The sequence below is a fragment of the Streptomyces sp. NBC_00259 genome (assembly GCF_036181745.1).
Lineage (GTDB): Bacteria > Actinomycetota > Actinomycetes > Streptomycetales > Streptomycetaceae > Streptomyces > Streptomyces pratisoli.
In genome coordinates, this window is sequence record NZ_CP108080.1 from 3,914,696 (window position 1) to 3,972,366 (window position 57,671).

Here is a 57,671-nt window from a genome sequence, read left to right on the forward strand (position 1 = left end):
CTCGACCGGTTCGGGCATCATCACATCGGCCCATGGATGGACCGCCCACCCTCCCGCGTGGGGAGCCTGGGGTCCGGTGCTCGTACGGCTCATGCCCAGCGGTTCCAGGATCTCGCGCCGCAGCACCTCCTCCCAGGGCTCTCCGCGTACCGCCTCGATCAGCGAACCAAGAAGCGTGTAGCCGGTGTTGGAGTAGTGGTGACGACGGCCCATGGGGTGCAGCAGAGGGGCATCACCGAGCACATCGCCCAGTTCGGGCCGCAGCGTGCCCGGCGTGCGCTCCCACCAGGGTGCGGGGCTCTCGGCAGCCAAGCCCGCGCTGTGGGACAGGAGTTGGGCGATGCTGGCCTCCCCCACCCCGGTACCGGGGAGGTGCTTCTCCAGCGGATCGCCCAGATTCAGCAGCCCTGCGTCTCGCAGCCGCAGGACCAGCACGGCGGTGAAGGTCTTGGTGAGCGAGCCGATGCGGTACTGGGTGTCGGCGTCGGGCGCGTGCCCCTCGACGCAACTGCGCGCGCCACTCCATACCTGGCGCCCGTCCCTGGCCACCGCGCCGACCACGGACGGAGCGCGGCCCTCGGACTGTGCGGTGGCCACCCGGTGCAGCAAGGCACGTTCCGTACTGGGCAGCAGCGCTTCAAAAGGTGAGGTCATGGTCCAGATCTATCGGACCGGTCCGGCTCGGGTCGACCTGGAGGTTCCGGTGAGCCGTATCCCGGGGCGTTTGGGTGACCTGCGTTTTCACGGCTCGATTCTGCGCTCGTGTCGGTGGCGCAGTCCCGTCTTCGTGTCGTTTTTCTCAGCCGCTGGCACTGTCCCAGGGTGCCGCCTCGAGGAATCTCCAACCGCGCTGTGCCCGTCGGCAGCTTCCGGTGAACGTCTTCGCTCGTCACGACGTAGCGGGGCCGTTCGATCAGGCCGTGGCGGGCGAGGCTGCGTGAAGGTCGGCCCGGTCGGTGTCGGACACGACGCACACCGGCAAATCCGTGGAGAGCAGCTGCTCCCTGTCCGGGAACAGCTGCGGGGGCCTGCCAGTAGGCAACCTGGACGGCGAGCAGAGCCTCCGGATCGCACGACGCGTGGAAGGCGTCGATCGTGGCCGCCAGTCACGCGCATGCGATGCGCGCTGGCCACGGAAGTCCGGGCCGACCGCGCCGTCTGTCCAGGTTGGCCGCGGGAGGTCGGTTACGGCCGACCGGTGAGGTGCGGCACCAGGATCTTCAGGTCGCGGGCGACTCGCTCGGCGAGCAGTTCGGGATCGTCTGGCCCAAGTGGCCGTGGCGGACGGAGCGGACCTGCTCGGGGTCGCGGGCGGCGACGGCACCCAGGCGCGCGATCAGGCGCCCGGTGGCGAGCCGTCCTGGGTCGTGGCGGTGTGGTGCTGCTCAGCCCTGGGCGGCGGGATGCATCGTTTGAGATTGGCCGTTCCTTCGGCCTTGCTCCTACCTGCCGGCCAGAGCTTCGGCTTCCGTACGGGCCCGCACCGCCTCCAGTGCAGCGTATTCCGCCTCCAGGATCGCGGAGCCAGCGAAGTCGATCGCGAACGACGCGTACCCCTCCGCATCATCCGCCGTGAGCTCGGCACGCTTCACGTCAAGCTCGCCCTTGCGCTCCCGGAGATGGCTCTTGACCGTCGCTACGTGCTCCTGCCACTTGTTCCTTGCCTCTTCCAGTGACGCAGCGGCAGCGGCCTCCTGCTCGGCTCCCTCACGGCGGAGTTGCTCTGCCCGCTGTTCCGTCTCCCGCTGAACCTGTTCGATCGCGGCCGCCAGATCCTCCTGGTCCTTGGCGATGGCACTCTCCACCTGCTCTTGTGCGTGCTTCGACCAATCCGTCAGTTGGGTGATGCGGTCCGTCATCTGCGTCATGGTCCTACCCTTCCGATTGCTCTAAGAGGAGGATTTTCATCAATTCGAACATATCCGGCAGGTGACTGCTACTCGCGTGGCAGCGCCATGGCAGCGGACGGGTCAGGGCAGCGCGGGACGTGGCTGTAGTCGCCACGCCCAGGGCGGCTCGCCGCCGGGTGCCCGATCGGCGGACTGAGCCTCCTGCAGCGCGATCTCACAAGCATTGCCAGCCATACCGCGCCGTTGTGCGCCGCCGGTCTCGGTCAGCGCTGCGCCGCGGACATGCGCGGGGGCGCGGCAGAGGTTAGACAAGAAGGGTGATGGTCAACAGACCGGAAGGTATCGGCATTCCACCGGAACTGTCTGTTCTGTGTGAACCGTGGGCCTGTGGCCGGTCGGACACCCGCGCGCCTGCGCCGGATTCGTCGTCCATACGCACTCGTGAGCCGGGGCACGACGGCACGCTGGTGGCCGTCGTGTTCTCCCGCGAGCACGTGTCCGATCTGGTCAGGCAGTCGGCTCGGCCGGGGCCCTCTCCGCTCGGTGCAACCAAGGCAGCCCAGTGGGCTGTTGCGCCCCTCTGTCTCCCCTGTGACCGTCGATGACGCAGCCGGACCCCGGCCAGGAGCCGCAGCCGGCTGGTAGGCCCCCGCCTTCCGGGGCCGAGGCCGCAGAAGCGGGGGATTCCGCCCGGATGCCCCGATGGCTGCCGCGTGCCATGGTGCTTGCCCTTGCGTTGGTGGCCGCCTTCCAGCTCGGCAGCTGGGCCTTCCACAGGCTTACTGGTCTGCTGGTCGGCATTCTGATCGCGTCTTTCCTGGCGCTGGGAATCGAGCCGCCGATCGGGCGGATGGTGGCCCGGGGGATGCGCCGGGGCCTGGCCGCCTTTCTGGTGTGTCTCGCCGTGGTCCTCGGGTTGGCAGGGTTCTTCGTACTGTTCGGCTCGTTCCTGGCGGGCCAGATCAGCGGCATCGTCGAGCACTTCCCGCGGTACTTCGACTCCGTCATCGGCTGGCTCAACCGGACGTTCCACACGGATTTGTCGCGGGTCGACATCCAGGGCCGGCTGTTGCGCCCCGACCGGCTGCGGACATACGTACAGAAGAGCGCGGGCGGCGTGTTCGATTTCTCGGCTTCCGTGCTGGGCGGTCTGTTCCGGCTGCTGACGATCTTCTTGTTCGCTTTCTACTTCGCCGTGGACGGCCCCCGGCTGCGCCGCGCGCTGTGCTCGCTGCTGCCTGCGGCCAAGCAAACCGAGGTGCTACGGGCCTGGGAGATCGCGGTCGACAAAACGAGCGGATACCTCTACTCCCGTGGGCTGATGGCCCTGATTTCCGCGGTCGCCCACTTCGTCTTGCTGGCACTGCTGGACGTGCCGTACGCCCTGGCGCTCGCCGTGTGGGTTGGCGTGGTGTCGCAGTTCATCCCGGTCATCGGCACCTATCTGGCCGGGGCCGTGCCCATGCTGGCCGCGTTCGCCGTCGACCCCTGGTACGCGGTGTGGGTGCTGGTCTTCGTCGTGGTCTATCAGCAGTTCGAGAACTACCTGATCCAGCCGAAACTCACGTCCAAAACCGTGGACATCCATCCGGCGGTGGCCTTCGGCTCCGTGATCGCGGGCACCGCGCTGCTCGGTGTGGCCGGCACGCTGATCGCCATTCCGGTGGTGGCCACGTTGCAGACGTTTTTCGGTGTGTATGTGAAGCGGTACGACGTGGCGGATGACCTGGAGGAACAGGACGGCCGGCGATACCCGCGCCGGGACGGTCCGTCGCTGCGGGCGCGGCTGCGTGGACTGCTGCGCCGCCGCGGTCGGTCCTGACCGGGCTTGCGAAGGCCTCCGCCAGGTGAAACAGGCCAGGTTGGGTGACGATGGAGGTGTATGGCCCGACCATGTTGTTCCAGGAGGAGGCAGGCATGACTTATCCCTCTGATTCCTCGGGCACTGGCCCTCCGCGCGGCACCGAGCCACAAGACGCCCCCTTGACCGAAGGCCTGGGCGCCTTGGCGAACATGGGCTGGCAGATCCTGCTCACCATGGGCCTGGCCACGATCGCCCTGGGCGTCGTGGTTTTCGCCTGGCCCGAGGAGACGCTGCAGGTCGTCGGCGTACTCTTCGGCATCTACCTGCTGGCTACCGGCGTCTTCCAGCTGGCCGCCGCCTTCGGCACGCACGTCCCCCGGCATCTTCGGGTGCTGCACTTTCTCACGGGTGCGCTCTCCGTCCTGCTGGGGCTGATCTGCTTCCGGGGCACCCTGCAGTCGATCTTTCTGCTCGCCCTGTGGATCGGCTTCAGCTGGCTGCTGCGCGGCATCATGGTGACGGCTGCGGCGGCCTCCGCCGAGGGCATGCCGGCACGCGGCTGGCAGCTGTTCTACGGGATCATCAGCACTCTGGCGGGCATCGTGCTGATCGTCTCGCCGTTCACCTCGATCGCCGCACTCACCCTGGCGGTGGGCGTCATGGCCCTCGTCCTTGGGGTGGTCGAGGTGTTCCAGGCCATCAGGATGCGCGTCGAAGTCGGTCGCCTCGCTCCGGGCGGCAGTGCCGAGCGGCGGCCCCTTTTCCACCGACCGCACCCCCAGCACTGATCACGGCGGAGACACCGAGCCCCCGCTTGGGCGGCCCCTGGACCTGGTCGTGTGCGGCGCTGTCCGGCTGCCGCAGCGCACGGATGCGCCGCCGACCCGCCTAAGCGGGGCCGCCGCCACACCGTTGTCGCCCGGCCGGGTCGGCCGCAGCTTCCCGTAGACACCGTCGGGACGATCGGCGATCTCCCGGTTCCGCTCGGTACTTAGCCGGAAGGTTGGCCGACGCCTCTCAAGCTCCTGCATCCACCAGTAACCCGCCGTCCGCTTGGGCAGCGGCACCGCTCCCGGCCCGAAACGCACCTCCAAACGGGCCTGCACCCGCTCCCGCACCAGCTTCACGGAGGGACGGGACTCCTCCGCGTATTCGCCCAGCACCTCCTCGGCCGCCTCCGCCCAGCGCGGATCGGCGTTGGCCAGCCCGCACTCCGCCTTGGCCCTCTTCGGGACGAGCCCGGCCTCGCCGTTCGCGAGGAAGGCCTGTGCCCAGCGCTCCACCGTTCGCTTGGTCACACCGAGTTCGGACGCCTTGGCCGCATACCGCTGTCCCATCGATCGGCCGGGAGCGTATTCAGACCGGGGCTCGCCCTGCCGTGCCAGCTCCTCGGCGCCGGAGCGGTAGCCCGTCAATATCTCCCGGACGTGCTCAGCGCGCTCCAGGACGTCCTTCCTCTCCTCCTTGGACAGCCGGGTCAGCACCACAGCAGTCAACTCATCGTCATCGACGGCCGGCCCCGGCCCGGTGGGGATCACCTGCGCACGTTGCGAGGTCAGCGCTCGCGTGCCACCCACGGGACTCGACGGCCTGCTTCGTCCACGCGAAGGTGAAGGCGATCTGCGGCCGCTCCAGCCGGTGCCGCGGTTTGACATCCACGACTACCGGGTCGCCGACCGTGAGCAGCAGATGTGCCGCCGCAGCTTGCCCTGTACCTCGGCCTTGAGCAGGAACGGCTGAGCGACGATGTGCCGGACCTCCGGATCGAAGTCCGCGAACAGCAGCCGCCCCAGCTCCAGCCGCGACTCGTAGATCACGTGGTCGCCTACCGTCGCCGACCAGTACGTCCCGGAGTAGTGCTTCTGGCCCTTGTACCAGCGGAACGTTCGCCACGGCTGCGCGTTCCGCAGGAGATCGAGTGAGACGGATGCCCACTCCAGATCCTCCTCCAGACACTGGTCAGCTCGCCGCACGCTCAGCTGCACCGGCCCGGCGATTCGCCCTGCTCATCGGACCCCCCAAGCCACACGTCCTTCAGGGCGGCTTGATCACCGCCGACGCTGCTGGAATGCCCCGGTCGTTCGCATTGATGACGACCGGGGCGATCCGATACACAGAGGGTGGAACTAGCGGGACTGGAGGCATGAATCCCGCTGCCGTGTCGTATCCGACATGGCGACGACATCACGGCGCGGAAAACGACATGGGAAATGGGACCCTACACGACCGGGGATCAGGTCTGAGCCATGTCCACGAAGCGGGAGTAGTGGCCCTGGAAGGCGACGGTGATCGTCGCCGTCGGGCCGTTACGGTGCTTGGCCACGATCAGGTCCGCCTCGCCCGCGCGGGGTGACTCCTTCTCGTACGCGTCCTCGCGGTGCAGCAGAATGACCATGTCGGCGTCCTGCTCGATGGAGCCTGATTCACGGAGGTCGGAGACCATCGGCTTCTTGTCGGTGCGCTGCTCGGGGCCACGGTTCAGCTGGGAGAGCGCGATCACCGGGAGCTCGAGCTCCTTGGCGAGCAGCTTGAGGTTACGGGACATGTCCGAGACCTCCTGCTGGCGGCTCTCGGCACGCTTGGAGCCGCCGGACTGCATCAGCTGCAGATAGTCGATGACGACCAGCTTCAGATCGTTCCGCTGCTTGAGCCGGCGGCACTTCGCACGGATCTCCATCATCGACAGGTTCGGGGAGTCGTCGATGTACAGCGGGGCCTGCGAGACATCGGGCATCCGGCGGGCGAGCCGGGTCCAGTCCTCGTCCGTCATCGTTCCGGAGCGCATGTGGTGCAGCGCCACGCGCGCCTCGGCGGACAGCAGACGCATCGCGATCTCGTTGCGGCCCATTTCGAGGGAGAAGATGACGCTCGGCAGGTTGTTCTTGATCGAGGCGGCGCGGGCGAAGTCCAGCGCCAGCGTCGACTTACCCATCGCGGGACGGGCCGCGATGACGATCATCTGGCCGGGATGCAGACCGTTGGTGAGCGAGTCGAAATCGGTGAACCCGGTGGGCACACCGGTCATCTCTCCGCTGCGTGAGCCGATCGCCTCGATCTCGTCGAGCGCGCCCTCCATGATGTCGCCGAGCGGCAGATAGTCCTCGCTGGTGCGCTGCTCGGTGACGGCATAGATCTCGGCCTGCGCGGAGTTCACGATCTCGTCGACGTCGCCGTCCGCCGCGTATCCCATCTGCGTGATGCGCGTACCGGCCTCCACGAGGCGGCGCAGCACGGCGCGCTCGTGAACGATCTCCGCGTAGTACGAGGCGTTCGCAGCCGTGGGGACCGACTGGACGAGCGTGTGCAGATACGAGGCACCGCCGACGCGGGTGATCTCGCCGCGCTTGGTCAGCTCGGCGGCCACCGTGATGGGGTCGGCGGGCTCGCCCTTGGCATAGAGATCGAGAATCGCCTGGAAGACGGTCTCGTGCGCGGGCCGGTAGAAGTCATGGCCCTTGATGATCTCGACGACATCGGCGATGGCGTCCTTCGACAGCAGCATGCCGCCGAGGACGGACTGCTCGGCGTCGAGGTCCTGCGGGGGCACCCGCTCGAAGCCGGGGGAGGAGTCGTCCCAGGGGCCGCTTTCCCTGCCGCGCTCGTGCTGCTCCTCGCGGCCACGGCCGCGGCCTTCCCCACGGCGGGGGCGGGAGACGGGCAGACGGTCACCCGGACCGATGTCGGCCCAGGGATCGTCCAGGGGCTCGGGAATGCTCACCGGCCACCTCCTCCCGTCCGCTCCGCGGACCTCTCCGTGGCACTCTTTTTACGACACGGCACTGACAAAACGAGAGGCCCGACTCCGCTTCACGGCACATCGGGCGCCGGTCCACGGTAGGGCCGTCGGCACCTTCAGCCAATCTGGTTATCCACAGGCCATGTGGACGACGGACCAGATGCTGTGGAGAACCCGGCGGAACCTGTGCACGGACCGGGGGACAGCACTGTGGACAAAGTCATAGACGACCTCCCGCACCTATCCTGACCTGCAACTTTTCCATCCACCGGCTGTGGGGGAGAAAAACTTTCCCGACCGGATCAAGATCAGAACAAACGGCGCACACCAGAAGCCCCGCCCCACCATCGGGTAAGGATCAGAGACGCTTTGCATCTCTTACCTGTGGAAGATTAGATTGAGCGCATGACACAGGCCCCCGCGGCACCCAGGACCAGCCGACGACGACACGATCGAGAGATCATCACGCTCGCCGTCCCCGCCTTCGGAGCCCTCGTGGCCGAGCCGCTCTTCGTGATGGTCGACAGCGCGATTGTCGGCCATCTTGGCACTCCACAGCTCGCTGGGCTGGGGGTCGCTGCCGCCCTGCTGATGACGGCCGTCAGCGTCTTCGTCTTTCTCGCCTATGCCACCACCGCCGCAGTCGCCCGCCGCGTGGGAGCCGGCGATCTGAGCGCCGCCATCCGCCAGGGCATGGACGGCATCTGGCTCGCCCTGCTGCTCGGCGTGGCAGTCGTCGCGGTCACCATGCCCACAGCGCCATGGCTGGTCGACATCTTCGGAACCTCCGATACGGCCGCCCCGTACGCCATCACCTATCTGCGCATCTCCAGCCTCGGCATCCCCGCGATGCTCATCGTCATGGCCGCCACCGGCGTACTGCGCGGCCTCCAGAACACCCGCACTCCCCTGTACGTCGCCATCGGCGGCTTCACCGCCAACGCTGCGCTCAACGCCGGGCTCGTCTATGGTCTCGGCCTCGGCATCGCAGGCTCCGCCTGGGGCACCGTCATCGCCCAGTGCGGTATGGCCGCCGCCTATCTCGTGGTGGTCGTCCGCGGAGCACGTCGCCACGGCGCCTCCCTGCGCCCGGACGCCGTGGGCATACGGGCCAGTGCTCAGGCAGGCGTCCCCCTGCTCGTTCGTACGCTCTCCCTGCGCGCCGTTCTGATGATCGCCACCGCCGTTGCTGCCCGCATGGGCGACACCGATATCGCCGCCCACCAGATCATCCTCGCTCTCTGGAGCTTGATGGCCTTCGCGTTGGACGCGATCGCCATCGCCGGCCAGGCGATCATCGGACGCTACCTGGGGGCGGACGATGCCGAGGGGGCGAGGGACGCCTGCCGCCGGATGGTTCAGTGGGGCATCGTCTCGGGCATCGTGCTCGGAGCTCTGATCGTGGTCGCCCGTCCGCTCTTCATTCCCCTGTTCACCGCCGACCCAGCGGTCCAGGACACGCTGCTTCCGGCCCTCCTGGTCGTGGCGCTCTCCCAGCCGGTCGCCGGTGTGGTCTTTGTTCTGGACGGCGTCCTGATGGGCGCCGGCGACGGGCCCTATCTGGCCGGCGCCATGCTGGCGACCCTCGTGGTGTTCGCTCCCGTCGCACTGCTCGTGCCCACCCTCGGTGGCGGGCTCACCGCCCTGTGGTGGGCGATGGCACTGATGATGACCGTCCGCATGGCGACCCTGTGGCTTCGCACCCGTTCCGGCCGTTGGATCGTCACAGGAGCGACCCGCTGACAAGCCGCTGTTTCACGTGAAACAGCGGCTTGGTCCTCCCTGCCCGTTTCACGTGAAACAGCGAGAGGGCCGCACCCGGCGGGGTGCGGCCCTCTCATACTGCTCTGCGAGCGCTCGCTCAGGCGGCGATGACCTCGACGCCGAGCTTCGCGGCGACCTCGGGGTGCAGACGCACGGACACCTGGTGCGAGCCCAGGGTCTTGATCGGCGAACCGAGCTCAACGCGGCGCTTGTCGACCTCCGGACCACCGGCGGACTTGATCGCCGAAGCGATGTCGCCCGGGGTGACGGAGCCGAAGAGGCGGCCGGCGTCGCCGGAGCGAACAGCCAGACGCACCTTCACGCCCTCGAGCTTGGCCTTGATCTCGTTGGCCTGCTCGATCGTCGCGATCTCGTGGATCTTGCGGGCACGGCGGATCTGCTCGACGTCCTTCTCGCCACCCTTGGTCCAGCGGATCGCGAAACCGCGCGGGACCAGGTAGTTGCGAGCGTAGCCGTCCTTGACGTCGACGACGTCGCCGGCAGCGCCGAGGCCGGACACCTCGTGAGTGAGGATGATCTTCATGTTTCGGTCACCCTCTCTTAGCGCGCGGTGGACGTGTAGGGCAGCAGCGCCATCTCACGGCTGTTCTTGACGGCCGTGGCGACGTCACGCTGGTGCTGCGTGCAGTTGCCGGTCACGCGACGGGCACGGATCTTGCCGCGGTCGGAAATGAACTTCCGCAGCATGTTCGTGTCCTTGTAGTCCACGTATACGGTCTTGTCCTTGCAGAATGCGCAGACCTTCTTCTTCGGCTTGCGCACAGGCGGCTTCGCCATGGTGTATCTCCTGTGTGATCAAGAAGTGGGGGTACGAGCTGCCCCTGAGAACGGATCCTTGTGGGACCTGTCCCTAGAAGGGGGGCTCGTCCGAGTAGCCGCCGCCGGAGCTTCCGCCCCAGCCGCCACCGCTGCCGCCGCTCTGCTGCTGCTGACCGCCGGCCGGCGCGCTGGTGGCCCAGGGGTCGTCGGCGGGAGCACCGCCGCCACCCTGCTGGGCACCACTGGGACCGCCGCCCCAGTTGCCGCCGCCCTGCTGGCCGCCGCCATAGCCGCCCTGGCCACCGCGACCCGTGGTCTTGGTGACCTTGGCCGTGGCGTTCTTGAGGCTGGGGCCGACTTCCTCGACGTCCAGCTCGTAGACCGTGCGCTTGACGCCCTCGCGGTCCTCATAGGACCGCTGCTTCAGCCGGCCCTGCACGACGACGCGCATGCCTCGCTGGAGCGACTCGGCGACGTTCTCCGCCGCCTGACGCCAGACCGAGCAGGTGAGGAAGAGGCTCTCGCCGTCCTTCCACTCATTGGTCTGACGATCGAAGGTGCGGGGGGTGGACGCGACACGGAACTTCGCGACCGCCGCACCGGACGGGGTGAAGCGCAGCTCGGGGTCGTCGACGAGATTGCCGACGACCGTGATGACGGTCTCGCCTGCCATGGGTGAACCTCTCGGCGGGGATTGCTTCTGGCTGCTTGCTGCTACTCGAACCCGATGACCTCTGAGCTAGGCGCTCAGTGGGTCTCGGGACGGAGGACCTTGGTCCGGAGGACCGACTCGTTCAGGTTCATCTGGCGGTCGAGCTCCTTGACGACCGCAGGCTCGGCCTGCAGGTCGATGACCGAGTAGATGCCCTCGGGCTTCTTCTTGATCTCGTAAGCGAGACGACGACGGCCCCAGGTGTCGACCTTCTCCACCTTTCCGTTGCCCTCACGGACGACGGAGAGGAAGTTCTCGATCAGCGGGGAGACAGCGCGCTCCTCGAGATCGGGGTCGAGGATGACCATCACCTCGTAGTGACGCATGTGGAACCCACCTCCTTTGGACTCAGCGGCCACGGTCGTTCCGTGGCAGGAGGGTCGTGATGCGTGAGCATCGATGTCTACGAGTAAATCAGGCGCCACTGACAATCGGCCTCGACGAGCGAGGATCCGACTGCTGGCCTGGGCAGACACCGGTGCAGACCGTACAGAGTACCCGCAGACCCGCTTCCGGTTGAAATCCGGCCTCCAGTGCCCCCACCCTGTACACATCGGGTGTGGGCGGCGTCACAGTGCGCCGCCTTCCGGGAATGCCAGGGAGGCTCTTCATGGCACAGACGCAACCCAACCCCACCGGCTCTCTCCTCGCCACGGACGGCAAGCCGCATCCGCTCCAGGACACTCTGATGGTCGTGACCCTGGTCCTGGGTGCGGTGGCCTTCGTGACGGCGCAGTTCGACAACCTCCATCTGCTCAGCTCCTGGTCCGGGCTGATCGGGATCGGCACGGGTGCATACGGCCAGTTCATCTCGGCCACGACCCGCGAACGCTTCCTTCTGATCATCGGGCTCGGCGCCTCGGCCTTCGGTTTCTTCCTCGGAATGGCGCACGGCGGACTCTTCGGTGGCCTGATCAGCTACTAGCCCGCTGTTCGACGGCCATGCGGGGCCAGGGGTCTGGGGCATCCCTCCAGAAGGTGGTGCCCAGGCCCAGTAGGCTTCGGCGCGAGAGCCGGAGCCCCTGACCCATGGGGACACACCAGCCGAGGAGCGCCCCGCATGAGCCTGACCCTGAGGACCATCAGCCGAGAGCAGCATCTGGCATACATCCAGACCCTGCCCGCGGCGAGTCACTGCCAGGTCCCGGCATGGGCGGACGTCAAGACCGAGTGGCGCTCCGAGAGCCTCGGCTGGTTCGACAAGAGCGGCGAGCTCGTCGGAGTCGGTCTCGTCCTGTACCGGCAGCTGCCCAAGATCAAGCGTTACCTGGCGTATCTGCCCGAGGGCCCGGTGATCAACTGGTACGCCCCGAACCTGGACGACTGGCTGCAGCCGATGCTGGCGCACCTGAAGCACCAGGGTGCCTTCTCCGTGAAGATGGGCCCGCCGGTCGTGATCCGCCGCTGGGACGCCCCGGCGATCAAGGCCGGTATCCAGGATCCGGACGTGAAGCGTCTGCGCGACGTCGAGGCCACCCACATCGAGCCGCGCGCCTTCGAGGTGGCGGACCGGCTGCGCAAGATGGGCTGGCAGCAGGGCGAGGACGGTGGCGCCGGCTTCGGTGACGTGCAGCCCCGGTACGTCTACCAGGTGCCTCTGGCCAACCGGTCGCTCGACGATGTCCTCAAGGGCTTCAACCAGCTGTGGCGGCGGAACATCAAGAAGGCCGAGAAGGCCGGCGTCGAGGTCGTCCAGGGCGGCTACGACGACCTCGCCGAGTGGCAGCGGCTGTACGAGATCACGGCCGAGCGCGACCGCTTCCGGCCCCGCCCGCTCTCGTACTTCCAGCGCATGTGGACGGTGCTGAACAGCGAGGACCCGAACCGCATGCGCCTGTACTTCGCGCGGCACAACGGGGTGAACCTGTCGGCGGCGACCATGCTCGTCGTCGGTGGCCACGTCTGGTACTCGTACGGCGCCTCCGACAACGTCGGACGCGAGGTCCGGCCCTCGAACGCGATGCAGTGGCGGATGCTGCGCGACGCCTACGCCATGGGCGCCACGGTCTACGACCTGCGCGGCATCAGCGACTCGCTCGACGAGACCGACCACCTCTTCGGCCTGATCCAGTTCAAGGTGGGCACCGGCGGCGAAGCCGTCGAGTACGTCGGCGAGTGGGACTTCCCGCTCAACAAGCTGCTGCACAAGGCTCTCGACATCTACATGTCGCGCCGCTGATCTTTCCGTAACCTCGCTCATATCTCTGATACACCGCTGCCACCAGAAAGGTTCCGGGTCACGGCCATGGCGCTCTCCCTCTACGTCGACACCGCACGCTGGCGGGCGCATCAGAAGTCCGTGCTCGACCAGTTCCCGGGCCTGGTCCCGGTCTGCAAGGGCAATGGCTACGGCTTCGGCCATGAGCGGCTCGCCGAGGAAACGATCCGTTTCGGCTCGGACATGCTCGCGGTCGGCACGACCTACGAAGCCGCCCGGATCAAGGACTGGTTCAGCGGCGACCTTCTTGTCCTCACCCCGTTCCGCAGGGGTGAGGAGCCGGTTCCGCTGCCGGACAGAGTCATCCGCTCGGTCTCGTCGGTCGACGGGGTGCACGCCCTGGTCGGCGCCCGGGTCGTGATCGAGTGCATGAGCTCCATGAAGCGGCACGGCATCTCCGAGCAGGACCTGGGCCAGTTGCACGCGGCGATCGAGGACGTGCGGCTCGAAGGCTTTGCCCTCCATCTGCCCCTTGACCGTACGGACGGCTCCGACGCGGTCGAGGAGGTCATCGGCTGGATGGACCGCCTGCGCGCCGCCCGGCTGCCCCTGCACACCATGTTTGTGAGCCATCTGCGGGCCGAGGAACTCGCCCGCTTGCAGCAGCAGTTCCCGCAGACCCGCTTCCGCGCGCGGATCGGCACGCGGCTGTGGCTCGGCGACCACGAGGCGACCGAGTACCGCGGCTCGGTCCTCGATGTCACCCGCGTCGCCAAGGGCGACCGCTTCGGCTACCGCCAGCAGAAGGCCGCCTCGGACGGCTGGCTGGTGGTCGTCGCCGGCGGTACCTCCCACGGAGTCGGTCTGGAGGCGCCGAAGGCTCTGCACGGCGTCATGCCGCGCGCCAAGGGCGTCGCCCGCGCGGGACTGGCCACCGTCAACCGCAACCTGTCCCCGTTCGTCTGGGCCGGCAAGCAGCGCTGGTTCGCCGAGCCGCCGCACATGCAGGTCTCGATCCTCTTCGTCCCCTCGGACTCGCAGGAGCCGAAGGTCGGCGACGAGCTGGTGGCGCACCTGCGCCACACGACGACGCAGTTCGACCGCCTGGTCGACCGCTAGGCCCCATCCGGGCCCCCCGGAGGGCCCGGAATCCCGCGGAAAGCCCGTACAGCCCCGCCAGGGCCGTTCCTGGGCCCGTCTAGTGGCCTGCTGAGCCGGTCATCCCCCACTCCACCCTCGGCCCCTCCACCGCGTGCGCCGCGTGCCGCGGTGGGCGGGCCGCCTGGCCGAGTACGAAGACGTCCTGCGCCCTGTCCAGGACCCCACCGGAGGGGTCGTCCGACCCGTCCTGTCGTACGGGGTCACGCTCCGGCATCAGGATGTCCCGGACGACCACCGCGCACAGGTAGAGCGTCCCCAGCAGATGCAGTGCGATCGCCAGCTGGTAGCCCTCCGGCGGCAGGCCCTGGTGCTTGTCCCCGCTCGTGGTGTACGCGAGGTACATCCAGATGCCCAGGAAGTACATGACCTCGCAGGCCTGCCAGATCAGGAAGTCCCTCCAGCGCGGCCTGGCGAGCGCGGCGAGGGGGATCAGCCACAGCACGTACTGCGGCGAGTAGACCTTGTTGGTGAGGATGAACGCCGCCACGACCAGGAACGCGAGCTGTGCGAACCGGGGCCGGCGCGGCGCGGTCAGGGCGAGCGCCGCGATGCCGGCGCACGAGAGGAGCATCAGCAGCGTCGCGTAGGTGTTGACCGTGTCGACGTCGATCGACTCGCCCGTGCGCTGCGTGATGATCAGCCAGAACGAACCGAAGTCGACCTGCCGCTCCTGGCTGAAGGTGTAGAACTTCTTCCATCCCTCGGGCGCCAGCAGCATCACCGGCAGGTTCACGATCAGCCAGGAGGCCGCCGCACCCAGGAAGGCCGCCCCGTACTCGCGGTACCTGCCCGCCCGCCAGCAGAGCACCAGCAGAGGTCCGAGCAGCAGCACCGGATACAGCTTGGCGGCCGTGGCAAGCCCGATGAGGATGCCGAAGGCGAGAGCGCGCCCACGCGACCACATCAGCATGGCCGCCGCTGTGAGGGCGATCGCCAGCAGATCCCAGTTGATCGTGGCGGTGAGGGCGAACGCGGGCGCGAGGGCCACCAGCAGCGCGTCCCAGGGCCTGCGGCGATGCGTCCGCGCGACACAGACGGCGATGATCGCGGTGCAGATCATCAGCATGCCCGCGTTGACCATCCAGTAGATCTGCTCACGGTGCTGGAGCGAGCCGTCGCCCGGTGTCAGCCAGGCCGCCACCTGCATGAACAGCCCAGTCAGCACGGGGTACTCGAGGTACTCCATGTCGCCGTTCAGCCGGTCGAAGTACGGCACCAGACCGTCCGCGAAGCCCCGTCCCAGGAACAGATGCGGAATGTCGGAATAGCAGGCGTGGGTGTACTGCGAACTGGTGCCACGGAACCAGGCCCAGTCGTAGCAGGGGATCTTCTGCACCATGCCGAGCGCGAACATCCCGATCGCCACCAGGGAGATCACCCTCACCGGCGTGAGCCAGCTGCTGCCGACCCACGCCCAGCGGCCCATGGGGCCGCCGATCAGCTCGCTGCCGGCCGCCGCGACCTCGTCCCGCTGCGTGGGACGCACCAGCGGCTGGTCCTGCTGCACGATCGTCTTCTCTGGGCTCGGCATGGACCACATCCTGCCGTACGCGGCTGTGGACGCGTGCGTCCTGTGGACAACGGCCTGTGGACAACGACGAGGGCCGCGGCGCCGGAATCGTTCCGGTACCGCGGCCCTCGTCACGCCCTCCCAGGGGGCGAGCCGTCAGCTGTCGGCGCCTCCCAGCCAGCCGCCGCCGTCGTTGCCGTTGCCTTGGGTGCCGTTGGCGCCCGCGGATGGTGACGGACTGTTGGTGGCACCGCCGTCCGTGGCTCCTCCGTCGGTGGTGCCCGCGTCGGTGCCGGAATTGGCGCCGCCGACGTCCTGGCCGGCCGTCGGGTCACAGGTCCAGTCGAACCGGTCGCAGGACTGGCTGGGGTCGGGCGACTGGGACGGGGTCTGCGACGGGGTCTGGGACGGCGTCTGGGACGGCGTCGGAGAGGGCGTGTCGGAGGGCGTGGGTGCCGGGGTGGGCAGACCGCCTCCGATGACCGCCTCGGCGTCCAGGGGCTCGGGCTCGGGGAACGGAACCGCTTCCTCACCCTTGAGTGCCGCCGTCATGTAGTCCTTGAAGATCTCCGACGGGAACGACGCACCGTGGATCTTTTCCTGACCACCCGTCCCGAACATCTCCAGGAACTTGCGGTCCTTGTTCCCCTCGTCGTCGTCCAAGCGGTACATGTCGATCGCGGTCGACAGCTGCGGCGTGTAGCCCACGAACCAGGCGGACTTGTTGCCGTCGGTGGTACCGGTCTTGCCCGCGACCTTGCGGCCGGGCAGCTTGGCGTTGCTGCCGGTGCCGTCCTCGACGACATCCACCAGCACGTCCGTCACATTGCTCGCGATGGCGGACGAGAAGGCCTGCTTCGTGGCGGCTTCGTGCTCATAGATGACCTCCCCCCCCTTCTCGACCTTGGTCACGGAGTAGGGATCGCTCTGCTTGCCTTCCGCGGCGAAGGTCCCGTACGCGCCCGCCATGCGGATGGCGCTGGGGTCGGAGATACCGAGCGAGAAGGACGGGACCTCGCCATCGACCAGGCTGTCCTTCAACAGGCCGGCCCTGATCGCCGTCGTCCGTACGTTCTCGATGCCGATGTCCATACCCAGTTGGGCGAAGGGCGAGTTGGCCGAGCGAACCATGGCGTCGCGCAGGGTGATGTCCTTGTACGACTCCCCACCGTCATTGGTCTGGAGCCACTGCTCACCCTTCTCGTTCTCCCAGGTGGTTCCGTCATAGTTCTTGATCTTGAGCTTGTTGGCGCCGTTGTACTTGCTCTTGTCGGGATCGACGCGGGTACGGCTGTCCGGCCCCTGGTCCGGGCCCAGTGACGGATCCCGGACACCGATCTCCATCGCGGCGGCCAGGACGAAGGGCTTGAAGGTCGATCCGACCTGGGCACCGGTCTGGTTCGCGTTGTTGGTGAAGTGCTTGGTCGCGTCCTCGCCGCCGTAGATGGCGACGATCTTCCCCGTCTTCGGCTCCACCGAGGCGCCGCCGAACTGGACGTGGGTGTCCTTCTCCGGGCGCTTCTTCGGGTCGATGTTCTCCTTGCGGACCTTCTTGACCGCGTCCTCGAGCTGCTTGACCTTGGCCTTGTTGAAGGTCGTGTGGATCTCGTAGCCGCCCTTGGCAAGCTCCTCCGCGGTGACGCCCCCGTCGTTGTTGGAGATGAAGTAGGCCTTGGCGAGGTCGACCAGGTAACCCGTCTGGCCGCCGAGCTGCGCGTCCTTCCTCGGCTTGAGGGGCATCGGGAACTTCTTGATGGCCTCCGCGTGCTCCGCAGCGTCGAGGTGGCCGTCCTTGAGCATCTCGCCGAGGATCCACTTCCAGCGCTTGGTGGCGCGCTCCGTGTTGTCCCTCGCGTTGGCCTTGGGGTCGATGTCCGCCGCACCGGCCGGGTCGTAGTACGTCGCACCCTTGAGGAGCGAGGCGAGGAACGCGCACTCACTCGCGGTGAGATTCTTGGCGTCCTTGCTGTAGTACGTACGGGCCGCGGCCTGGATCCCGTAGGCGCCCCGCCCGTAGTAGGAGGTGTTGAGGTAGCCCTCCATGATCTCGGGCTTCTCCATCTCCGTGCCGACCTTCATGGAGATGAACAGTTCCTTGAACTTACGGCTCAAGGTCTGGGACTGGTCGCCCAGCATGGCGTTCTTCACGTACTGCTGCGTGATGGTCGAGCCACCCTGGGTCTGCTCGCCCATGGCCATGTTGAAGAGGGCGCGGCCGATGCCCATCGGGTCGATGCCCTTGTCGTTCTGGAAGGTCTTGTTCTCGGCCGAGATCACCGCGTCCTGCATGTCGGCGGGGATGCTGTCGATCGAGATGATCTGACGGTTGACCTCACCACCGGTGGCGGCCAGCTGGGACCCGTCCTCGTAGTAGTAGACGTTGTTCTGCGCCGCGGCCGCCTTGTCCTGATCCGGGATGCCCACCATCGCGTACGCGATGGTCCCGGCGGTCATGAGACTGCCGAGGAAGGCGAGGCACAGCCCGGTCGCGAGTTTCCAGGACGGCACCCAGCGCCGCCACCCGTACTTGTCGTGCCGGGGATAGTCGATCAGGCGCTTCTTGCCGGGGCTGCCACCCCGGCCGCGGCCCGGACCTCCAGGTCCGCCGCCACCGCGCCGGCCACCACCATGGCCGCCGTGGCCGCCATGGCCCGCGCCGGCCCCTTCGGCGGCCCTTCTACGACCACCGCCACGCTGGGCGGCTCGCCGGGCCTCGGCCCGACCTCCATACGCTCGCTCCTCCCCGTACGCGGCGGAGGGGGAGCCGGTGCTTGCGCCCCGGGCGCCACGGCGGCCAGGCGAAGGCTGCTGGGCGGCGCGTCGGGCCGCGGCACGTCCGCCGCCCTCGGGCTGCGGCGGTTTGCGACGGTGCTCGCTCATCGAACGACTACTCCTCGGGCAGGCGCGAACGCCTGGAAGCGGCAGCTGAGATCCGGTCCCCCCGAAATGAATACGGACCAGCCCTGCGAAGGGCTCATCCGTGATGCATCCAGGACGAGGACGCTCCCTGGTGTCACACGGTTCCCGGTGGTCTGCATGCCGCACAGACTACGCATGGCCAAAAACCACCCAGGGGGCGAATTCACCCCAAATCAGGCAACTTGATTACTGCGAATTGGCGATGTGACGCCGGTCACTATGACTCCCCTTGTCGCGGCAGAAGTGTGGTTCTATCGTCTGGATGTATCGAGTCGATACATCAGCACGGCATAAGAGTCAGAGAAGGCAGAGGAGGCGACCGATGAGCCGACGTTCCGGCATCCTCGAGTTCGCCGTTCTCGGCCTGCTCCGTGAGGCCCCGATGCACGGCTACGAGCTGCGCAAGCGGCTCAATACCTCGTTGGGGATCTTCCGGGCCTTCAGTTACGGGACCCTCTACCCCTGCCTCAAGACGCTGGTCGCCAACGGCTGGTTGATCGAGGAGCCGGGCAGCGCTCCCGAGGACGCCCTTGCCGCCTCGCTCGCGGGGCGCCGGGCCAAGATCGTGTACCGGTTGACGGCGGAAGGTAAGGAGCACTTCGAGGAGCTCCTGTCCCACACCGGCCCCGACACCTGGGAGGACGAGCACTTCGCGGCCCGCTTCGCCTTCTTCGGACAGACGGAGCGCGAGGTGCGGATGCGGGTGCTGGAAGGCCGGCGCAGCCGGCTGGAGGAGCGTCTGGAGAAGATGCGCGCCTCCCTCGCCCGGACACGTGAGCGCCTCGACGACTACACGCTTGAGCTGCAGCGGCACGGAATGGAGTCCGTGGAGCGCGAAGTGCGCTGGCTGAACGAGCTCATCGAGAGCGAGCGGGCGGGGCGGGATCAGCGACGATCCTCCGCTCCCGGGGAAGCCGCTCGGCAGGACAACACATCTGGAGAGACGGGCGGCCTGCCCCGGCACCGGGGCGCAATGCCCCCCGAGGGGAGCGCTTCCGGGCGCCCCAATCCGCCGGATCCGTCCGAAGACACCACCAACTGAGGCCCCGCGTCCATGCAGGGTCTCGAGAACACACAGGGAGCAACCGGAATGGGTTCGGTTCGCGTAGCCATCGTCGGCGTGGGCAACTGCGCCGCCTCGCTGGTGCAGGGCGTCGAGTACTACAAGGACGCCGACCCGGCCGCCAAGGTGCCGGGTCTGATGCACGTCCAGTTCGGCGACTACCACGTCCGTGACGTCGAGTTCGTCGCCGCCTTCGATGTGGACGCGAAGAAGGTCGGCCTCGACCTCGCGGACGCCATCGGTGCCAGCGAGAACAACACCATCAAGATCTGCGACGTGCCGTCCACGGGCGTGAAGGTCCAGCGGGGCCACACCCTCGACGGTCTCGGCAAGTACTACCGCGAGACCATCGAGGAGTCCGCCGAGGCTCCGGTCGACATCGTCCAGATCCTCAAGGACAAGCAGGTCGACGTCCTCGTCTGCTACCTGCCGGTGGGCTCCGAGCACGCCGCGAAGTTCTACGCGCAGTGCGCCATCGACGCCAAGGTCGCCTTCGTCAACGCCCTTCCGGTGTTCATCGCCGGCACCAAGGAGTGGGCGGACAAGTTCACCGAGGCCGGTGTCCCGATCGTCGGTGACGACATCAAGTCGCAGGTCGGCGCCACCATCACGCACCGTGTGATGGCCAAGCTGTTCGAGGACCGGGGCGTCATCCTGGACCGTACGATGCAGCTGAACGTCGGCGGCAACATGGACTTCAAGAACATGCTCGAGCGCGAGCGCCTGGAGTCCAAGAAGATCTCCAAGACGCAGGCCGTCACCTCCCAGATCCCCGACCGGGAGCTCGGCGAGAAGAACGTCCACATCGGCCCGTCCGACTACGTGGCTTGGCTGGACGACCGCAAGTGGGCGTACGTCCGCCTGGAGGGCCGCGCCTTCGGTGACGTCCCGCTGAACCTGGAGTACAAGCTCGAGGTCTGGGACTCCCCGAACTCCGCGGGTGTCATCATCGACGCGCTGCGCGCCGCGAAGATCGCCAAGGACCGCGGCATCGGCGGCCCGATCCTCTCCGCGTCCTCGTACTTCATGAAGTCCCCGCCGGTCCAGTACTTCGACGACGCGGCCCGCGAGAGCGTCGAGAAGTTCATCAAGGGCGAGGTCGAGCGCTGACTCGGCACAGGGCAGCGCGTTCCGCGCGCTCCTGACTGATGAGGGTCCCCGTGGCATCTGCCCGGGGACCCTCATCGTGTGTGACGCTTGCGCACATGCCTGTCGTACGTGATCTGCGCGTACTCCTGCGCCTGACGAATTTCCGCCGGCTGCTCACCGTACGGCTGCTCTCACAGTCGGCGGACGGCGTGTACCAGGTCGCGCTCGCCACGTACGTCGTCTTCTCCCCGGAGAACCAGACCTCCCCCGGCGCGATCGCCTCCGCCATGGCGGTGCTGCTTCTGCCCTACTCCCTCGTCGGCCCTTTCGCCGGCGTCCTCCTGGACCGCTGGCGACGGCGCCAGGTCTTCCTCTACGGGAATCTGCTGCGGGCCGTTCTGGCGTGTAGCACCGCCGTGCTGATCCTCGGCTCGGCACCGGACTGGCTCTTCTACGCCTCCGCGTTGTGCGTCATGGCCGTCAATCGCTTCATCCTCGCGGGGCTCTCCGCCGCGCTTCCTCGCGTCGTCGACGATGAGCGGCTCGTCATGGCCAACTCCCTCTCCCCGACGGCGGGCACGCTCGCCGCCACGGCGGGAGGCGGACTCGCCTTCGCCGTACGACTGGCCGGCCCGGATTCGGATGCAGTGGTGGTCCTGCTGGGCGCCACGCTCTATCTGTGTGCCGCTCTGTCGTCGCTGAGCATGGGGCGGGAGCTGCTCGGCCCCGATCCGGAGCTGGTGCAGCCACGGCTGATCGCGGCGCTGACCTCGACGGCTCACGGCCTCGTGGATGGACTGCGCCATCTGACAGAACGACGCACCGCCGTCCAGGCGCTTGGCGCGATGACGGTGCTGCGCTTCTGCTACGGCGGGCTGACGGTGATGGTCCTGATGCTCTGTCGGTACGCCTGGTCGGATACGGAGGCGGAAGGCCTGAGGCTTCTCGGTCTGGCGGTGGGCGTATCCGGGGCCGGGTTCTTCGCCGCGGCCGTCGTCACTCCCTGGGCGGTCGGAAGGCTCGGCCAGTACGGCTGGATGGCCACCTGCGCCGGGGTGGCAGCCGTCCTCGAACCCGTCCTGGGGCTGACCTTCGCCGCGGTTCCGATCCTCATCGCCGCGTTCGTCCTGGGCTTCATCACACAGGGAGCCAAGATCACCACGGACACGGTCGTGCAGACATCCATTGACGACGCATTCCGAGGCCGGGTGTTCTCTCTGTACGACATGCTCTTCAACGTCGCCTTCGTCGGCGCTGCAGGTGTCACCGCACTGATCCTGCCCCCGGACGGACGCTCCGCTCCGTTGGTCCTCATGATCGCCGTGCTCTACGGGCTCACCGCTGCAGCACTTCTCCATTGGCGGCGCAGGGGAGTCAGCCCCTGACGGTGGCGGTGTTTCACGTGAAACATCGCCGCGCCACCGTCACCGCTCATGGAAACGGGGTCATGTTTCACGTGAAACATGACCCCGCTGCTCGATTCAGCCCTGAGCCGCCCACCACTCCTTGAGGGCAGAGACCGCGTCGTCGTGATCCATCGGTCCGTTCTCCAGACGCAGCTCCAGCAGGAACCCATACGCCTTGCCGACCACCGGACCAGGACCCACCCCCAGGACCTCCATGATCTGGTTTCCGTCCAGGTCCGGGCGGATCGAGTCCAGCTCTTCCTGTTCCTTGAGCTGGGCGATGCGTTCCTCAAGGCCGTCGTAGGCGCGCGACAAGGCACTCGCCTTCCGCTTGTTGCGGGTGGTGCAGTCCGAGCGAGTCAGCTTGTGCAGCCGCTCCAGCAGAGGGCCCGCGTCCCGCACATAGCGCCGCACGGCGGAATCGGTCCACTCGCCGGTGCCGTACCCATGGAAGCGCAGATGCAGTTCCACGAGCCGCCCGATGTCCTTGACCATGTCATTCGAGTACTTGAGCGCCGTCAGTCGCTTCTTGGTCATCTTGGCGCCCACCACCTCGTGATGATGGAACGAGACACGGCCATCCGTCTCGAAACGCCGCGTCCTCGGCTTGCCGATGTCATGGAGGAGTGCGGCGAGACGCAGTACGAGGTCCGGCCCGTTCTCCTCCAGATCAATGGCCTGCTCCAACACGGTCAGTGAGTGCTCGTACACATCCTTGTGCCGGTGATGCTCATCGCTCTCCAGGCGGAGCGCCGGCAGTTCGGGGACGAAGTGTGCGGCAAGACCGGTGTCGACGAGCAGGGCCAGTCCCTTCCGCGGATGCGGGGAGAGGATCAGCTTGTTGAACTCGTCACGGATCCGCTCCGCGGACACGATCTCGATCCGGTCGGCCATGTCCGTCATCGCGCCGATGACCTCAGGAGCCACCTCGAAGTCGAGCTGAGCGGCGAAACGCGCAGCCCGCAGCATGCGCAGCGGGTCGTCCGAGAACGAGTCCTCCGGCGTGCCGGGAGTACGCAGCACCCGTGCCGCAAGGTCCTCCAGGCCTCCGTGCGGGTCGATGAACTCCTTCTCCGGCAGCGCGACAGCCATCGCGTTCACGGTGAAGTCACGACGGACGAGGTCTTCCTCGATCGAGTCGCCGTAGGACACCTCGGGCTTGCGCGAGGTCCGGTCATAGGCCTCGGACCGGTACGTCGTGATCTCGATCTCAAAGCGCTGCACAGCGTCTCCGACGCGGCCGTCCTTCTGGCAGCCGACCGTGCCGAACGCGATCCCGACCTCCCACACGGAGTCGGCCCATGGCCGGACGATCTTCAGAACGTCCTCGGGGCGGGCATCGGTGGTGAAATCGAGATCATTACCGAGCCGGCCGAGCAGTGCGTCCCGTACCGAGCCCCCGACCAGCGCGAGGCTGAACCCGGCCTGCTGGAATCGGCGAGCGAGATCGTCGGCGACCGGGGACACGCGCAGCAGCTCGCTCACGGCGCGGCGCTGCACCTGGCTCAGTTCGGTGAGGTTGTCTTCGTTGGCGTTCGGCACAACAGAAAAGGGTACGTGGCCGCAGGGACCGGAGCTTCCCCGTTTCCCCCGGATCCTCGCCGCTCTTCCGATCATGTGGAGCAGTCCCCAGCACTTCGTCACAGCGGGCCTCGTTACCATGCGGGGACACACCTAGCGACACCCACCAACGGCAACAGACGACGAGGGACGGACGAGCGCGTGGCCGAGGCGGCACAATTTCAGGGGATGGGTCATTCTCCTGCCCGCCGGTGGCTGCGGCGCACAGCCGCCCTCCTTGCGGGAACGCCATTGCTCGCCGGTCTCCTCTTTGTACCGGCGGCACAGCCCGCGCATGCCGCGGCGGACGCCGACGGCTCCCGCACCGTTGACGTGTCGCTGAACGGCCTGTCGCCCAGCGCCCCTGTGAAAGACGACACGCTCACCATCTCGGGCACCGTGACGAACAAGGGCAAGGAAACCGTCACGGACGCAGATGTCGATCTACGGGTCGGGCCTCGGCTCTCGGGCCGCCCGGAGATCGACGAGGCCTCGAAGCGCACCGGCCATACGCCAGGGAGTGACCCCGAGGAGCTCGGCGACCCGTACAGCATCAAGATCGACCGGCTGGCGTCCGGCATCAGCACGGACTTCACCCTGACCGTCCCGGTCAACAAGCTCGATCTCGACAAGGCAGGCGTCTACCAGCTCGGGGTGTCCCTCTCCGGGGAGACCGCGAGCAAGCCGTACGACCAGGTACTCGGCATCGAGCGCACGTTCCTGCCGTGGCAGCCGGAAGCGGCCGGCAAGAAGACCCAGCTCACCTTCCTCTGGCCGCTGATCTCCACGACGCATCTGTCCGCGGAGACCGGCTCGGACGAGCAGCAGACCCCGGTCTTCGAGGACGACGCCCTCGCCGCGGAGCTGGCACCGGGCGGTCGGCTGGAGCAGCTCGTCTCCCTCGGCAGTCAGCTACCCGTGACCTGGGTCATCGACCCGGACCTGCTCGCCACGGTCGACGCGATGAGCCGGAACTACCGGATCAGGAACGACCAGGGCGGCACGACACCGGGCCGGAACCAGGCCGTGGCCAAGAAGTGGCTGAGCTCTCTCGAGCAGGCCGTCCAGGACCGTAAGGTCGTCGCCCTGCCGTTCGCGGACCCCGATCTGGCCTCGCTCGCACACCGCGGCAAGGACGTCTCCGGGTCCCTCAGCCATCTGCAGCCCGCTACGGCGGTGGCCGAGACGACGGTCGAGACCATCCTTCATGTGACGCCGTCCATCGACTTCGCCTGGCCCGTGGACGGCGCCATCGACCCGTCGATCGTCGATGTGGCGACCTCCGCCGGCGCTCACAAGATCATCGCCCGTAGCGACAGTCTCCGGGAGACCGGATCCGTCTCGTACACGCCGTCCGCGGCGCGCCCGATCGGCGGCGGTACGACGGCTGTCGTCGCGGACGACCGGCTCTCCACGGCCTTCTACGGGGACATGAGCAAGGCGGGCACCTCGACACTCGCGGTCCAGAAGTTCCTGGCCCAGTCGCTGGCCCTCACGCTTCAGGCACCGGACGCGCAGCGCAGCATCGTGGTCGCTCCCCAGCGGATGCCGACGGCGGGCCAGGCCCAGTCGATGGCGAAGGCACTGGACGGGCTCTCCGGCCAGCGCTGGACCCAGCCGCTGGACCTGATCGCGGCCGCGTCGGCCAAGCCCGACCCCGACGCCACGACCCGGGTGCCGGCCTCCTCCCAGTACCCGAAGAAGCTCAAGGCCCGCGAGCTGCCCGTGAGGACCTTCGAGGACATCAAGTCCACGCAGGAGACCCTCGACAACTTCAAGGTCATCCTCACGTCCCCGGACCGGGTCGTGACGCCGTTCGGCAATGCGATCAACCGGGAGATGTCCACGTCCTGGCGCGGCAAGGCGGCCCCGGCCGCCCGGTACCGCGACGGTGTGCACAGTTATCTGGAGGGCCTCACCACGGAAGTGCGGCTGATCCAGAAGTCGGCCCTGACCCTGTCGGGCCGCAGCGCCACGATCCCGGTCACGGTGCAGAACAAGCTGGTCCAGGAGGTCGACAATCTCGTCCTCCGGCTGAAGTCCTCGAATCCCACTCGCCTCAAGCTGGACGACGGCAATGTGATCGCGGAACAGCCGATCAAGATCGGCGGTGGTCACAGCCAGTCGGTGAAGTTCTCGGCCGCGGCCAATGCCAACGGTCCGGTCCAGGTGACGGCGCAGCTCTACACGGAGGACGGCAAGCTGTACGGCGACCCGATGACCTTCACGGTCAAGGCTTCCGAGATCACCCCGACCGTGATGCTTGTCATTGCCGGGGGCGTACTGCTGCTCGTCCTCGCAGGCATCAGGATGTATACCCAGCGCAAGCGCGCGGCGGCCCGCCTGGCGGCCGCGGGCGATGAAGCGGCTGATGAGAGCGACGACGGTCTGGTGCACGATGCTCCGGAGCAGCCGAGTGACCCGACACCGGACACCGGACCGGAAAGCGCCGAGCCGTCGGGTGCTGGTGAGAAAGTGGACCGTTGAGCGATGTCGTGGCCGGCCGGCCGGACGATGAGGTGGGGTAACCATGAACGCGCCGTACGACGGTGACCGAGGGCAGGGCGCGGACGACACCGCGCCCTCCCCGGGCGCTCCGTACCCCTCGCACCGCCCACAGCAGACGGAGCCACCGGCCGCCGGTCAGGTGCCGGCTCCCCTGCCCGAGGCTGCCGCTGACCCGTACATGCAGGACGCCTTCGACCACGATCCCTACCGGTCGCAGGACCTCTCTGCGCAGGATCCGGTGTCGGAGGCGCTCTACGACCGTGCCGCGCATCCTCCGCCGCCGCCGGGCAGCTACCAGCGGCCACAGCCGCTCTATCAGCAGCCGCCCGTCCAACAGCACGCCCCGGACCCCCGGATCTGGGCCCAGACCCCGCCTCCCGAGCCGGACGGTCCTTCGCGGCGTCTGCCGTACGGGGACGACGCCGGGACGGTGCAGTTCACCGGCGTCGACGACCTGATGACCAGGGCAGGCGACGACAATCCGGAGCCGGACGCGTTCGCCCACCTCTACCGGGACCAGCAGGCCCCGGGTCGGCCCGTGACGGGGTCCGCGCCGGAGCCCGAGCCGGAGTCGGCACGCGTACCCGCACCGACGCCCGCACCCGCGCCTGCGAGTGCGCCGCCCAAGAAGGCGGGCGGCCGGGCTTCGGGACTGCTGAAGTCCAGCGCCATAATGGCCGCCGGAACCCTGGTGTCGCGTCTCACCGGCTTCGTCCGCAGCCTGGTGATCACCGGTGCGCTCGGCGCCGCCCTGCTCGGTGACGCCTACACCATCGCCCTCACCCTGCCGACGATGATCTACATCCTCACGGTGGGCGGCGGTCTGAACTCGGTCTTCGTACCGCAGCTCGTCCGCGCCATGAAGAACGACGAGGACGGCGGCGAGGCCTATGCCAACCGGCTGCTGACCCTCGTCATGGTCGCGCTCGGCGCGATCGTCGTCCTCGCCGTCTTCGGGGCACCACTGCTGATCGAGGCGATGTCACCGACGATCGCCAACAACGCGTCGGCGAACAACGTCGCCGTCACCTTCGCCCGCTACTGCCTTCCCACGATCTTCTTCATGGGCGTGCATGTGGTCATGGGCCAGATCCTCAACGCCCGCGGCAAGTTCGGCGCGATGATGTGGACCCCGGTCCTCAACAACATCGTCATCATCTTCACCTTCGGGCTGTTCATCTGGGTCTACGGCACCTCCGCAGAATCCCAGATGACCGTGCGGACCATCCCGCCGGAGGGCGTGCGGCTGCTGGCCATCGGTACGTTGCTGGGCCTGGTCGTCCAGGCCCTGGCGATGATCCCCTACCTCCGCGAGACGGGCTTCCGCTTCCGCCCCCGTTTCGACTGGAAGGGCCAGGGGCTCGGCAAGACCGTCAAGCTCGCCAAGTGGACCGTGCTGTTCGTACTGGCCAACCAGGCCGGCGTGATCGTGGTCACCCAGCTCTCGACCGCCGCAGGTGAGGCATCGGGCAAGGACGGGGCCGGCTTCCTCGCGTACACCAACGCCCAGCTCATCTGGGGCATGCCGCAGGCCATCATCACGGTGTCGGTCATGGCCGCTCTGCTGCCGCGTATCTCCCGCGCCGCACACGACGACGACCCCGGAGCGGTCCGCGACGACATCTCCCAGGGACTTCGCAACTCGGCGGTCGCGATCGTCCCGGTCGCGTTCACCTTCCTGGCGCTGGGCGTGCCGATGTGCACCCTGCTGTACGCGTCCGCCGGTACCGAGGCGGCCCGGTCCATGGGCTTCATCCTCATGGCGTTCGGCCTCGGCCTGATCCCCTACTCGGTGCAGTACGTCGTCCTCCGTGGCTTCTACGCCTACGAGGACACGCGTACGCCGTTCTACAACACGGTCATCGTGGCCGCCGTGAATGCCGCCGCCTCGGCCGCCTGCTACGTCCTCCTGCCGCCCCGGTGGGCAGTGGTGGGCATGGCCGCCTCGTACGGTCTCGCCTATGCCGTCGGCGTCGGTGTCGCCTGGCGCAGGCTGCGGAACCGGCTGGGCGGGGACCTCGACGGCTCCCACGTGATCCGCACCTACGCCCGGCTGTGCCTCGCGTCCGTCCCGGCGGCCGTGGCGGGTGGTGCGGTGGGCTACTTCTTGCTGAAAACCCTCGGCGAGGACGCACTCGGTTCGCTCGTCGCGCTTCTGGCGGGCGGGGTGGTACTGCTCGGAGTCTTCTTCGTCGCGGCGAGGAAGATGAGAATCGAGGAACTCAACGCCCTGGTCGGCATGGTGCGCGGCCGGCTCGGACGCTAGAGACCGCGCGACCCCGCACAACCATCGTCCGCCACCGTGTGTCGTGCATAGCAGCGGACTGTGGGCACAATTGGCATGGCTGTTGGATATGGCGCAACGGATGGGGAGGCAGGGAACGACGGTGGCGGAACGTAGCACGGCTGCCGTCGACGTGGCCGACAACAGCGGCGAAGACCCGCTGGCCGCCGAGGCGGACAAGGCCGCGACCGACGGGGTGGCGCAAGCCGACGACGATACGGCGGAGCAGAACGCTCAGGACAAGGGCGGCGAACGGAAGAACCGTGAGCAGCCCACGATCATCACGCCCGAACTGCACAGCGGGCACAAGCTCGCCAGACGCTACCGACTCGAGGAGTGCGTCACCCGTTTGGACGGGTTCAGCAGTTGGCGTGCTGTCGACGAGAAACTGCGCCGGGCTGTCGGCGTTCATATCCTGCCCGGCGACCATCCCAGAGCACGATCCGTACTCGCCGCGGCCCGCTCCGCGGCTCTCCTCGGCGACCCCCGCTTCGTGCAGGTCCTGGACGCCGTCGAGGAAGACGAATTCGTCTACGTCGTCCACGAGTGGCTGCCGGACGCCACCGAACTGACGGCACTGCTCGCGGCAGGGCCGATGGAGGCTCACGACGCCTACCAGCTCGTCAGCCAGATCTCCCAGGCCATGGCCGCGGCGCACCGGGAAGGCCTCGCCCATCTGCGGCTCACGCCCAGCTCCGTGCTCCGCAGCTCCACCGGGCAGTACCGGATCCGCGGGCTCGCCGTGAACGCCGCACTGCGGGGCATCAGCACCGACCGTCCACAGCGCACGGACACCGAGGCGATCGGCGCCCTGCTGTACGCCGCGCTGACGCACCGCTGGCCGTACGAGAACGACGCGTACGGCCTCTCCGGGCTCCCCAAGGGCGTCGGACTCATCGCCCCCGACCAGGTGAGGGCAGGCGTCCACCGCGGGCTGTCCGAGCTCGCCATGCGCGCCCTGGTCAACGACGGGGCCACGGCATCCCGGCAGGAACTTCCCTGCACCACCCCGGACGAGCTGGCCAAGGCAGTTTCGGCCATGCCCCGGATCCGCCCGCCGGAGCCGGCTTTCACCGCCCCGCCGGAGTATCAGCGCACCACGTACCAGCAGGGCACCTACGGCCGGCCCTCGGCTCACCCCGGTGGGCCCGCCACCCAGCCCGTGGCGCCCCCGCCGGCGCCGCTGGAGAGCCGCACCGGGAGGCTCCTCAAGTGGACGGTGTCCGCTCTCCTCATCGCCGCGCTGGGGCTCGGCAGCTGGCAGATCGCCGACAAGCTCCTCGACCGTGACCCACCCGCTGTTGACCCCGGGAACAGCCGGACGACGGACGAGGACCAGGACGACAAGTCGAAGGCACCGCTGCCTCTGACCGTCCAGGGAGCCCAGGAGTACGCCCCCGACGGCAAGCCGCAGAGCCCGGCGAACGTCGGCAATACCCACGACAACGACGGATCCTCGTTCTGGCGCACCAAGCAGTACTTCGACGGACCCGAGCTCGCCCCGTTCAAGCAGGGCGTCGGAATCGTCTACGACCTCGGTGGCGAGCGGGACGTCACCGCCGCATCGATAGGGCTCCGCTATACGGGCGACCACACCACCGTCACGCTCTATGCGGTGGATTCGCTGGCACCGTCCGGTCCTGTCGAATCCATGAAGAAGATCGCCACTGGTCAGACCAGCGGCACAGCACTGAAGATCACGGCCAAGGAGCCGGTGAAGAGCCAGTACGTCCTGCTGTGGATGACCGCCGTGCCGCACGCACCGCAGGACGACTTCAGCTCCGAGGGCTACAAGCAGGGCATCACGGACGTGAAGTTCACCGGCTGACATCAGCGAGAAGTGGGGAGGGGGCTCACCGTTGGACAACGCCACACTTGGCGACGCGAGCGACCAGGAACTCCTGGATCGCCATGTCGCCGGGGACCCGGATGCCTTCGGTGAGCTCGTGCGGCGCCACCGCGATCGGCTCTGGGCCGTGGCGCTGCGCACCCTGGGGGACCGGGAGGAGGCCGCGGACGCGGTGCAGGACGCACTCGTCTCCGCCTTCCGGGCCGCCCACACCTTCCGGGGCCAGTCCGCCGTGACGACCTGGCTCCACCGGATCACGGTCAACGCCTGTCTCGACCGCGCCCGCAAGGCGGCCTCCCGCAAGACCTCACCCGTCGACGACACCGAGCGGCTGGAGCAGCTCCTCGAGCCCCATGAGTCCGCCGAGGCGCCCGCGGAGCGTCAGGACCTCCACCGAGAGCTTCTGGCCGCACTGGCGACACTGCCCGCCGATCAACGGGCGGCCCTGGTGCTGGTCGATATGCAGGGCTATCCGGTGGCCGAGGCTGCTCGTGTGCTGGACATCCCTACGGGAACCGTGAAGAGCCGCTGCGCACGTGGCCGGGCACGATTGCTTCCGCTGCTCACGCATCTGCGCGGTGACACCGGGAAGCGCGGTGACACCAGGGATAACGGCGGCCTCTCCAGGGGAAGGAACCGGACGCCAGGGACATCCGTCCCACCGGCGACGGGACCAAAGGATGCAGGACCGAGCGATCCTGCTGCTGTGAAGGGCGGAGGTGGGCGCGCGTGACCTCCACGACCGGCACGGCTCAGCACCCGGACGTTTCGGAGATCGCTGATCTCACCGAGGGACTCCTCTCACCAACCCGGCAGGCGGCCGTGAGGCGGCATCTCGACGGCTGCGAGCTGTGCGCCGATGTCCGCGCCTCGCTGGAGGAGATCCGGGGTCTGCTCGGCACCCTTCCCGGCCCGCAGCGGATGCCGGCCGACATCGCCGGCCGCATCGACGCGGCGCTGGCTGCCGAGGCACTGCTGAACGCCACTGTCCCGGATGACACTCCGGCGGATGTTTCACGTGAAACAGCGTCTTCGCCGAAGCACCCTGAGACCGTGCCCGCCGATCGCCCCGCAGGACGCCCTCGTGCGACCACCGGCCCAGGGCGCAGCCATTCGGCCCGTAGGCGTCGCCGTGTCACTGTGCTGACTGCCGCCTTCGGCACTGCGGCCGTCGGACTGAGCGTTCTGCTGTTCCAGTCCATGGGCACCGGAGGCAACAGCGCTGAGAAGACCGCCGGTGACGTCAGCGCGGCAGATGCGTCATCCGACTTCTCGCAGGACACGCTTCAGGCACACGTGCAGTCGCTCCTGGACACCCGAGCGACGGAGAAGGACACCTCTCCGGGCGGAACGAAGCCCGCTCCTCGTCTGGAGAAGGACTCCTCCGTCGGCACCGAGTCCACTCCCAACACCCCCCTACGCTCGTCGGCCGCTGCGGTGCCGGCCTGTGTCCAGGCAGGCACCGGCCGCGTCGAACCGGCCATGGCCGTCGAGCAAGGCACATATGACGGCACTCGGGCCTATCTCATCGTGTTGCCGCACACCCGCGACGCCTCTCAGGTCCAGGCCTACGTTGTGGCTGCCACCTGCGTCGACACGGCGCCGGCAGGCAAGGGTGAGCTCTTGCTGACGCGGACCTATCCTCGCCGCTGAAACCGCCTCCGTGCCGCTCGGACACCACGGGAATGCATGCCCCGTAGGATCCGTTGGGTGGGGTGAGAGACGTTGACGCCCCAGTAGGCAGTAGGCAGTCCGCAGAGACGAGGAAGAAACCCGTGAGCGACGTCCGTAATGTGATCATCATCGGCTCCGGGCCGGCCGGCTACACCGCCGCGCTGTACACCGCGCGTGCGTCGCTGCAGCCGCTGGTGTTCGAAGGCGCCGTCACCGCCGGCGGTGCGCTGATGAACACCACCGAGGTGGAGAACTTCCCCGGTTTCCGTGACGGCATCATGGGGCCGGACCTGATGGACAACATGCGGGCGCAGGCCGAGCGCTTCGGCGCCGAACTCGTCCCCGACGATGTCATCGCCGTGGATCTGACCGGTGACATCAAGACCGTCACGGACACCGCCGGCACCGTGCACCAGGCCAAGGCCGTGATCGTCACGACGGGCTCCCAGCACCGGAAGCTCGGCCTTCCGAACGAGGACACCCTCTCCGGGCGGGGAGTCTCCTGGTGCGCCACCTGTGACGGCTTCTTCTTCAAGGACCAGGACATCGCCGTCGTCGGTGGCGGCGACACCGCGATGGAGGAGGCGACCTTCCTCTCGCGCTTCGCCAAGTCCGTCACGATCGTCCACCGCCGCGACAGCCTCCGCGCCTCCAAGGCGATGCAGGAGCGCGCCTTCGCCGACCCGAAGATCAAGTTCGCCTGGGACAGCGAGGTCGCCGAGATCCACGGCGACCAGAAGCTCTCCGGGCTGACTCTGCGCAACACGAAGACCGGTGCGACCTCCGAGCTGCCGGCGACCGGCCTGTTCATCGCCGTCGGCCACGACCCGCGCACCGAGCTCTTCAAGGGGCAGCTGGAGCTCGACGGGGAGGGCTACCTGCAGGTGGACGCTCCTTCCACGCGCACGAACCTCACGGGCGTCTTCGGGGCCGGTGACGTGGTCGACCACACCTACCGGCAGGCCATCACCGCGGCCGGCACCGGCTGCTCCGCCGCTCTGGACGCCGAGCGCTTCCTGGCGGCTCTCGCCGACGAGGAGAAGGCCGCGGCAGCGACCGTCTGACTCACCTAGACCCCATCACCCCACACCCCACAAGTGAAGGAGGCCACCGTGGCCCTCAAGACAGTGACCGACGCGACCTTCGAAGAGGACGTCCTGAAGAGCGACAAGCCTGTGCTCGTGGACTTCTGGGCCGAGTGGTGCGGTCCGTGCCGCCAGATCGCCCCGTCGCTGGAGGCCATCGCTGCGGAGCACGGCGACAAGCTCGAAGTCGTCAAGCTCAACATCGACGAGAACCCCGCCACGGCTGCCAAGTACGGCGTCATGTCCATCCCGACGCTGAACGTCTACCAGGACGGCGAGGTCGCCCAGACCATCGTCGGCGCCAAGCCGAAGGCCATGCTCGTCCGCGAGCTCGACGCCTTCATCGGCGATGAGGTCGCCAAGGCCTGAAGCGCTCCGTTTCACGTGAAACATGAATGGGCCGACCTCAAGGGGTCGGCCCATTCGGTGTCTCTGGACAGGGCGCCGTTGCCGCGGATCGATCAGAGCGGCCGAAGCGCGGGTTCCTTCTGGACGGCTCCCAGAAGCCGGTCCAGCGCCAGCTCCACGTCTTCCTTCCAGGAGAGCGTGGTGCGTAGTTCCAGCCGCAGCCTGGGATGCGTGGGATGCGGGCGGACCGTCTTGAAGCCGACCGCCAGGAGATGGTCGGCAGGAAGGACGCAGGCCGGTTCGGTCCAGCGGGCGTCTCCGAACGCCTCGATCGCCTTGAAGCCCCGACGTAGCAAGTCCTTGGCGACGGTCTGCACCATGACACGTCCCAGTCCCTGCCCCTGGTACCCCGGCGTGATCCAGGCGGTCATCAGCTGCACGGCATCCGGTGAGACAGGGCTCGTCGGAAAGGCCGTGGAGCGCGGCACATAGGCGGGCGGGGCGTAGAGCACGAATCCGACCGGGACCTCGTCGACATAGACGACGCGGCCGCACGATCCCCACTCGAGCAGGACGGCGGAGATCCAGGCCTCCTTCTCCAGCTCGGGTCTTCCCGCCTTTACTGCTGCTTCTCCGCTGACTGGATCAAGCTCCCAGAAGACACAGGCTCGGCAGCGCTTGGGGAGGTCTGAAAGGTTGTCCAGTGTGAGCGGTACGAGCCGACGGCCCATGAAGGCTGTTCCTCGCTTCCTTCGACTGCCGCGCCAAGAGCAGCGGACAGCGCGCTCCGTTCCCGAAGCAGGCTGCCGATGAATCCGCCGACTGCGCCAATGCTCAGGCCGGCTGTAAGTAGGTGGCCGCGGCTCACCGGTCGCATGGCTCGCCTTCCTCTGAGATGGGTCAAGGTGGATGCGCCATACCAGAACGCATCGTATCCACCCAGCGAGGACACGCCTACCGTGAGACGGCAAAGGGCGGATCGTGTCCGCCGTCTGCCGGACACGATCCGCCCTGATGCGTGCGAGAGGCCTCAGGCCTCGTCGTCCTCCGCGCCTTCTTCGGAGAGCGCCTTCTCCATGACCCGCCCCTCGCCCGGAGCGAGGCTGCCGAGAATGCGGTCGAGATCCTCTATCGAGGCGAACTCGACAACGATCTTTCCCTTCTTCTGACCCAGGTCGACCTTCACTCGGGTCTCGAACCGGTCGGAGAGCCGAGAAGCAAGATCGGTGAGTGCCGGCGACAGCCGGGCGCCCGCCCGTGGGCCCTTCGCCCTGGGCGAGCTCGTGGGCCGCGAACCCATCAGCGTCACGATCTCTTCGACGGCTCGCACCGAGAGTCCCTCGGCGACGATCCGGTGTGCCAGCCGGTCCTGCTCCTCCGAGTCATCCACAGAGAGCAGCGCCCTGGCATGCCCCGCGGACAGCACACCTGCGGCGACCCGGCGCTGAACGGGAGGCGAGAGGCGCAGCAGACGCAGCGTGTTGGAGACCTGCGGACGTGAGCGTCCGATGCGGTCGGCCAACTGGTCATGTGTGCAGTTGAAGTCCTTGAGCAACTGGTCGTAGGCGGCTGCCTCTTCCAGTGGATTCAGCTGGGCCCGGTGGAGGTTCTCCAGAAGGGCATCCAGCAGAAGCTTCTCGTCATCCGTGGCACGCACGATCGCCGGGATGCGCTCCAGGCCCGCCTCACGGCAAGCGCGCCAGCGACGCTCGCCCATGATGAGCTCGTACCGCTCAGGCCCCAGTTGCCGTACGACGACAGGCTGGAGGAGCCCGACCTCCTTGATGGAGGTGACCAACTCGGCGAGCGCGTCCTCGTCGAACACCTCACGCGGCTGGCGAGGGTTCGGAGTGATGGAGTCCAGCGGCACCTCGGCGAAGTGCGCACCGGCAGGCGACACGGGCTCGGTGAAGTCCTCCGTGTCCGGTTCGGCCGCACGCTGCTCGGGAGCCATGGGTGCCGAGGGAAGCGTGGCAAGCTTCGCCGCCGCCACGCCTCGCTCCGTCGTCAGGACCGGAGCCGCACCCGAGGAGGACGAACCTGCCCCTTCGGAAGGCCCCGGCCTCTCCTGCGGAGCGGCCGGGATCAGTGCACCGAGCCCACGCCCCAGACCTCTACGTCGCTCGCTCACTGGATCCCCTTCGGCTTACTCTGCTGACTGTTCTGGCCGGCCACATGCGCGGGCTGGGCCTCATAGTGAACCCCGACACCGCGCAGCGCGATCTCACGGGCAGCCTCAAGATACGACAGCGAGCCACTGGAGCCCGGGTCGTAGGTGAGCACCGTCTGCCCGTAGCTGGGTGCCTCGGAGATACGCACGGACCGCGGAATGCTGGTCCGCAGAACCTCATCCCCGAAGTGACTGCGCACCTCGTCCGCGACCTGTGAGGCGAGCCTGGTGCGACCGTCATACATGGTGAGCAGGATCGTCGACACATGCAGCGTGGGGTTGAGGTGACCGCGTACCAGGTCGACGTTCCGCAGGAGCTGTCCGAGACCCTCCAGCGCGTAGTACTCGCACTGGATCGGGATCAGCACCTCCGCACCGGCGACGAGTGCGTTGACGGTCAGCAGACCCAGCGACGGCGGACAGTCGATGAGGATGTAGTCCAGGGGCTGCTCATACGCCTGGATCGCTCTCTGCAGCCGGCTCTCCCGTGCCACCAGAGACACCAGCTCGATCTCCGCACCGGCGAGATCGATGGTGGCTGGGGCACAGAAGAGGCCTTCAACGTCTGGAACCGGCTGGACCACTTCAGAGAGCGGCTTGCTCTCCACCAGGACGTCGTAGATGGATGGCACTTCGGCGTGGTGGTCGATCCCCAAGGCCGTGGAGGCATTGCCCTGGGGGTCGAGGTCGATCACCAGAACGCGCGCACCGTGCAGCGCGAGCGAAGCGGCAAGATTGACCGTTGTGGTGGTCTTGCCCACTCCACCCTTCTGGTTGGCGACGACGATGACGCGGGTCTGCTCAGGTCGGGGGAGGCCCTCACCGGCACGACCCAGAGCCTCCACCGCCAGTTGGGCAGCACGACCAATGGGAGTGTCGTCCATCGGCGGAGGTGTTTCACGTGAAACATCCTCCCCCGTGGACTCGGTACGGGGACCAGGGACCGGATCGGTCATCGGTCCCGCGATGTTGGCGTCGGACCGCAAGGATTCACTCTCCTCGACTTCAGGCTCGCGATGAACAGAGCCTGCCATGCTTTCGGGGTCGTGAACCAGCGAGGCCGGTGGTTCTGTGGAGAATTCCACCTCTGTGGACAACTCCGTGACCCTTGAGAGGGGCTTGCGGTCGCGCGGCGTAGCGGCCACACGGCCGCGGCTGATGATTCCCTGCAGCAGTGAGCGACGTTTCACGTGAAACACGATGCACACGCCGCACGGTCACAGCGTTACGACACTCCGAAATGCGTACGTACGAGGACGCAGGCCGACAACCGGCAGGCAAGGGAAGTCACCGTGATCAACGACGGCGGCGAGTGCGCCCCGTCCTCGCGGCCTTGGCCCGCTTGGCCGCGAACCGCACACCGCCAGGGCTCTCCCCGACCTCGACTCGCACCACTGTGGACAACGGATCGACGATCCCCTGACCGACCTGGACCACGGAGGTCTCCACGACCCCGAGCTTGCTCAGGGCCGCACGGGCGCCATGGAGCTCTTCCTGTGCCGTGTCGCCCTTGAGGGCCAGCATCTCCCCGTAAGGGCGCAGCAGCGGAACGCCCCACCCTGCCAGCCGGTCCAGCGGCGCCACCGCACGTGCCGTGACGACATGTACGGGCGGCAGCTTGTCGAGCATTTCCTCGGCCCGTCCGCGCACCACCGTGACATGGTCCAGCCCCAGCAGCTCGACGACCTCCTGGAGGAAGTTCGTCCGTCGCAGCAACGGCTCAAGAAGCGTGATCTTGAGATCCGGGCGAACGAGAGCCAGTGGAATGCCGGGCAGGCCGGCACCGGAGCCGACATCGCACACCGTGACGCCTTCCGGGACCACCTCCGAGAGCACCGCACAGTTCAGCAGGTGCCGCTCCCACAGCCGCGGCACTTCACGGGGGCCGATCAGACCGCGCTTGACTCCCGCATCCGCGAGCAGCTCCGCGTACCTGACAGCCTCGGGGAAGAACTCACCGAACACCGTCCGAGCTTCTTCTGGTGCCTGGGGAAGCTCTGCTGCCTCCGTCACCGGAACCGTCCTTCCGTACCGCACTACCGCGCTGTGGTGGCTGATTAACAGGCTGACAAAATTCGGCCCCGCCTGCGAACAGACGGGGCCGACAGAACGACGAAGGTCAGGCCGGGAGCACGACGACGAAGCGCTGCGGCTCCTCGCCCTCGGACTCGCTGCGCAGACCGGCGGCCGCGACCGCGTCGTGCACAACCTTGCGCTCGAACGGGGTCATCGGCTTCAGCTTCACGGGCTCACCGCTGTTCTTGACCTCGTCCGCGGCCTTGGCGCCGATCTCTGCGAGCTCGGCACGCTTCTGAGCGCGGTAGCCGGCGATGTCCAGCATCAGTCGGCTCCGGTCGCCGGTCTCCCGGTGCACCGCAAGTCGCGTCAGCTCCTGGAGCGCCTCCAGCACCTCGCCGTCGCGGCCCACGAGCTTCTGGAGATCCCGGCTGCCCGCTTCGCTGATGATCGAGACCGCGGCCCTGTCCGCCTCGACGTCCATGTCGATGTCGCCGTCGAGATCGGCGATGTCGAGCAGGCCCTCGAGGTAGTCAGCGGCGATCTCCCCTTCCTGCTCCAGGCGGGTCAGGGTGTCGCCACCCTCGGCGGCGGAGGTGGTGCCTTCCGTCACGGATGGACTCCTTCTTACTTCTTGGACGACGGGTGCTTGGGCCGCTGCTGGCCCTTGCGCTGTCCAGACTTGGCTTGGCGGGCGTTACCAGGGGCAGTCTTGCCCGCCGGCTTCGGCTTGGTGTCCTGCGGCTCGTCCTGCTTCTGCAGCGACAGCTTGTCCTCACCGGTCTGCTGGGCACCACCGGACTGGCGCTGAGACTTGCTCTGGCGCTTGGGCTGCCGCCGCGCGGCGGCGCCGGCATCGGCGTCGGCGGTGACGGTGTCGCTCTTGATCACGGTGCCGTCCGCCTGAGCGGCGTAGCCCGCCTTGGCCAGGCCGGCGATGAACTTGCGCTCGTTGTCGTTGCGGTCCGAGCCCTTGGCGACGATGGCCTGGACGATGTTGCGCTTGCGGCGGCCGCGCACCTCACCGTGGGCCGAGACACCCTTCAGCAGACGCTGCAGGTAGCTGTCCTGCGCCTTGGAACCCGGCGTCGGGTTCTGGTTGATCACGTACATCTGCTGGCCCATGGTCCACACGTTGGTGGTCAGCCAGTAGACGAGGACACCGACCGGGAAGTTGATGCCCATGACGGCGAAGATGATCGGGAAGATGTACATCAGCATCTTCTGCTGCTGCATGTACGGCGTCTTGACCGACAGGTCGACGTTCTTCTGCATCAGCTGGCGCTGCGTGTAGAACTGCGACGCCGACATCAGGACGATCATGATGGCGGTGATGACGCGGACATCGGTCAGCGACGCGTGGAGCGCGGCGACCTTGTCTTCCGAGTCCGTGAACTTCGCGGCGATCGGGGCACCGAAGATCTTGGCCTGCCGCGCGCTGTCCACCAGGTTCTGGTTGAGCACGCCGATCGTCTTGCCGCTGGCGATGTTGCTCAGCACGTGGTAGAGCGCGAAGAAGAACGGCGACTGCGCGAGGATGGGCAGACACGAGGACAGCGGGTTGGTGCCCGTGTCCTTGTACAGCTTCATCATCTCTTCGGACTGACGCTGTCGATCGTTCTTGTAGCGCTCCTGGATCGCCTTCATCTTCGGCTGGAGCGCCTGCATGTTCCGCATCGACTTGATCTGCTTCACAAAGAGCGGGATCAGGCAGATACGGATCAACACCACCAGGGACACGATGGACAGTCCCCAGGCCCAGCCCGTGTCGGGGCCGAAGAGCGCCCCGTACAACGAGTGGAACTGGACGATGATCCAGGAAACGGGTGTGGTGATAAAGCTGAAGAGACTGGCAATCGTGTCCACTAATCAGGCTCCTTGAGCATTGGGCGAGGTCTCTGCGGCCGGGCTGGTCTCAGGGGGTTGCCCGCCCTTGCCGCCACGCAGGTAGTCGCGCAGCAGCTCGTGCCAACGAGGTCGTTTACGGGGAGGGACGTGGTCCACACCGCCGGGCGACCACGGATTGCACCGCAGAATCCGCCAGGCGGTCAGCGCCGTGCCCTTCACCGCGCCATGCCGGTCGATGGCGGTGTACCCGTAGTGAGAACACGACGGGTAGTACCGGCAGACGGGCCCCAGCAGTGGGCTGATCGTCCACTGGTACAGCTTGATCAGAGCCAGCAGCGGGTACTTCATCGCGCGCCCCCTCCCAGCAGCCGCTGAAGAGCGGCGTCCAGGTCTCGGGCCAGGTGTACATGATCGGCGTCACCCGCACCGGGCAGCGCCCGTACGACCACCAGGCTACCGGGGGGCAGCTCGGACAGTCGTTCGCGTATCAGGTGCCGCAGTCTCCGCTTCACCTGGTTCCGTGTGACCGCGCCACCCACCGCCTTGCTCACGACGAAACCCGCACGCGTCGGGGGAGCGCTCTCCCCAGGCGCGTGCGGGTCCGTTGCACCGCTGCGTAGATGGACGACGAGAAGCGGGCGTCCGGCCCGGCGTCCTCGGCGTACCGCGATCGCGAAGTCCTCGCGCCGCCTCAGCCGATTCTCGGTAGGCAGCACGTCATGACCTGACGGCGATCAGGCGGACAGGTTGGCGCGACCCTTGCTGCGGCGGTTCGCCAGAATGGCGCGGCCGGCACGGGTACGCATGCGCAGGCGGAAACCGTGGGTCTTCGCGCGACGACGGTTGTTCGGCTGGAAGGTGCGCTTGCTCACTCGGGGGCTCCAGTAATGATTCGTGTGGCGGCGGGGCATCGCCTGGCTGTCACCGTGCGCCCACGAGTAGCTCGCAATACGCCCGAGTGCACCGCTTCACGATCACTCATCGTGATCTTTGCCCATCGGAGGCAGGCGGCAGCAGCCATCGACAACTCGACCTGGTTACGGTACGCGCGGCTACGCCATCCGGTCAAACCAGGGTCACGGTGGCCCCGTCTGTGCACAGGCTGTGGACAACAACTTGAACCACGCGGGTCGCCCTGACTACCGTGACTGGACTCGAATTCCTTTCCTACCCGCCTGCCGGGCCTGACCGACCCGTCCCGAGAACCACACATTCGTGGGACCTGTGAGAGAGCGTGCCTTGTGGCTGACGTACCTGCCGATCTTGCCGCAGTATGGCCACGAGTGCTGGAACAGCTCCTCGGAGAAGGCCAGCAAGGCATCGAGCCCAAGGACAAGCAGTGGATCGAGCGGTGCCAGCCCCTCGCGCTGGTGGCCGACACCGCACTCCTCGCCGTCCCCAATGAGTGGGGCAAGCGTGTCCTCGAGGGCCGGCTCGCCCCGCTGATCAGCGAAACCCTCAGCCGTGAGTGCGGTCGGCCGATCCGGATCGCGATCACCGTCGACGACACCGCCGGCGAACCCGCGCCCCCGCCGGCGCCCTCCGCGCAGCAGTCCCGCTACCAGGGTCCGCACCACGACGGGCCGCGCCAGAACGACACCTACGAGGGATACGGTCACCGCCCCGCGAACGACGACGGGCTGCCGACCGTCCGCCCCGCCTACCCCGAGTACCAGCAGCACCGCCCCGAGCCCGGAGCGTGGCCGCGCACCCAGGAAGAGCTGTCCTGGCAGCAGCCGCGACTCGGCGGTTTCCAGGAGCGTGACCCCTACGCGACGGCCCGCCCCCAGCAGCCGCAGCACGACTACCGCTCTCCGATGCCCGACCGCGGGCAGTACGACCAGCGCCCCGACCGGCACGACATGCCGGAGTCGCAGGGCCCGCGCCACGGTGGCCACGGCGGCCACGCGGGCGGCGGTGGCGTCCCCGGCCCTCTCGGCGCACAGCCCGCGCCGGCTCCGGGCCCCGGCGAGCCGCACGCCCGGCTCAACCCCAAGTACCTCTTCGACACCTTCGTCATCGGCGCGTCCAACAGGTTCGCGCACGCCGCCGCCGTCGCGGTGGCCGAGGCGCCGGCGAAGGCGTACAACCCCCTTTTCATCTACGGGGAGTCGGGCCTCGGCAAGACGCATCTGCTGCACGCCATCGGGCACTACGCGCGGAGCCTCTACCCGGGCACCCGCGTGCGGTACGTGAGCTCCGAGGAGTTCACCAACGAGTTCATCAACTCGATCCGCGACGGCAAGGGCGACACGTTCCGCAAGCGCTACCGCGATGTGGACATCCTGTTGGTCGACGACATCCAGTTCCTCGCGAGCAAGGAGTCGACGCAGGAGGAGTTCTTCCACACCTTCAACACGCTCCACAACGCGAACAAGCAGATCGTGCTGTCCTCCGACCGGCCGCCCAAGCAGCTGATGACGCTGGAGGACCGGCTGCGGAACCGCTTCGAGTGGGGTCTCACCACCGATGTGCAGCCGCCCGAGCTGGAGACGCGGATCGCGATCCTCCGCAAGAAGGCGGTGCAGGAGCAGCTCAACGCCCCGCCGGAAGTACTGGAGTTCATCGCCTCCCGGATCTCACGCAACATCCGTGAGCTGGAGGGTGCGCTGATCCGGGTCACGGCTTTCGCGAGCCTCAACCGGCAGCCGGTCGATCTCGGGCTCACCGAGATCGTCCTCAAGGACCTCATCCCGGGCGGCGAGGACGCCGCTCCGGAGATCACCGCGAGCGCCATCATGGCGGCGACCGCCGACTACTTCGGGCTGACCGTGGAGGACCTCTGCGGGTCCTCGCGCAGCCGGGTACTGGTCACCGCTCGGCAGATCGCGATGTACCTGTGCCGGGAGCTCACCGATCTGTCACTGCCGAAGATCGGTGCGCAGTTCGGCGGCCGCGACCACACGACGGTGATGCACGCGGACCGGAAGATCCGCGCGCTGATGGCCGAGCGGCGGTCCATCTACAACCAGGTCACCGAGCTCACGAACCGCATCAAGAACGGCTGACGCGAGCTTCCACAGAGCTCCGTACAGGCTGTGCACTCGGCTCCGAAGGGCGCCCCGGGACGGATTCCGGGGCGCCCTTCGCGGCTTCGGGGACGCCCCCGCGCAACTGCGCCGCCATCAACGGGCCATCGTGGTGTTCGAATAGCTGTCGTCGACGGCCCGTTCTCCACAGAGATCCGGAAGATCTTCCGTCCACAGCCTGGGGACTGCGAAGTTGTCCAGATTGCGTCCACAGGCGTGGGGGCCGAGAGGTGATCACTCCAGGTCAGCCGGTTGTGGAATTGTGTCCAACCGCGCTCCACAGACTGTGGACGCCCGGCTCGTCCACAAGGCGTGATCCTGGGTTGTCCCCACCCGGCCCACAGGCGCGGCTCCGTTGCCCACAGCTTCTCCACACCCCTGTCCACTGTTCGGCAACGAAACACCCCGGCTCACCGGACCGAGTGAAAGGCGTCACACCAAGGTGCTGGGTTGGCCTGTGGGGAACCTGGGTAAAGCTGGGGACGGCACTGGGGAGAAGTCCCAGCGGCCTGTGCATCGGGTGTGCAGAACTTTCCGCCGTCCACAGATCCGCCCGGTTGTCCACTGCTGCCGCCCACAGGGCCCGTGGACAAAAAAACGGGTCTGACCTGCGCGGACGGGGTTATCCACGGTTTCCACAGCCCCTACTACTACTCCCACTCTTAGTTACCCGGGAATCTGCTTCGAAGAGGGGCCTGTGCACAACTCGCCGCCGGAGCCTCGGCTGCCTCTTGTCTCGACTTGACCCCGAGCCGCACCGAGTGTCGGTGCGGTGCGTCAGACTGGTCTCCGGCATCGGGCCCCGCCATCCGTCGGGAGCCCTGCCGACACGAAGGCCAGCAGGGCGAGCGAGCAACAGCAGGAGGCGGTTCCGGTGAAGATCCGGGTGGAGCGCGATGTACTCGCGGAGGCGGTGGCGTGGGTGGCCCGGAGCCTCCCGGCACGTCCGCCGGCGCCCGTTCTCGCGGGCCTTCTTCTGAAGGCGGAGGACGGAGCCCTCAGCTTCTCCAGCTTCGACTACGAGGTCTCGGCGAAGGTCTCGGTCGAGGCGGAGGTCGAGGAGGACGGGACGGTGCTCGTCTCCGGCCGCCTTCTCGCCGACATCTGCCGTGCCCTCCCCAACCGCCCGGTGGAGATTTCCACAGACGGTGTACGGGCGACCGTGGTCTGCGGCTCCTCCCGCTTCACCCTCCACACGCTCCCTGTGGAGGAGTACCCGGCGCTGCCGCAGATGCCGACCGCGACCGGCACGGTCCCGGGTGAGGTCTTCGCCTCGGCCGCCGCCCAGGTCGCCATCGCCGCGGGCCGGGACGACACGCTGCCCGTCCTCACCGGCGTACGGATCGAGATCGAGGGCGACACCGTCACCCTGGCCTCCACCGACCGCTACCGCTTCGCGGTCCGCGAGTTCCTGTGGAAGCCCGAGTCCCCCGACGCCTCCGCGGTCGCCCTGGTGCCCGCGAAGACGCTCCTGGACACCGCCAAGGCGCTGACCAGCGGTGACACGGTCATCCTGGCGCTCTCCGGTTCGGGTGCCGGCGAGGGTCTGATCGGTTTCGAGGGTGCCGGTCGCCGCACCACCACCCGGCTTCTCGAGGGTGACCTGCCGAAGTACCGGACGCTCTTCCCCACCGAGTTCAACTCGGTCGCGGTGATCGAGACCGCCCCGTTCGTCGAGGCCGTCAAGCGTGTCGCCCTGGTCGCCGAGCGGAACACTCCGGTCCGGCTCAGCTTCGAGCAGGGTGTGCTGATCCTGGAGGCCGGTTCCAGCGACGATGCACAGGCTGTGGAGCGGGTGGACGCGCAGCTGGAGGGCGACGACATCTCGATCGCCTTCAACCCGACGTTCCTGCTCGACGGACTGAGCGCCATCGACTCCCCGGTGGCCCAGCTGTCCTTCACCACCTCCACGAAGCCCGCGCTGCTGAGCGGTAAGCCGGCGGTCGACGCGGAGGCGGACGAGGCGTACAAGTACCTGATCATGCCGGTGCGTCTGAGCGGCTGAGCCCCTGCACGGCCCCACTTCTGAGCGGCCGACCCCACAGGTGTGTGCCCGTGTCCCGGCGTAGGCTCGGACGCGGGTACGAAACGCCACACCGTAAGGAATCTGTCTGATGGAGCTCGGTCTCGTCGGCCTCGGCAAGATGGGCGGCAACATGCGCGAGCGCATTCGCCGCGCAGGCCACACCGTCATCGGTTACGACCGCAATCCGGATCTCGCCGATGTCCACAGCCTTCAGGAGCTTGTGGACAAGCTCAAGGGACCGCGTGTGGTGTGGGTGATGGTCCCGGCGGGTGCCGCGACCCAGGCCACGATCGACGAGCTGGCCGCGCTGCTGTCGCCCGGCGACATCGTCGTGGACGGCGGCAACTCCCGCTGGACCGACGACGAGCGGCACGCCGTCGAGCTGGGCATCAAGGGCATCGGCTTCGTCGACTGCGGTGTGTCGGGCGGTGTCTGGGGCCTGGAGAACGGCTACGCGCTGATGTACGGCGGCTCCGAGGAGCATGTCGCCAAGGTGCAGCCCGTCTTCGACGCGCTGAAGCCCGAGGGCGACTTCGGCTCGGTGCACGCGGGCAAGGTCGGTGCCGGTCACTTCGCGAAGATGGTCCACAACGGCATCGAGTACGCCATGATGCAGGCCTACGCCGAGGGCTGGGAGCTGCTGGAGAAGGTCGACTCGGTCACGGACGTGCGCGAGGTCTTCCGCTCGTGGCAGGAGGGCACGGTCATCCGTTCCTGGCTGCTCGACCTCGCGGTCAACGCGCTGGACGAGGACGAGCACCTGGAGCAGCTGCGCGGTTATGCACAGGACTCCGGCGAGGGCCGGTGGACCGTGGAGGCCGCGATCGACAACGCGGTGCCGCTGCCGGCGATCACCGCGTCGCTGTTCGCGCGGTTCGCGTCCCGGCAGGACGACTCCCCGCAGATGAAGATGATCGCCGCCCTGCGCAACCAGTTCGGCGGGCACGCGGTCGAGAGCAAGAAGTAATCCACAGGCTGTTGGCACAGCTGTGAGCGGTAAGAGGTAAGCCGGGGGAGGTCGGCGTCCACCATGCATGTCACGCATCTGTCGCTGGCCGACTTCCGCTCGTACGCCCGGGTCGAGGTCCCGCTCGAGCCGGGCGTCACCGCTTTCGTGGGGGCGAACGGGCAGGGCAAGACCAACCTGGTGGAGGCCGTCGGCTATCTCGCGACGCTCGGCAGCCACCGGGTCGCGTCGGATGCGCCGCTGGTACGGATGGGGGCGGACCGGGCGGTCATCAGGGCCGCGGTCACCCAGGGCGAGCGGTCCCAGCTCATCGAGCTGGAGCTCAATCCGGGCCGGGCGAACCGCGCGAGGATCAACAGGTCTTCGCAGGTCAAGCCCCGGGACGTGCTGGGCATCGTGCGGACCGTCATGTTCGCGCCGGAGGATCTGGCCCTCGTGAAGGGCGACCCGGGAGAGCGGCGGCGCTTCCTGGACGAACTCATCACCGCGCGCTCGCCGCGGATGGCGGGGGTGCGCTCGGACTACGAGCGGGTGCTCAAGCAGCGCAACACGCTGCTGAAGTCGGCGGCGATGGCGCGCCGGCACGGCGGGCGCTCGATGGACCTGTCGACGCTCGACGTCTGGGACCAGCACCTGGCACGGGCCGGGGCGGAGCTGCTCGCGCGGCGACTGGATCTGATCGCGACGCTGCAGCCGCTGACCGACAAGGCGTACGAGCAGCTGGCGCCGGGGGGCGGGCCGATCGCACTGGAGTACCGCGGCTCGGCGGAAGGCCCGGCGGGCGGTGCGGCAGTCGGTACGCCAGGCGGTGCCGCGGAGGGCTCGGCACAGACGCGTGACGAGCTGTACGAGCAGCTGATCGCCGCGCTCGCCGACGTGCGCAAGCAGGAGATCGAGCGCGGGGTGACGCTGGTCGGGCCGCACCGTGACGAGCTGCTGCTCAAGCTGGGCGAGCTGCCCGCGAAGGGCTACGCGAGCCACGGCGAGTCCTGGTCGTACGCGCTGGCGCTGCGGCTGGCCTCGTACGACCTGCTGCGGGCCGAGGGCAACGAGCCGGTGCTCGTGCTCGACGACGTCTTCGCGGAGCTGGACGCGCGGCGCCGGGAGCGGCTCGCGGAGCTGGTGGCTCCGGGCGAGCAGGTGCTGGTGACGGCGGCGGTCGACGACGACGTTCCGGGAGTGCTGGCGGGAGCGCGGTACGCGGTCGCGGACGGGGCGGTGGAGCGCGTATGAGCGAGCACGAGCTCCCGGCGGTTCCGGCGGGACCGGTCGCGCCCGAGTCGTCGGGCGTCGACCTGGCACGGGTCGCGCTGCGCGCGGCCAAGGAGCAGGCCCGGGCACGAGGAGCGGCCGCGCAGGATAAGCGGCAGGCCAGGCGGGGCGGCGGTCTGCGGTCCGGAGCGCGGTCGGACGGCCGGGATCCGCTGCCGCTGGGTGCGGCGATCAACCGGCTGATCACCGAGCGGGGCTGGGAGACGCCCGCGGCGGTGGGCGGTGTGATGGGCCGCTGGCCGCAGATCGTGGGCGAGGACCTGGCGAAGCACTGCGTACCGCTGCGGTACGACGAGGATCCCGACGAGCGGGTGCTGACGGTGCAGTGCGACTCGACGGCGTGGGCGACACAGCTGCGACTGCTCGCGCCGCGACTCGTGGCCCGGCTGAACGAGGATCTCGGCCAGGGCACGGTCCGCCTGATCAAGGTCCTCGGCCCCGGTGGCCCCGCGCACCGGTACGGCCCGCTCCGCGCGCCGGGCAGCAAGGGCCCGGGCGACACATACGGCTGATCTCTCTCCCAGGGCTCCCGGCCCGGGGCCCTGCTGCCGCGCCTACAGGTCCGGCGCAGGCATCCCCGCGCCCGCCCCTCCGGCGCACCTCCGTCGCGCGTCGCGGCACCCGGAAGCCCGCGCCCGCACCGCGCCCCTGCCACGTCCGCACCCTCTCCGCGCCGCCCTCCGCACCGCGTCCTCAGCCCGTCCCGCGGGCGCTCGCTCCGGGGCCCCGCACGCGCCGGCACGCCTGTGACTCATGGGGCGTCCCTCACCGTAGCCGGAGGTTGACAGGCCGAAGCGCTCAATGCCGGTGTGAGCCTCTTGGAGCCCCTTCCCGAATATGGGGAGTCGGTAGGCGCCCGTTGAGGGCGGCACATGCGGACTCAGGCACCGGCAAACCCCCATTCCAGTCGGCGGTACCGGTAGACTGGTGGACAATCCCGCCGACCTGCGGGACACGTCGATTACTGCCGAACGACGCAGCCGGTCCCGTTTGCCCGGAGAACGGCTTGTGCTGTGCCAGAAAGGGCGCTTCGTGGCCGATTCCGGCAACCCCAACGAGAACATTCCTTCCACTGCTGCCGACGGGAACGGCGAGGCACCGACCTCTTCGTCGTCGTACGACGCCAGCGCGATCACCGTCCTCGAGGGTTTGGACGCGGTCCGCAAGCGGCCCGGCATGTACATCGGCTCGACCGGTGAGCGTGGGCTTCATCACCTTGTGCAAGAGGTCGTCGACAACTCCGTCGACGAGGCCCTCGCCGGTCACGCGGACACGATCGACGTCACGATCCTGGCCGACGGCGGCGTGCGCGTCGTCGACAACGGCCGGGGTATCCCGGTGGACATCCACCCTGTCGAGAAGAAGCCGGCCGTCGAGGTCGTGCTCACCGTCCTGCACGCGGGCGGCAAGTTCGGCGGCGGCGGCTACGCCGTGTCCGGCGGTCTGCACGGTGTGGGTGTCTCCGTCGTCAACGCCCTGTCCACCAAGGTCTCCGTGGAGATCAAGCGGGACGGCTACCGCTGGACGCAGGACTACAAGCTCGGCGTGCCCACCGCGCCCCTCGCCAAGCACGAGCAGGTCGCGGACTCCGGTACCACCGTGACGTTCTGGGCCGACCCGGACGTCTTCGAGACCACCGACTACTCCTTCGAGACGCTCGCGCGCCGCTTCCAGGAGATGGCCTTCCTCAACAAGGGCCTGACCCTGACGCTCACGGACGAGCGCGAGTCGGCCAAGGCGACGATGAACGCCGACGACCCCGACGCCGAGGCGGCCGAGGAGCAGCCGGCGAGGACGGTGAAGTACCACTACGAGGGCGGCATCGTCGACTTCGTGAAGTACCTCAACTCCCGCAAGGGTGAGCTGATCCACCCGACCGTGATCGATGTGGAGGCCGAGGACAAGGAGCGCATGCTCTCGGTCGAGATCGCGATGCAGTGGAACTCCCAGTACACCGAGGGCGTGTACTCCTTCGCGAACACGATCCACACGCATGAGGGCGGTACGCACGAGGAGGGCTTCCGCGCGGCGCTCACCGGCCTGGTGAACAGGTACGCGCGCGACAAGAAGCTGCTGCGTGAGAAGGACGACAACCTCACCGGTGAGGACATCCGCGAGGGTCTGACGGCCATCATCTCGGTCAAGCTGGGCGAGCCGCAGTTCGAGGGCCAGACGAAGACCAAGCTGGGCAACACCGAGGCGAAGACCTTCGTACAGAAGGTCGTGCACGAGCACCTCTCCGACTGGTTCGACCGCAACCCCAACGAGGCCGCGGACATCATCCGCAAGTCGATCCAGGCGGCCACCGCCCGGGTCGCCGCCCGCAAGGCACGCGACCTGACCCGCCGCAAGGGCCTGCTGGAGAGCGCCTCGCTGCCGGGCAAGCTCAGCGACTGCCAGTCGAACGACCCCACCAAGTGCGAGATCTTCATCGTCGAGGGTGACTCCGCCGGCGGCTCCGCCAAGTCCGGCCGCAACCCGATGTACCAGGCGATCCTGCCGATCCGTGGCAAGATCCTGAACGTCGAGAAGGCACGGATCGACAAGATCCTGCAGAACACCGAGGTCCAGGCGCTGATCTCGGCCTTCGGCACCGGAGTCCACGAGGACTTCGACATCACCAAGCTCCGCTATCACAAGATCATCCTGATGGCGGACGCCGATGTCGACGGCCAGCACATCAACACGCTGCTGCTGACGTTCCTCTTCCGCTTCATGCGTCCGCTGGTCGAGGCCGGGCACGTCTTCCTGTCCCGCCCGCCGCTGTACAAGATCAAGTGGGGCCGGGACGACTTCGAGTACGCGTACTCGGACCGTGAGCGCGACGCGCTCGTCGAGCTCGGCAAGCAGCAGGGCAAGCGCATCAAGGAAGACTCGATCCAGCGCTTCAAGGGTCTCGGTGAGATGAACGCCGAGGAGCTGCGCATCACCACCATGGACATCGAGCACCGCGTTCTCGGCCAGGTCACCCTGGACGACGCCGCGCAGGCCGACGACCTGTTCTCGGTGCTGATGGGCGAGGACGTCGAGGCACGGCGCTCGTTCATCCAGCGCAACGCCAAGGACGTCCGCTTCCTCGACATCTGAGTCGGTCTCAGCTGACCGCACGAAAGGACTGAAGACCAGCAATGGCCGACGAGAACACTCCTGTGACCACCGAGCCCGAAGAGGAAGGCCAGCAGGTCCGGATCGAGCCCGTCGGGCTCGAGACCGAGATGCAGCGCTCCTACCTCGACTACGCGATGTCCGTCATCGTGTCCCGCGCGCTGCCCGACGTACGGGACGGACTCAAGCCCGTCCACCGCCGTGTGCTGTACGCGATGTACGACGGCGGCTACCGGCCCGAGAAGGGCTTCTACAAGTGCGCCCGCGTCGTCGGCGACGTCATGGGTACGTATCACCCGCACGGCGACTCCTCGATCTACGACGCGCTCGTACGCCTCGCGCAGCCGTGGTCGATGCGGATGCCGCTCGTGGACTCCAACGGCAACTTCGGTTCCCCGGGCAACGACCCGGCCGCGGCCATGCGGTACACCGAGTGCAAGATGATGCCGCTGTCCATGGAGATGCTCCGGGACATCGACGAGGAGACCGTCGACTTCCAGGACAACTACGACGGGCGCAACCAGGAGCCGACGGTCCTGCCGGCGCGCTTCCCGAACCTGCTGGTGAACGGCAGCGCCGGTATCGCCGTCGGTATGGCCACCAACATCCCGCCGCACAATCTGCGCGAGGTCGCGGCCGGTGCCCAGTGGGCGCTGGAGCACCCGGAGGCCACCCACGAGGAGCTTCTCGACGCGCTGATCGAGCGGATCAAGGGGCCCGACTTCCCGACCGGCGCGCTGGTCGTGGGCCGCAAGGGCATCGAGGAGGCGTACCGCACCGGCCGCGGCTCCATCACGATGCGCGCGGTCGTCGAGGTCGAGGAGATCCAGAACCGCCAGTGCCTGGTGGTCACGGAGCTTCCGTACCAGGTCAACCCGGACAACCTCGCGCAGAAGATCGCCGACCTCGTCAAGGACGGCAAGGTCGGCGGCATCGCCGACGTCCGCGACGAGACCTCCTCCCGGACCGGCCAGCGCCTCGTCATCGTGCTCAAGCGCGACGCCGTTGCCAAGGTCGTCCTCAACAACCTCTACAAGCACACCGACCTGCAGACGAACTTCGGCGCCAACATGCTGGCGCTCGTCGACGGTGTGCCGCGCACGCTGTCCCTCGACGCGTTCATCCGCCACTGGGTGACGCACCAGATCGAGGTCATCGTCCGTCGGACGAAGTTCCGGCTGCGCAAGGCCGAGGAGCGGGCCCACATCCTGCGCGGTCTGCTCAAGGCGCTCGACGCGATCGACGAGGTCATCGCGCTGATCCGGCGCAGTGACACGGTCGAGGTCGCGCGCGAGGGCCTGATGGGCCTGCTGCAGATCGACGAGATCCAGGCGAACGCGATCCTGGAGATGCAGCTCCGCCGGCTGGCCGCCCTGGAGCGCCAGAAGATCGTGCAGGAGCACGACGAGCTGCAGGCGAAGATCAACGAGTACAACGCGATCCTCGCCTCGCCCGAGAAGCAGCGTCAGATCGTCAGCGAGGAGCTGGCCGTCATCGTCGAGAAGTTCGGCGACGACCGGCGCTCCAAGCTGGTCCCCTTCGACGGTGACATGTCCATCGAGGACCTCATCGCCGAGGAGGACATCGTCGTCACCATCACGCGTGGCGGCTACATCAAGCGGACCAAGACCGAGGACTACCGCTCGCAGAAGCGCGGCGGCAAGGGCGTGCGCGGCACGAAGCTGAAGCAGGACGACATCGTCGACCACTTCTTCGTCTCGACCACGCACCACTGGCTGTTGTTCTTCACGAACAAGGGCCGGGTCTACCGGGCCAAGGCGTACGAGCTGCCGGACGCCGGCCGGGACGCCCGCGGCCAGCACGTGGCCAACCTGCTGGCCTTCCAGCCGGACGAGCAGATCGCCGAGATCCTCGCGATCCGCGACTACGAGGCCGTGCCCTACCTGGTCCTCGCCACCAAGGGCGGCCTGGTGAAGAAGACCCCGCTGAAGGACTACGACTCCCCGCGTTCGGGCGGCGTCATCGCGATCAACCTCCGGGAGACGGAGGACGGCCGTGACGACGAGCTGATCGGCGCGGAGCTGGTGTCGGCGGACGACGATCTGCTGCTGATCAGCAAGAAGGCGCAGTCGATCCGGTTCACCGCGACGGACGAGGCGCTGCGCCCGATGGGCCGTGCCACATCGGGCGTCAAGGGCATGAGTTTCCGTGAGGGCGACGAACTCCTCTCGATGAATGTGGTGCGGCCGGGTACTTTCGTGTTCACTGCCACGGACGGCGGTTACGCGAAGCGGACCGACGTCGACGAGTACCGCGTCCAGGGTCGCGGCGGCCTCGGTATCAAGGCCGCCAAGATCGTGGAGGACCGTGGTTCTCTGGTCGGCGCGCTGGTGGTCGAGGAGAGCGATGAGATCCTCGCCATCACGTTGTCCGGTGGTGTGATTCGTACGCGAGTCAACGAAGTCAGGGAGACCGGCCGTGACACCATGGGCGTCCAATTGATCAACCTGGGCAAGCGGGATGCCGTCGTCGGCATCGCGCGCAACGCCGAGGCCGGTCGCGAGGCCGAAGAGGTCGACGGGACCGAGGGCGCCGACGGAGGCGTCGCGGTCGGGACCTCCGAGGTTGCTGAGGCCGCCGAGGGCACGGAGCCTTCGGCCGGGGAGCACGAGGAGTAAAGCGTGAGTGGAGCCACCGGCGCCGGATCGGCCGCTGCCGGCGATGCTTCTGGATCGAACGGTGCCAGTGGCTCCGCCACGGACTCCCAGGGTGGGGGCGTCCCCTCCAAGGGCAGGGCAATGACCGTGACCGACACCCGGGGGCAACAAGCCCCCTACGAAACCTATGGTGGGGAGCAGCCGGTGCAGCAGGGAACGCAGCCGTACCATCCGCCGCAGGCGTATCCCTCCCCCCAGGGAGGGACCCAGGGCGGCCAGCAGGGCCCTGCCCAGCAGACGGCAGCGGGCGCGACCGTCCGTCGGCCCCGCACCGGGGCGAGCACACAGCCCCGGACGCGCAAGGCACGGCTGCGGGTGGCCAAGGCCGACCCGTGGTCGGTGATGAAGGTCAGCTTCCTGCTCTCCATCGCGCTGGGCATCTGCACGATCGTCGCGGCGGCGGTCCTGTGGATGGTCATGGACGCCATGGGGGTCTTCTCGACGGTCGGCGGCACGATCAGCGAGGCGACGGGCTCGAACGAGAGCAACGGCTTCGATCTGCAGTCGTTCCTCTCGCTGCCTCGGGTGCTCGTCTTCACCTCGGTGATCGCGGTCATCGACGTCGTGCTGGCCACGGCGCTGGCGACGCTGGGCGCCTTCATCTACAACCTCTCCGCCGGGTTCGTGGGCGGAGTCGAGCTGACGTTGGCCGAGGACGAGTAGGCGAAGGTCCCGGGGGGTAGGAACCGATTTTGGGACTGCCCCCCACGTGCGCTAACCTTCAGGAGTCAGCGCGCAGCGCGGCGGGGCTATAGCTCAGTTGGTTAGAGCGCATCCCTGATAAGGATGAGGCCACAGGTTCAAATCCTGTTAGCCCCACCAGCTCGAAGACCCCCAACCGATCACGGTTGGGGGTCTTCTGCGTATACGGCCGACATCGGCCGCGTGCGGCTTCGTCGGTTCCACGCCCGCCAAGCGGCTGATCCCCGTGGCGGGTCGCTGATCCGTCTCCCGGGCAGCTGGAACGATGCGCCCATGACACCCGGGACAGGCACTGCCGAGGGTTCGGCAAGGGCGAGGCTCGTCCTGTGGACTCTCGCGGCGGGTCAGTTCCTGATGGCGCTCGACAGCTCCGTCATGAACGTCTCGATCGCGACGGTGGCCGACGACGTGGGCACGACGGTGACCGGGATTCAGGGCGCGATCACCGCCTACACGCTCGTGATGGCGATGTTCATGATCCCCGGCGGCAAGGTCGGGGCGCTGATCGGCCGCAGACGCGCGTTCATGATCGGCTGCTGCGTCTACGGATGCGGTTCCTTCATCACGGCGATCGCGCCGAACCTGCCCGTGCTGCTGCTCGGCTGGTCCCTTCTGGAGGGCATCGGGGCGGCGCTCATCCTGCCCGCGATCGTGGCGCTCGTGGCCGGCAACTTCGCCGCCGAACGGCGTCCAGCCGCCTACGGACTCGTCGCGGCGGCCGGCGCCGTGGCGATCGCGCTCGGGCCGCTCATCGGGGGTTTCGCCACGACGTACTTCTCCTGGCGATGGGTCTTCGCCGGTGAGGTCCTGGTGGTGCTCGGCATCCTGGTCTTCGCCCGCCGCATCGCCGACGTCCCGGGCGGTGAGCGCCCGCACATCGATCTCATCGGCAGCGTGTTGTCCGCCCTCGGGCTCGGGATCTTCGTCTACGGCGTGCTGCGCTCCGGCGAGTGGGGCTGGTTCCGGCCGAAGCCCGACGCGCCCTCGTGGCTCGGTGTCTCGCTGGTCGTGTGGCTGATGCTGGCGGGTCTGCTTCTGGTCTGGCTCTTCCTCCGCTGGGAGGCCCGCCTCGTCGAGCGGCACCGGGAGCCGCTCATCGATCCGGCGATGCTGCAGAACAGACAGCTCACCGGCGGCCTGACCATGTTCTTCTTCCAGTACCTCGTGCAGATGGGCGTGTTCTTCGTCGTCCCGCTCTACCTGTCGGTCGCCCTGGGCCTGTCCGCGCTCGAGACCGGAGCACGCCTCCTGCCGCTCTCACTGACACTGCTGGCGGCCGCGATCCTGATCCCGCGCTTCTTCCCGGACGTCTCGCCGCGGCGGGTGGTGCGGCTCGGGATCCTTGCGCTGCTCGCCGGAGCGGTGGTCCTGATGGCCGCGCTCGACGCGGACGCCGGAGCGGAGATCGTCGGCATCCCGCTCCTGCTGATCGGGCTCGGCATGGGTGCGCTGGCGTCCCAGCTCGGGTCGGTCACCGTGTCCGCGGTACCGGACGAGCAGAGTGCGGAGGTCGGTGGCATCCAGAACGCCGTCACCAACCTCGGCTCCTCGATCGGTACGGCACTCGCCGGCTCGATCCTGATCGCCACGCTCGCGTCGTCGTTCCTGGCCGGCGTCGAGCAGAATCCGGCGGTCCCTGCCGAGGTCAAGAGCCAGGCGGCCGTCGAGCTTCAAAGCGGGGTGACCTTCCTGTCGGACGCCCAGCTCAAGACCGCTCTCGACAAGGCCGGGACGAGCGAGCAGGTGACCCAGGCCGCGCTGGACGCGAATGCCGAGGCCCGGCTCGACGGCCTGCGCGCCGCACTCGCCGTCCTTGCGCTCGCCGCGGTCCTGGCGATGTTCTTCACCTCGAGGATCCCGACGGTCCAGCCTCGCTCGACGTAGCCGCGGCCCGGACGGCACGGGCACGGGCGCCCGCTCGGCAGGGGCGAGTTGAGGGTCGCCCGGCACACCGGGGTGGATGCCCGCCGGTCCGATCCGGGGCGGGGGCGGGGCCGTACGCAGGTCACCGAACGGTATCGGTCGGTGTGTATAGTCGGGCGGCAGAAGTCCCCTACGTCAAGGAAAGACGAGGTCGCGCGGTGAAGAAGCTCCTCCTGGTCGCACTGGCCGCCATCGGCGGGCTCCTCGTGTACCGCCAGATCCAGGCGGATCGCGCCGAGCAGGATCTGTGGACGGAGGCGACCGACTCCGTGCCCGCAGGTTCGGGTGTGTGAGACGCAGACAGTCCGAGTGACGGAGCCCCGGCCGCCGAGCGGCCGGGGCTCCGCGCTGTTCGCGGGCCGTGCTGTCGCGCGTACTGCCCCTGCGTGCGTGCGTGCCTGCTGCTCGTGCGTGCGGCTCGTGCCTGCGTGGTGGTGTTGCGGGACCGTGACGCCGAGACCTCTTGAGTTCGCTTACGCGAATGAATAGCTTGCGTGGGCAAAGTCGAGAACCCGCAGATCGGTGTCGTGTTGAGGTGGCGGTCCTCGGTGACGAGAGATCCGGTCCCCCGGCGCGACGCCCCGGTGCTGGTGAAGAAGCCGGACAAGGGTGGTGTTTCGGCCGCACGCGAAGACAGCGGTAGCAGTGCCGGGGCAGGATGGACCGGCACCGCGACCGCCGCGACGGCAGGCGGCAACGGAGACGACAGGGGGAAGCGCGGAGATGAGGCAGCGCAGCAAGGGCCGGGTGACGCTGGCCGGGGCGGCGGCGGTGTGCGCGGTGGCGGCGCTGCCCGCCGTTCCGGCCCAGGCCGCCGGGCAGCCGAAGCCGTATGCGTATGGCTTCGATGCCGACGCGCAGGTGATCAAGGGTGCGGAGAGCACCGCGGACGCCGAGGCGCTGACGGAGGACACGACGTACCGCTCGTCCATCGGGCCCGAGGGGAAGCTCAACTTCCGCGTGGACCTGGACGCCAAGAAGAACGCGTACGTCTCGGTCGTCGCCGCCCCCAGGCTGGAGGCGAAGCTCGAGTACTCCGACGGCATCAAGGTGACCCTGCAGGACAGCCAGGGAAGAACGTGCAGCGACGCCACCGCCACCGTCGGGTCCGGCAGTTTCGCGCAGCCGCTCGCCGCCTACGCCCACCGCACCATCGAGAAGGACGGTTCGAGCTGCCAGGAGGCCGGCGCCTACAACGTCCTGGTCGAGCGCACCAGCGCGGAGGCCTCCACTCCCGGGGACTGGGCACTTGAGATCCGCCATGTCACGGAGCCCGGGCTGAAGGAGGCCGGGCCCACGGAGGCGCCGACCCAGTGGCCCTCCGCCTCCCCGGGCCTTCCCGGTGGCGGAACGAAGAAGGCCGCCGGCGGCACGAGCTTCAACGACGCCGCAGAGATCTCCGAGGGCGAGTGGAACAGCCCGATGGAGGCAGGCCGCACCTACTTCTTCCGGGTCAAGGTCGACTGGGGCCAGCGGTTCTTCGGGACCGCCTCTCTGGGGAGCACGAACACCGAGGGCTACGCCTTTGTCAGCCAGGGGCTGACGATGCGGCTGTACAACCCGCTGCGCGGCTTGGTGGAGGACGCCTACACGACGTACGACGGCAAGCAGAAGCAGGCCGCGCTGGATCCGGTGCCGCCGGTCGCGTACGAGAACCGATTCGGCAGTGGTGACGATGTCCAGGGCATGCGGCTCGGAGGCGAGTACTACCTGGCCGTCAGCCTGAACCCCGAACTCGCCGACAAGTTCGGCAAGAAGCCGTTCGGTGTGACGCTGCGGGTCAACGTCGAGGGCGACGCGAAGGCGGCGCCGCCGTACACCGAGCCGCTCGGTGACCTCGGAGTCTCCGAGGGCGAGAAGGCCGAGAAGAGCGACACGATGAAGCTCGTCGGCGCGGCCGGGGTGGGCGCGGGGACGGTGCTGGTGCTCGGGCTCGGGGCATGGACGCTGCTGGCGCGGCGGCGTGCGGTGCCGGGACCGGCCGCGGGCCAGGGGCAGGCGGGACCCGGGGACGGTACGACCCCGACGCCGTACGGGCCGCCCGCCTCCTGGTGAGACCTTCGGCCGAGCGGGGAGTCAGGCCTGGGTGAAGGCCCAGATGCCGACCGCGAAACAGATCAGTGCCACGAGCAGCACCGGGATCGCGACCTTCGGGGGCGGTCCGGGTCGCTTCTGCCGCGCGACCAGGGGGGCGTGGGACGGCGCGTGCGAGAGCGCGTGCGACGCCATGTGCGCCTGAGGGGGAACCTGAGGGCCCTGGTCGGTGTACTGACGGGTGAGAGCTTGTTCGTACGGAACCGCGGCCGTCCGGGCCTGGGCGAAGTCCTGCGCCGCGGGGTGATGGGGGGAGGCCGCATGGGCGGGAACGGAGGGCTGGACCGGCTGCGGCTGCGGCGGTGGCGTGGGCTGGTAGGGCGGCGGGGCGAGATGGAAGGAACCGGTCTCGGAGGCGGCCGGCACCGGGGCGCCGCCCGGAGCGCCCTGCGTGCCCTGTGCGGCTGGTGTGTCCAGGGCGTCCAGGGCGTCTTGGCCACGTCGGCCGCTCTCGGCATCCGTGGTGGCCTTGCCGTGCGCGGTGGGGCCGTCCGGGCCGAAGCCGACCGGCAGCGGCCCCAGTTGGTCGAAGACCTCGACCGGCTCGTCGTCGATGCCGGGCTCGGGCAGCATCTCGACCG

Annotated in this window: 50 protein-coding genes and 1 tRNA gene (2 of these 51 running past the window's edge); 28 read left to right on the forward strand and 23 right to left on the reverse strand. The window is 68.0% G+C overall.

Annotated elements, in window-relative coordinates; genetic code table 11:
* Positions 1-654, reverse strand: partial view of a serine hydrolase domain-containing protein gene (locus OG766_RS17590; protein WP_328725738.1) — the 5' end (the start) only. It extends 729 nt beyond the left edge of the window; only the first 654 of its 1,383 coding nucleotides appear in the window; the start codon lies at positions 652-654; its stop codon lies beyond the left edge, outside the window.
* A gap of 788 nt (positions 655-1,442) precedes the next feature.
* Positions 1,443-1,868 (reverse strand): hypothetical protein, encoded by a 426-nt coding sequence (locus tag OG766_RS17595; protein WP_266380240.1) that lies wholly within the window; start codon positions 1,866-1,868, stop codon positions 1,443-1,445.
* Positions 1,869-2,451: 583 nt separating this feature from the next.
* Here OG766_RS17595 and OG766_RS17600 point away from each other — a divergent pair.
* Together OG766_RS17600 and OG766_RS17605 are read left to right on the forward strand one after the other, a co-directional pair.
* A complete protein-coding gene (locus OG766_RS17600) occupies positions 2,452-3,672 on the forward strand; it encodes an AI-2E family transporter (RefSeq protein WP_423247062.1) in 1,221 nt (406 codons plus the stop codon).
* Positions 3,673-3,767: 95 nt separating this feature from the next.
* Complete coding sequence (locus OG766_RS17605) at positions 3,768-4,442, forward strand: HdeD family acid-resistance protein (protein ID WP_266384225.1); 675 nt, start codon at positions 3,768-3,770, stop codon at positions 4,440-4,442.
* On the opposite strand, the gene OG766_RS17610 is transcribed toward OG766_RS17605, so the two are convergent.
* From OG766_RS17610 to dnaB, 3 genes are all read right to left on the reverse strand, one after another.
* Positions 4,443-5,141: a helix-turn-helix domain-containing protein gene (locus OG766_RS17610; RefSeq protein ID WP_328727490.1), complete on the reverse strand. Its 699-nt coding sequence runs from the start codon at positions 5,139-5,141 to the stop codon at positions 4,443-4,445. It abuts the gene before it with no gap.
* Between the two features lie 174 nt (positions 5,142-5,315).
* Positions 5,316-5,627 carry a TnsA-like heteromeric transposase endonuclease subunit gene (locus tag OG766_RS17615; protein WP_328725739.1) on the reverse strand — a complete coding sequence of 104 codons (312 nt, stop codon included), beginning with the start codon at positions 5,625-5,627 and terminating at the stop codon, positions 5,316-5,318.
* Between the two features lie 260 nt (positions 5,628-5,887).
* Positions 5,888-7,372, reverse strand: coding sequence for a replicative DNA helicase (dnaB, locus tag OG766_RS17620; RefSeq protein WP_266380245.1), 1,485 nt, complete (start codon positions 7,370-7,372; stop codon positions 5,888-5,890).
* Positions 7,373-7,795: 423 nt separating this feature from the next.
* On the opposite strand from dnaB, the gene OG766_RS17625 reads away from it, so the two are divergent.
* Positions 7,796-9,133 (forward strand): MATE family efflux transporter, encoded by a 1,338-nt coding sequence (locus OG766_RS17625; protein ID WP_328725740.1) that lies wholly within the window; start codon positions 7,796-7,798, stop codon positions 9,131-9,133.
* A 118-nt stretch (positions 9,134-9,251) separates the two neighbouring features.
* Here OG766_RS17625 and rplI read toward each other — a convergent pair whose 3' ends face one another.
* From rplI to rpsF, 4 genes are all read right to left on the reverse strand, one after another.
* Positions 9,252-9,698: a 50S ribosomal protein L9 gene (gene rplI, locus OG766_RS17630; RefSeq protein WP_266380249.1), complete on the reverse strand. Its 447-nt coding sequence runs from the start codon at positions 9,696-9,698 to the stop codon at positions 9,252-9,254.
* A gap of 17 nt (positions 9,699-9,715) precedes the next feature.
* Positions 9,716-9,952 (reverse strand): 30S ribosomal protein S18, encoded by a 237-nt coding sequence (gene rpsR, locus OG766_RS17635; protein ID WP_003956534.1) that lies wholly within the window; start codon positions 9,950-9,952, stop codon positions 9,716-9,718.
* A gap of 73 nt (positions 9,953-10,025) precedes the next feature.
* Complete coding sequence (locus tag OG766_RS17640) at positions 10,026-10,607, reverse strand: single-stranded DNA-binding protein (RefSeq protein ID WP_266380252.1); 582 nt, start codon at positions 10,605-10,607, stop codon at positions 10,026-10,028.
* Positions 10,608-10,681: 74 nt separating this feature from the next.
* On the reverse strand, positions 10,682-10,972 hold the full coding sequence (gene rpsF / locus OG766_RS17645) for a 30S ribosomal protein S6 (protein WP_004950685.1): 291 nt from the start codon (positions 10,970-10,972) through the stop codon (positions 10,682-10,684).
* Positions 10,973-11,256: 284 nt separating this feature from the next.
* Between rpsF and OG766_RS17650 the strand changes: the two genes are divergently transcribed.
* The 3 genes from OG766_RS17650 to OG766_RS17660 all read left to right on the forward strand — a co-directional run bounded on the left by OG766_RS17650 (position 11,257) and on the right by OG766_RS17660 (position 13,923).
* Positions 11,257-11,571, forward strand: coding sequence for a hypothetical protein (locus tag OG766_RS17650; protein WP_266380254.1), 315 nt, complete (start codon positions 11,257-11,259; stop codon positions 11,569-11,571).
* A gap of 135 nt (positions 11,572-11,706) precedes the next feature.
* Positions 11,707-12,825, forward strand: coding sequence for a lipid II:glycine glycyltransferase FemX (locus OG766_RS17655; protein WP_266380256.1), 1,119 nt, complete (start codon positions 11,707-11,709; stop codon positions 12,823-12,825).
* A 66-nt stretch (positions 12,826-12,891) separates the two neighbouring features.
* Positions 12,892-13,923, forward strand: a complete 1,032-nt coding sequence (locus tag OG766_RS17660; RefSeq protein ID WP_266380258.1) for an alanine racemase — start codon at positions 12,892-12,894, stop codon at positions 13,921-13,923.
* A gap of 79 nt (positions 13,924-14,002) precedes the next feature.
* Here the strand turns inward: OG766_RS17660 and OG766_RS17665 are convergent, their stop codons facing one another.
* From OG766_RS17665 to OG766_RS17675, 3 genes are all read right to left on the reverse strand, one after another.
* Positions 14,003-15,496, reverse strand: coding sequence for a glycosyltransferase family 87 protein (locus OG766_RS17665; RefSeq protein ID WP_266380261.1), 1,494 nt, complete (start codon positions 15,494-15,496; stop codon positions 14,003-14,005).
* Positions 15,497-15,631: 135 nt separating this feature from the next.
* Positions 15,632-18,028: a transglycosylase domain-containing protein gene (locus OG766_RS17670; RefSeq protein ID WP_328727491.1), complete on the reverse strand. Its 2,397-nt coding sequence runs from the start codon at positions 18,026-18,028 to the stop codon at positions 15,632-15,634.
* Positions 18,025-18,204 carry a hypothetical protein gene (locus tag OG766_RS17675; RefSeq protein WP_328727586.1) on the reverse strand — a complete coding sequence of 60 codons (180 nt, stop codon included), beginning with the start codon at positions 18,202-18,204 and terminating at the stop codon, positions 18,025-18,027. Before OG766_RS17675 ends, OG766_RS17670 begins: the two co-directional genes overlap by 4 nt.
* Positions 18,205-18,716: 512 nt before the next feature.
* Between OG766_RS17675 and OG766_RS17680 the strand changes: the two genes are divergently transcribed.
* The 3 genes from OG766_RS17680 to OG766_RS17690 all read left to right on the forward strand — a co-directional run bounded on the left by OG766_RS17680 (position 18,717) and on the right by OG766_RS17690 (position 21,931).
* Positions 18,717-19,436 (forward strand): PadR family transcriptional regulator, encoded by a 720-nt coding sequence (locus OG766_RS17680; protein ID WP_266380268.1) that lies wholly within the window; start codon positions 18,717-18,719, stop codon positions 19,434-19,436.
* Between the two features lie 48 nt (positions 19,437-19,484).
* Entirely contained in the window at positions 19,485-20,567 is a 1,083-nt protein-coding gene (locus OG766_RS17685) for an inositol-3-phosphate synthase (protein WP_266380271.1), read from the forward strand.
* Between the two features lie 95 nt (positions 20,568-20,662).
* The gene (locus OG766_RS17690; protein WP_266380273.1) at positions 20,663-21,931 is read left to right on the forward strand and encodes an MFS transporter; all 1,269 of its coding nucleotides are present in this window, start codon (positions 20,663-20,665) and stop codon (positions 21,929-21,931) included.
* A 96-nt stretch (positions 21,932-22,027) separates the two neighbouring features.
* On the opposite strand, the gene OG766_RS17695 is transcribed toward OG766_RS17690, so the two are convergent.
* Positions 22,028-23,494 carry a CCA tRNA nucleotidyltransferase gene (locus OG766_RS17695; RefSeq protein ID WP_328725741.1) on the reverse strand — a complete coding sequence of 489 codons (1,467 nt, stop codon included), beginning with the start codon at positions 23,492-23,494 and terminating at the stop codon, positions 22,028-22,030.
* Between the two features lie 180 nt (positions 23,495-23,674).
* On the opposite strand from OG766_RS17695, the gene OG766_RS17700 reads away from it, so the two are divergent.
* The 7 genes from OG766_RS17700 (at position 23,675) to trxA (ending at position 33,281) form a co-directional block, all read left to right on the forward strand.
* The gene (locus OG766_RS17700) at positions 23,675-25,999 is read left to right on the forward strand and encodes a DUF6049 family protein (protein ID WP_328725742.1); all 2,325 of its coding nucleotides are present in this window, start codon (positions 23,675-23,677) and stop codon (positions 25,997-25,999) included.
* 43 nt (positions 26,000-26,042) lie between these two features.
* Complete coding sequence (murJ, locus tag OG766_RS17705; RefSeq protein ID WP_266380281.1) at positions 26,043-28,286, forward strand: murein biosynthesis integral membrane protein MurJ; 2,244 nt, start codon at positions 26,043-26,045, stop codon at positions 28,284-28,286.
* Between the two features lie 121 nt (positions 28,287-28,407).
* Positions 28,408-30,132, forward strand: a complete 1,725-nt coding sequence (locus OG766_RS17710; RefSeq protein ID WP_266380284.1) for a protein kinase family protein — start codon at positions 28,408-28,410, stop codon at positions 30,130-30,132.
* A gap of 31 nt (positions 30,133-30,163) precedes the next feature.
* Positions 30,164-30,886, forward strand: a complete 723-nt coding sequence (gene sigM / locus OG766_RS17715; protein WP_266380287.1) for an RNA polymerase sigma factor SigM — start codon at positions 30,164-30,166, stop codon at positions 30,884-30,886.
* Entirely contained in the window at positions 30,883-31,806 is a 924-nt protein-coding gene (locus OG766_RS17720; RefSeq protein WP_266380290.1) for an anti-sigma factor family protein, read from the forward strand. The genes sigM and OG766_RS17720 overlap by 4 nt, the downstream gene beginning before the upstream one ends.
* Positions 31,807-31,928: 122 nt before the next feature.
* Complete coding sequence (trxB, locus tag OG766_RS17725) at positions 31,929-32,891, forward strand: thioredoxin-disulfide reductase (protein WP_328725743.1); 963 nt, start codon at positions 31,929-31,931, stop codon at positions 32,889-32,891.
* A 48-nt stretch (positions 32,892-32,939) separates the two neighbouring features.
* Positions 32,940-33,281 carry a thioredoxin gene (gene trxA, locus OG766_RS17730; RefSeq protein ID WP_266380297.1) on the forward strand — a complete coding sequence of 114 codons (342 nt, stop codon included), beginning with the start codon at positions 32,940-32,942 and terminating at the stop codon, positions 33,279-33,281.
* A gap of 92 nt (positions 33,282-33,373) precedes the next feature.
* On the opposite strand, the gene OG766_RS17735 is transcribed toward trxA, so the two are convergent.
* The 9 genes from OG766_RS17735 to rpmH form a co-directional block, all read right to left on the reverse strand.
* Positions 33,374-33,991 carry a GNAT family N-acetyltransferase gene (locus OG766_RS17735; RefSeq protein WP_266380300.1) on the reverse strand — a complete coding sequence of 206 codons (618 nt, stop codon included), beginning with the start codon at positions 33,989-33,991 and terminating at the stop codon, positions 33,374-33,376.
* Positions 33,992-34,290: 299 nt separating this feature from the next.
* Positions 34,291-35,391, reverse strand: coding sequence for a ParB/RepB/Spo0J family partition protein (locus OG766_RS17740; RefSeq protein WP_328725744.1), 1,101 nt, complete (start codon positions 35,389-35,391; stop codon positions 34,291-34,293).
* Positions 35,388-36,464 (reverse strand): ParA family protein, encoded by a 1,077-nt coding sequence (locus tag OG766_RS17745; RefSeq protein ID WP_323137331.1) that lies wholly within the window; start codon positions 36,462-36,464, stop codon positions 35,388-35,390. Before OG766_RS17745 ends, OG766_RS17740 begins: the two co-directional genes overlap by 4 nt.
* 262 nt (positions 36,465-36,726) lie before the next feature.
* On the reverse strand, positions 36,727-37,443 hold the full coding sequence (gene rsmG, locus OG766_RS17750) for a 16S rRNA (guanine(527)-N(7))-methyltransferase RsmG (protein ID WP_266380307.1): 717 nt from the start codon (positions 37,441-37,443) through the stop codon (positions 36,727-36,729).
* Positions 37,444-37,549: 106 nt separating this feature from the next.
* The gene (locus OG766_RS17755) at positions 37,550-38,059 is read right to left on the reverse strand and encodes a Jag family protein (protein WP_266380312.1); all 510 of its coding nucleotides are present in this window, start codon (positions 38,057-38,059) and stop codon (positions 37,550-37,552) included.
* 14 nt (positions 38,060-38,073) lie between these two features.
* The gene (gene yidC, locus OG766_RS17760; protein WP_328725745.1) at positions 38,074-39,312 is read right to left on the reverse strand and encodes a membrane protein insertase YidC; all 1,239 of its coding nucleotides are present in this window, start codon (positions 39,310-39,312) and stop codon (positions 38,074-38,076) included.
* 3 nt (positions 39,313-39,315) lie between these two features.
* A complete protein-coding gene (gene yidD, locus OG766_RS17765) occupies positions 39,316-39,642 on the reverse strand; it encodes a membrane protein insertion efficiency factor YidD (RefSeq protein ID WP_266380318.1) in 327 nt (108 codons plus the stop codon).
* Entirely contained in the window at positions 39,639-40,010 is a 372-nt protein-coding gene (gene rnpA, locus OG766_RS17770) for a ribonuclease P protein component (protein ID WP_266380321.1), read from the reverse strand. Before rnpA ends, yidD begins: the two co-directional genes overlap by 4 nt.
* An 18-nt stretch (positions 40,011-40,028) precedes the next feature.
* Positions 40,029-40,166 (reverse strand): 50S ribosomal protein L34, encoded by a 138-nt coding sequence (gene rpmH, locus OG766_RS17775; protein WP_018846094.1) that lies wholly within the window; start codon positions 40,164-40,166, stop codon positions 40,029-40,031.
* A 369-nt stretch (positions 40,167-40,535) separates the two neighbouring features.
* On the opposite strand from rpmH, the gene dnaA reads away from it, so the two are divergent.
* The 12 genes from dnaA to OG766_RS17835 all read left to right on the forward strand — a co-directional run bounded on the left by dnaA (position 40,536) and on the right by OG766_RS17835 (position 57,051).
* A complete protein-coding gene (dnaA, locus tag OG766_RS17780) occupies positions 40,536-42,302 on the forward strand; it encodes a chromosomal replication initiator protein DnaA (RefSeq protein WP_328725746.1) in 1,767 nt (588 codons plus the stop codon).
* A gap of 895 nt (positions 42,303-43,197) precedes the next feature.
* The gene (gene dnaN, locus OG766_RS17785) at positions 43,198-44,328 is read left to right on the forward strand and encodes a DNA polymerase III subunit beta (RefSeq protein WP_266380326.1); all 1,131 of its coding nucleotides are present in this window, start codon (positions 43,198-43,200) and stop codon (positions 44,326-44,328) included.
* 109 nt (positions 44,329-44,437) lie between these two features.
* Positions 44,438-45,316 (forward strand): phosphogluconate dehydrogenase (NAD(+)-dependent, decarboxylating), encoded by an 879-nt coding sequence (gene gnd / locus OG766_RS17790; protein ID WP_266380328.1) that lies wholly within the window; start codon positions 44,438-44,440, stop codon positions 45,314-45,316.
* A 63-nt stretch (positions 45,317-45,379) separates the two neighbouring features.
* Positions 45,380-46,549: a DNA replication/repair protein RecF gene (recF, locus tag OG766_RS17795; protein WP_266380330.1), complete on the forward strand. Its 1,170-nt coding sequence runs from the start codon at positions 45,380-45,382 to the stop codon at positions 46,547-46,549.
* Positions 46,546-47,100, forward strand: coding sequence for a DUF721 domain-containing protein (locus tag OG766_RS17800; RefSeq protein WP_266380333.1), 555 nt, complete (start codon positions 46,546-46,548; stop codon positions 47,098-47,100). The genes recF and OG766_RS17800 overlap by 4 nt, the downstream gene beginning before the upstream one ends.
* Before the next feature lie 496 nt (positions 47,101-47,596).
* A complete protein-coding gene (gene gyrB / locus OG766_RS17805) occupies positions 47,597-49,675 on the forward strand; it encodes a DNA topoisomerase (ATP-hydrolyzing) subunit B (RefSeq protein ID WP_323137292.1) in 2,079 nt (692 codons plus the stop codon).
* 41 nt (positions 49,676-49,716) lie between these two features.
* Entirely contained in the window at positions 49,717-52,332 is a 2,616-nt protein-coding gene (gene gyrA, locus OG766_RS17810; protein WP_328725747.1) for a DNA gyrase subunit A, read from the forward strand.
* 126 nt (positions 52,333-52,458) lie between these two features.
* A complete protein-coding gene (locus OG766_RS17815) occupies positions 52,459-53,034 on the forward strand; it encodes a DUF3566 domain-containing protein (protein WP_266384236.1) in 576 nt (191 codons plus the stop codon).
* A gap of 82 nt (positions 53,035-53,116) precedes the next feature.
* Positions 53,117-53,193 (forward strand) — tRNA-Ile (locus OG766_RS17820).
* 153 nt (positions 53,194-53,346) lie between these two features.
* A complete protein-coding gene (locus tag OG766_RS17825) occupies positions 53,347-54,957 on the forward strand; it encodes an MFS transporter (protein WP_266380338.1) in 1,611 nt (536 codons plus the stop codon).
* Between the two features lie 197 nt (positions 54,958-55,154).
* Entirely contained in the window at positions 55,155-55,289 is a 135-nt protein-coding gene (locus tag OG766_RS17830) for a DLW-39 family protein (RefSeq protein ID WP_003958712.1), read from the forward strand.
* Between the two features lie 430 nt (positions 55,290-55,719).
* Positions 55,720-57,051, forward strand: coding sequence for a hypothetical protein (locus OG766_RS17835; protein WP_328725748.1), 1,332 nt, complete (start codon positions 55,720-55,722; stop codon positions 57,049-57,051).
* 21 nt (positions 57,052-57,072) lie between these two features.
* On the opposite strand, the gene OG766_RS17840 is transcribed toward OG766_RS17835, so the two are convergent.
* Positions 57,073-57,671: the 3' portion of a serine/threonine-protein kinase gene (locus OG766_RS17840; protein WP_328725749.1), read on the reverse strand. 778 nt of this gene lie beyond the right edge of the window; the window shows 599 of its 1,377 coding nt (coding positions 779-1,377); the start codon falls outside the window, past its right edge; it ends in the stop codon at positions 57,073-57,075.

Excerpts from the sequence above, each read along its gene's own strand:
- OG766_RS17595 (WP_266380240.1), bottom strand. The coding sequence starts at position 1,868 with ATGACGCAGATGACGGACCGCATCACCCAACTGACGGATTGGTCGAAG.
- OG766_RS17600 (WP_423247062.1), top strand. The coding sequence starts at position 2,452 with ATGACGCAGCCGGACCCCGGCCAGGAGCCGCAGCCGGCTGGTAGGCCC.
- OG766_RS17605 (WP_266384225.1), top strand. The coding sequence starts at position 3,768 with ATGACTTATCCCTCTGATTCCTCGGGCACTGGCCCTCCGCGCGGCACC.
- OG766_RS17625 (WP_328725740.1), top strand. The coding sequence starts at position 7,796 with ATGACACAGGCCCCCGCGGCACCCAGGACCAGCCGACGACGACACGAT.
- rplI (WP_266380249.1), bottom strand. The coding sequence starts at position 9,698 with ATGAAGATCATCCTCACTCACGAGGTGTCCGGCCTCGGCGCTGCCGGC.
- rpsR (WP_003956534.1), bottom strand. The coding sequence starts at position 9,952 with ATGGCGAAGCCGCCTGTGCGCAAGCCGAAGAAGAAGGTCTGCGCATTC.
- OG766_RS17640 (WP_266380252.1), bottom strand. The coding sequence starts at position 10,607 with ATGGCAGGCGAGACCGTCATCACGGTCGTCGGCAATCTCGTCGACGAC.
- rpsF (WP_004950685.1), bottom strand. The coding sequence starts at position 10,972 with ATGCGTCACTACGAGGTGATGGTCATCCTCGACCCCGATCTCGAGGAG.
- OG766_RS17650 (WP_266380254.1), top strand. The coding sequence starts at position 11,257 with ATGGCACAGACGCAACCCAACCCCACCGGCTCTCTCCTCGCCACGGAC.
- OG766_RS17655 (WP_266380256.1), top strand. The coding sequence starts at position 11,707 with ATGAGCCTGACCCTGAGGACCATCAGCCGAGAGCAGCATCTGGCATAC.
- OG766_RS17660 (WP_266380258.1), top strand. The coding sequence starts at position 12,892 with ATGGCGCTCTCCCTCTACGTCGACACCGCACGCTGGCGGGCGCATCAG.
- OG766_RS17665 (WP_266380261.1), bottom strand. The coding sequence starts at position 15,496 with ATGCCGAGCCCAGAGAAGACGATCGTGCAGCAGGACCAGCCGCTGGTG.
- OG766_RS17675 (WP_328727586.1), bottom strand. The coding sequence starts at position 18,204 with ATGGAGGTCGGGCCGAGGCCCGGCGAGCCGCCCAGCGTGGCGGTGGTC.
- OG766_RS17680 (WP_266380268.1), top strand. The coding sequence starts at position 18,717 with ATGAGCCGACGTTCCGGCATCCTCGAGTTCGCCGTTCTCGGCCTGCTC.
- OG766_RS17685 (WP_266380271.1), top strand. The coding sequence starts at position 19,485 with ATGGGTTCGGTTCGCGTAGCCATCGTCGGCGTGGGCAACTGCGCCGCC.
- OG766_RS17690 (WP_266380273.1), top strand. The coding sequence starts at position 20,663 with ATGCCTGTCGTACGTGATCTGCGCGTACTCCTGCGCCTGACGAATTTC.
- murJ (WP_266380281.1), top strand. The coding sequence starts at position 26,043 with ATGAACGCGCCGTACGACGGTGACCGAGGGCAGGGCGCGGACGACACC.
- OG766_RS17735 (WP_266380300.1), bottom strand. The coding sequence starts at position 33,991 with ATGGGCCGTCGGCTCGTACCGCTCACACTGGACAACCTTTCAGACCTC.
- OG766_RS17745 (WP_323137331.1), bottom strand. The coding sequence starts at position 36,464 with ATGGCAGGCTCTGTTCATCGCGAGCCTGAAGTCGAGGAGAGTGAATCC.
- yidD (WP_266380318.1), bottom strand. The coding sequence starts at position 39,642 with ATGAAGTACCCGCTGCTGGCTCTGATCAAGCTGTACCAGTGGACGATC.
- gnd (WP_266380328.1), top strand. The coding sequence starts at position 44,438 with ATGGAGCTCGGTCTCGTCGGCCTCGGCAAGATGGGCGGCAACATGCGC.
- recF (WP_266380330.1), top strand. The coding sequence starts at position 45,380 with ATGCATGTCACGCATCTGTCGCTGGCCGACTTCCGCTCGTACGCCCGG.
- OG766_RS17800 (WP_266380333.1), top strand. The coding sequence starts at position 46,546 with ATGAGCGAGCACGAGCTCCCGGCGGTTCCGGCGGGACCGGTCGCGCCC.
- gyrA (WP_328725747.1), top strand. The coding sequence starts at position 49,717 with ATGGCCGACGAGAACACTCCTGTGACCACCGAGCCCGAAGAGGAAGGC.
- OG766_RS17825 (WP_266380338.1), top strand. The coding sequence starts at position 53,347 with ATGACACCCGGGACAGGCACTGCCGAGGGTTCGGCAAGGGCGAGGCTC.
- OG766_RS17835 (WP_328725748.1), top strand. The coding sequence starts at position 55,720 with ATGAGGCAGCGCAGCAAGGGCCGGGTGACGCTGGCCGGGGCGGCGGCG.